At 63.2% G+C, this 56,339-nt stretch carries 54 protein-coding genes, 1 tRNA gene and 1 pseudogene (1 of these 56 running past the window's edge); 35 read left to right on the top strand and 21 right to left on the bottom strand.

Going from position 1 to position 56,339, the window contains the following annotated elements:
• On the top strand, positions 1-6 hold the final stretch of the coding sequence (gene lipB / locus DQ230_RS13785) for a lipoyl(octanoyl) transferase LipB (RefSeq protein WP_113913195.1). Its footprint begins 651 nt before the window's first position; 6 of the gene's 657 nt are visible here — the last part of the coding sequence; the start codon falls outside the window, past its left edge; its stop codon occupies positions 4-6.
• Positions 7-178: 172 nt separating this feature from the next.
• On the opposite strand, the gene DQ230_RS13780 is transcribed toward lipB, so the two are convergent.
• Positions 179-556 (bottom strand): hypothetical protein, encoded by a 378-nt coding sequence (locus tag DQ230_RS13780; RefSeq protein ID WP_113913190.1) that lies wholly within the window; start codon positions 554-556, stop codon positions 179-181.
• A gap of 312 nt (positions 557-868) precedes the next feature.
• Here DQ230_RS13780 and ctaD point away from each other — a divergent pair, with 312 nt between their 5' ends.
• Together ctaD and DQ230_RS13770 are read left to right on the top strand one after the other, a co-directional pair.
• Complete coding sequence (ctaD, locus tag DQ230_RS13775; protein ID WP_113913189.1) at positions 869-2,542, top strand: cytochrome c oxidase subunit I; 1,674 nt, start codon at positions 869-871, stop codon at positions 2,540-2,542.
• A gap of 320 nt (positions 2,543-2,862) precedes the next feature.
• Positions 2,863-3,213: a RidA family protein gene (locus DQ230_RS13770; protein WP_113913188.1), complete on the top strand. Its 351-nt coding sequence runs from the start codon at positions 2,863-2,865 to the stop codon at positions 3,211-3,213.
• Positions 3,214-3,305: 92 nt separating this feature from the next.
• Here the strand turns inward: DQ230_RS13770 and DQ230_RS13765 are convergent, their stop codons facing one another.
• Genes DQ230_RS13765 through DQ230_RS13755 form a run of 3 tightly spaced genes read right to left on the bottom strand, consistent with a single transcriptional unit; the run spans position 3,306 to position 4,764 of the window.
• Complete coding sequence (locus DQ230_RS13765) at positions 3,306-3,677, bottom strand: cupin domain-containing protein (protein ID WP_113913187.1); 372 nt, start codon at positions 3,675-3,677, stop codon at positions 3,306-3,308.
• Entirely contained in the window at positions 3,674-4,522 is an 849-nt protein-coding gene (locus tag DQ230_RS13760) for an urea carboxylase-associated family protein (protein WP_113913186.1), read from the bottom strand. Before DQ230_RS13760 ends, DQ230_RS13765 begins: the two co-directional genes overlap by 4 nt.
• 35 nt (positions 4,523-4,557) lie before the next feature.
• Positions 4,558-4,764, bottom strand: coding sequence for a hypothetical protein (locus DQ230_RS13755; protein WP_113913185.1), 207 nt, complete (start codon positions 4,762-4,764; stop codon positions 4,558-4,560).
• 236 nt (positions 4,765-5,000) lie between these two features.
• Here DQ230_RS13755 and DQ230_RS13750 point away from each other — a divergent pair, with 236 nt between their 5' ends.
• The 6 genes from DQ230_RS13750 to DQ230_RS13725 all read left to right on the top strand — a co-directional run bounded on the left by DQ230_RS13750 (position 5,001) and on the right by DQ230_RS13725 (position 11,709).
• Positions 5,001-6,047 (top strand): rod shape-determining protein, encoded by a 1,047-nt coding sequence (locus DQ230_RS13750; protein ID WP_113913184.1) that lies wholly within the window; start codon positions 5,001-5,003, stop codon positions 6,045-6,047.
• Between the two features lie 142 nt (positions 6,048-6,189).
• Positions 6,190-7,158 carry a rod shape-determining protein MreC gene (gene mreC / locus DQ230_RS13745; RefSeq protein WP_113913183.1) on the top strand — a complete coding sequence of 323 codons (969 nt, stop codon included), beginning with the start codon at positions 6,190-6,192 and terminating at the stop codon, positions 7,156-7,158.
• Positions 7,151-7,696: a rod shape-determining protein MreD gene (locus tag DQ230_RS13740; protein WP_113913182.1), complete on the top strand. Its 546-nt coding sequence runs from the start codon at positions 7,151-7,153 to the stop codon at positions 7,694-7,696. Before mreC ends, DQ230_RS13740 begins: the two co-directional genes overlap by 8 nt.
• Complete coding sequence (gene mrdA, locus DQ230_RS13735) at positions 7,693-9,633, top strand: penicillin-binding protein 2 (RefSeq protein WP_113913181.1); 1,941 nt, start codon at positions 7,693-7,695, stop codon at positions 9,631-9,633. The genes DQ230_RS13740 and mrdA overlap by 4 nt, the downstream gene beginning before the upstream one ends.
• A complete protein-coding gene (rodA, locus tag DQ230_RS13730) occupies positions 9,630-10,769 on the top strand; it encodes a rod shape-determining protein RodA (RefSeq protein ID WP_113913180.1) in 1,140 nt (379 codons plus the stop codon). Before mrdA ends, rodA begins: the two co-directional genes overlap by 4 nt.
• A gap of 4 nt (positions 10,770-10,773) precedes the next feature.
• Positions 10,774-11,709, top strand: coding sequence for a 2-hydroxyacid dehydrogenase (locus DQ230_RS13725; RefSeq protein ID WP_113913179.1), 936 nt, complete (start codon positions 10,774-10,776; stop codon positions 11,707-11,709).
• Positions 11,710-11,823: 114 nt separating this feature from the next.
• Here the strand turns inward: DQ230_RS13725 and DQ230_RS13720 are convergent, their stop codons facing one another.
• On the bottom strand, positions 11,824-12,603 hold the full coding sequence (locus tag DQ230_RS13720; RefSeq protein WP_113913178.1) for an SseB family protein: 780 nt from the start codon (positions 12,601-12,603) through the stop codon (positions 11,824-11,826).
• Complete coding sequence (locus tag DQ230_RS13715) at positions 12,596-13,186, bottom strand: uracil-DNA glycosylase family protein (protein WP_113913194.1); 591 nt, start codon at positions 13,184-13,186, stop codon at positions 12,596-12,598. The genes DQ230_RS13720 and DQ230_RS13715 overlap by 8 nt, the downstream gene beginning before the upstream one ends.
• A 233-nt stretch (positions 13,187-13,419) precedes the next feature.
• Here DQ230_RS13715 and DQ230_RS13710 point away from each other — a divergent pair, with 233 nt between their 5' ends.
• The 7 genes from DQ230_RS13710 to DQ230_RS17390 all read left to right on the top strand — a co-directional run bounded on the left by DQ230_RS13710 (position 13,420) and on the right by DQ230_RS17390 (position 22,722).
• Positions 13,420-14,079: an ABC transporter ATP-binding protein gene (locus DQ230_RS13710; protein ID WP_113913177.1), complete on the top strand. Its 660-nt coding sequence runs from the start codon at positions 13,420-13,422 to the stop codon at positions 14,077-14,079.
• Positions 14,057-15,685, top strand: coding sequence for a KpsE/RkpR family capsule polysaccharide export protein (locus tag DQ230_RS13705; protein WP_113913176.1), 1,629 nt, complete (start codon positions 14,057-14,059; stop codon positions 15,683-15,685). The genes DQ230_RS13710 and DQ230_RS13705 overlap by 23 nt, the downstream gene beginning before the upstream one ends.
• Before the next feature lie 110 nt (positions 15,686-15,795).
• The gene (locus tag DQ230_RS13700) at positions 15,796-17,292 is read left to right on the top strand and encodes a phosphomannomutase/phosphoglucomutase (protein ID WP_113913175.1); all 1,497 of its coding nucleotides are present in this window, start codon (positions 15,796-15,798) and stop codon (positions 17,290-17,292) included.
• Between the two features lie 78 nt (positions 17,293-17,370).
• Positions 17,371-18,897, top strand: a complete 1,527-nt coding sequence (locus tag DQ230_RS13695; protein ID WP_113913174.1) for an AAA family ATPase — start codon at positions 17,371-17,373, stop codon at positions 18,895-18,897.
• Positions 18,898-18,982: 85 nt separating this feature from the next.
• Positions 18,983-20,701 carry a methionine--tRNA ligase gene (metG, locus tag DQ230_RS13690; RefSeq protein WP_113913173.1) on the top strand — a complete coding sequence of 573 codons (1,719 nt, stop codon included), beginning with the start codon at positions 18,983-18,985 and terminating at the stop codon, positions 20,699-20,701.
• A 193-nt stretch (positions 20,702-20,894) separates the two neighbouring features.
• A complete protein-coding gene (locus DQ230_RS13685; RefSeq protein ID WP_113913172.1) occupies positions 20,895-22,565 on the top strand; it encodes a sodium:solute symporter family protein in 1,671 nt (556 codons plus the stop codon).
• Between the two features lie 37 nt (positions 22,566-22,602).
• Positions 22,603-22,722: a putative transporter small subunit gene (locus DQ230_RS17390; protein ID WP_238987539.1), complete on the top strand. Its 120-nt coding sequence runs from the start codon at positions 22,603-22,605 to the stop codon at positions 22,720-22,722.
• Between the two features lie 112 nt (positions 22,723-22,834).
• Here DQ230_RS17390 and tig read toward each other — a convergent pair whose 3' ends face one another.
• The 5 genes from tig to DQ230_RS13660 all read right to left on the bottom strand — a co-directional run bounded on the left by tig (position 22,835) and on the right by DQ230_RS13660 (position 26,707).
• Positions 22,835-24,169 carry a trigger factor gene (gene tig / locus DQ230_RS13680; RefSeq protein WP_113913171.1) on the bottom strand — a complete coding sequence of 445 codons (1,335 nt, stop codon included), beginning with the start codon at positions 24,167-24,169 and terminating at the stop codon, positions 22,835-22,837.
• 100 nt (positions 24,170-24,269) lie between these two features.
• Complete coding sequence (locus tag DQ230_RS13675; RefSeq protein ID WP_113913170.1) at positions 24,270-25,421, bottom strand: benzoate/H(+) symporter BenE family transporter; 1,152 nt, start codon at positions 25,419-25,421, stop codon at positions 24,270-24,272.
• A gap of 95 nt (positions 25,422-25,516) precedes the next feature.
• Positions 25,517-25,603: transfer RNA gene (locus tag DQ230_RS13670), tRNA-Leu, on the bottom strand.
• A gap of 40 nt (positions 25,604-25,643) precedes the next feature.
• The gene (locus DQ230_RS13665; protein WP_113913169.1) at positions 25,644-26,189 is read right to left on the bottom strand and encodes a tetratricopeptide repeat protein; all 546 of its coding nucleotides are present in this window, start codon (positions 26,187-26,189) and stop codon (positions 25,644-25,646) included.
• A gap of 47 nt (positions 26,190-26,236) precedes the next feature.
• Positions 26,237-26,707, bottom strand: coding sequence for an Lrp/AsnC family transcriptional regulator (locus DQ230_RS13660; RefSeq protein WP_113913168.1), 471 nt, complete (start codon positions 26,705-26,707; stop codon positions 26,237-26,239).
• A gap of 127 nt (positions 26,708-26,834) precedes the next feature.
• Here DQ230_RS13660 and putA point away from each other — a divergent pair, with 127 nt between their 5' ends.
• Positions 26,835-30,266 carry a bifunctional proline dehydrogenase/L-glutamate gamma-semialdehyde dehydrogenase PutA gene (gene putA, locus DQ230_RS13655; RefSeq protein ID WP_113913167.1) on the top strand — a complete coding sequence of 1,144 codons (3,432 nt, stop codon included), beginning with the start codon at positions 26,835-26,837 and terminating at the stop codon, positions 30,264-30,266.
• Positions 30,267-30,302: 36 nt separating this feature from the next.
• Positions 30,303-31,046, top strand: a complete 744-nt coding sequence (locus DQ230_RS13650; RefSeq protein ID WP_113913166.1) for a rhomboid family intramembrane serine protease — start codon at positions 30,303-30,305, stop codon at positions 31,044-31,046.
• Between the two features lie 37 nt (positions 31,047-31,083).
• On the opposite strand, the gene DQ230_RS13645 is transcribed toward DQ230_RS13650, so the two are convergent.
• The 3 genes from DQ230_RS13645 to DQ230_RS13635 all read right to left on the bottom strand — a co-directional run bounded on the left by DQ230_RS13645 (position 31,084) and on the right by DQ230_RS13635 (position 33,240).
• A complete protein-coding gene (locus tag DQ230_RS13645) occupies positions 31,084-31,872 on the bottom strand; it encodes an inositol monophosphatase family protein (protein WP_113913165.1) in 789 nt (262 codons plus the stop codon).
• A 74-nt stretch (positions 31,873-31,946) separates the two neighbouring features.
• On the bottom strand, positions 31,947-32,249 hold the full coding sequence (locus tag DQ230_RS13640) for a monooxygenase (protein ID WP_113913164.1): 303 nt from the start codon (positions 32,247-32,249) through the stop codon (positions 31,947-31,949).
• A gap of 76 nt (positions 32,250-32,325) precedes the next feature.
• Positions 32,326-33,240 carry a LysR family transcriptional regulator gene (locus tag DQ230_RS13635; RefSeq protein ID WP_113913163.1) on the bottom strand — a complete coding sequence of 305 codons (915 nt, stop codon included), beginning with the start codon at positions 33,238-33,240 and terminating at the stop codon, positions 32,326-32,328.
• A 97-nt stretch (positions 33,241-33,337) separates the two neighbouring features.
• On the opposite strand from DQ230_RS13635, the gene metF reads away from it, so the two are divergent.
• Positions 33,338-34,204: a methylenetetrahydrofolate reductase [NAD(P)H] gene (gene metF, locus DQ230_RS13630; protein ID WP_113913162.1), complete on the top strand. Its 867-nt coding sequence runs from the start codon at positions 33,338-33,340 to the stop codon at positions 34,202-34,204.
• Positions 34,205-34,217: 13 nt separating this feature from the next.
• Here metF and DQ230_RS13625 read toward each other — a convergent pair whose 3' ends face one another.
• Positions 34,218-35,294: a DUF2235 domain-containing protein gene (locus DQ230_RS13625; RefSeq protein ID WP_113913161.1), complete on the bottom strand. Its 1,077-nt coding sequence runs from the start codon at positions 35,292-35,294 to the stop codon at positions 34,218-34,220.
• Positions 35,295-35,452: 158 nt separating this feature from the next.
• On the opposite strand from DQ230_RS13625, the gene DQ230_RS13620 reads away from it, so the two are divergent.
• The 9 genes from DQ230_RS13620 (at position 35,453) to DQ230_RS13580 (ending at position 45,903) form a co-directional block, all read left to right on the top strand.
• The gene (locus DQ230_RS13620) at positions 35,453-36,061 is read left to right on the top strand and encodes an HD domain-containing protein (protein WP_113913160.1); all 609 of its coding nucleotides are present in this window, start codon (positions 35,453-35,455) and stop codon (positions 36,059-36,061) included.
• Between the two features lie 231 nt (positions 36,062-36,292).
• On the top strand, positions 36,293-39,442 hold the full coding sequence (locus tag DQ230_RS13615; protein WP_113913159.1) for a valine--tRNA ligase: 3,150 nt from the start codon (positions 36,293-36,295) through the stop codon (positions 39,440-39,442).
• Positions 39,443-39,586: 144 nt separating this feature from the next.
• Complete coding sequence (locus DQ230_RS13610; protein WP_113913158.1) at positions 39,587-40,519, top strand: AEC family transporter; 933 nt, start codon at positions 39,587-39,589, stop codon at positions 40,517-40,519.
• A gap of 118 nt (positions 40,520-40,637) precedes the next feature.
• Positions 40,638-41,471 carry an S-formylglutathione hydrolase gene (gene fghA / locus DQ230_RS13605; RefSeq protein ID WP_113913157.1) on the top strand — a complete coding sequence of 278 codons (834 nt, stop codon included), beginning with the start codon at positions 40,638-40,640 and terminating at the stop codon, positions 41,469-41,471.
• 4 nt (positions 41,472-41,475) lie between these two features.
• Positions 41,476-42,912, top strand: coding sequence for a Si-specific NAD(P)(+) transhydrogenase (gene sthA, locus DQ230_RS13600; protein ID WP_113913193.1), 1,437 nt, complete (start codon positions 41,476-41,478; stop codon positions 42,910-42,912).
• Between the two features lie 10 nt (positions 42,913-42,922).
• Positions 42,923-43,369 (top strand): YaiI/YqxD family protein, encoded by a 447-nt coding sequence (locus tag DQ230_RS13595; RefSeq protein ID WP_113913156.1) that lies wholly within the window; start codon positions 42,923-42,925, stop codon positions 43,367-43,369.
• A gap of 13 nt (positions 43,370-43,382) precedes the next feature.
• The gene (locus DQ230_RS13590) at positions 43,383-44,357 is read left to right on the top strand and encodes a DMT family transporter (protein WP_113913155.1); all 975 of its coding nucleotides are present in this window, start codon (positions 43,383-43,385) and stop codon (positions 44,355-44,357) included.
• Complete coding sequence (locus tag DQ230_RS13585; protein ID WP_113913154.1) at positions 44,354-44,989, top strand: HAD family hydrolase; 636 nt, start codon at positions 44,354-44,356, stop codon at positions 44,987-44,989. Before DQ230_RS13590 ends, DQ230_RS13585 begins: the two co-directional genes overlap by 4 nt.
• On the top strand, positions 44,986-45,903 hold the full coding sequence (locus DQ230_RS13580; protein WP_113913153.1) for an ornithine cyclodeaminase family protein: 918 nt from the start codon (positions 44,986-44,988) through the stop codon (positions 45,901-45,903). The genes DQ230_RS13585 and DQ230_RS13580 overlap by 4 nt, the downstream gene beginning before the upstream one ends.
• A 13-nt stretch (positions 45,904-45,916) precedes the next feature.
• Here DQ230_RS13580 and DQ230_RS13575 read toward each other — a convergent pair whose 3' ends face one another.
• Together DQ230_RS13575 and DQ230_RS13570 are read right to left on the bottom strand one after the other, a co-directional pair.
• A complete protein-coding gene (locus DQ230_RS13575; protein ID WP_203228078.1) occupies positions 45,917-46,705 on the bottom strand; it encodes an ion transporter in 789 nt (262 codons plus the stop codon).
• 182 nt (positions 46,706-46,887) lie between these two features.
• A complete protein-coding gene (locus tag DQ230_RS13570) occupies positions 46,888-47,847 on the bottom strand; it encodes an L-malyl-CoA/beta-methylmalyl-CoA lyase (RefSeq protein WP_113913151.1) in 960 nt (319 codons plus the stop codon).
• Positions 47,848-48,075: 228 nt separating this feature from the next.
• On the opposite strand from DQ230_RS13570, the gene dgcN reads away from it, so the two are divergent.
• From dgcN to DQ230_RS13555, 3 genes are all read left to right on the top strand, one after another.
• Positions 48,076-49,077, top strand: coding sequence for an N-acetyltransferase DgcN (gene dgcN / locus DQ230_RS13565; protein WP_113913150.1), 1,002 nt, complete (start codon positions 48,076-48,078; stop codon positions 49,075-49,077).
• A gap of 70 nt (positions 49,078-49,147) precedes the next feature.
• Complete coding sequence (dgcA, locus tag DQ230_RS13560; protein WP_113913149.1) at positions 49,148-50,107, top strand: N-acetyl-D-Glu racemase DgcA; 960 nt, start codon at positions 49,148-49,150, stop codon at positions 50,105-50,107.
• A 6-nt stretch (positions 50,108-50,113) separates the two neighbouring features.
• Positions 50,114-50,971 (top strand): D-amino-acid transaminase, encoded by an 858-nt coding sequence (locus DQ230_RS13555; RefSeq protein ID WP_113913148.1) that lies wholly within the window; start codon positions 50,114-50,116, stop codon positions 50,969-50,971.
• Positions 50,972-51,059: 88 nt separating this feature from the next.
• On the opposite strand, the gene DQ230_RS13550 is transcribed toward DQ230_RS13555, so the two are convergent.
• The 3 genes from DQ230_RS13550 to DQ230_RS13540 are packed head-to-tail and all read right to left on the bottom strand — an operon-like array spanning position 51,060 to position 52,506.
• Positions 51,060-51,374, bottom strand: a complete 315-nt coding sequence (locus DQ230_RS13550; RefSeq protein ID WP_113913147.1) for a DUF1244 domain-containing protein — start codon at positions 51,372-51,374, stop codon at positions 51,060-51,062.
• Between the two features lie 23 nt (positions 51,375-51,397).
• The gene (locus DQ230_RS13545; protein ID WP_113913146.1) at positions 51,398-51,751 is read right to left on the bottom strand and encodes a 5-carboxymethyl-2-hydroxymuconate Delta-isomerase; all 354 of its coding nucleotides are present in this window, start codon (positions 51,749-51,751) and stop codon (positions 51,398-51,400) included.
• A 14-nt stretch (positions 51,752-51,765) separates the two neighbouring features.
• Positions 51,766-52,506, bottom strand: a complete 741-nt coding sequence (locus DQ230_RS13540; protein ID WP_113913192.1) for an N-formylglutamate amidohydrolase — start codon at positions 52,504-52,506, stop codon at positions 51,766-51,768.
• Between the two features lie 113 nt (positions 52,507-52,619).
• Between DQ230_RS13540 and pyk the strand changes: the two genes are divergently transcribed.
• The 4 genes from pyk to DQ230_RS17385 all read left to right on the top strand — a co-directional run bounded on the left by pyk (position 52,620) and on the right by DQ230_RS17385 (position 55,765).
• On the top strand, positions 52,620-54,065 hold the full coding sequence (gene pyk / locus DQ230_RS13535) for a pyruvate kinase (protein WP_113913145.1): 1,446 nt from the start codon (positions 52,620-52,622) through the stop codon (positions 54,063-54,065).
• Positions 54,066-54,096: 31 nt separating this feature from the next.
• Positions 54,097-54,321 carry a hypothetical protein gene (locus tag DQ230_RS13530; protein ID WP_113913144.1) on the top strand — a complete coding sequence of 75 codons (225 nt, stop codon included), beginning with the start codon at positions 54,097-54,099 and terminating at the stop codon, positions 54,319-54,321.
• Positions 54,322-54,698: 377 nt separating this feature from the next.
• Complete coding sequence (locus DQ230_RS17125; protein ID WP_162497445.1) at positions 54,699-55,067, top strand: hypothetical protein; 369 nt, start codon at positions 54,699-54,701, stop codon at positions 55,065-55,067.
• Complete coding sequence (locus DQ230_RS17385) at positions 55,013-55,765, top strand: uracil-DNA glycosylase family protein (protein ID WP_238987540.1); 753 nt, start codon at positions 55,013-55,015, stop codon at positions 55,763-55,765. The genes DQ230_RS17125 and DQ230_RS17385 overlap by 55 nt, the downstream gene beginning before the upstream one ends.
• 186 nt (positions 55,766-55,951) lie before the next feature.
• On the opposite strand, the pseudogene DQ230_RS17525 reads toward DQ230_RS17385, so the two are convergent.
• Positions 55,952-55,999 (bottom strand): annotated as a pseudogene (locus DQ230_RS17525) (hypothetical protein); the annotation flags it as partial.
• Positions 56,000-56,339: the final 340 nt, after the last annotated feature.

The following is a 56,339-nucleotide window of genomic DNA, read 5'->3' as shown; positions in this document are numbered from 1 at the left end:
GAATAAGCCTTGTACGCGCATCATGAACGCCAAAACGACCCGGCCAAAACAAAAGCCCGCAACCCTGATCTACAGGATTGCGGGCGATAGCGCCAGACCGGCTACCCATGCGAGGAAGGGACAAATGCAGAGGCAGCCGGGCTTGAGGACGCTTTCGGGCGCTTAGCCCTGCGCGAACTTAGCGCTGAGCGGGGCTGGGTGTATCCATGACACGGCTGTCACCGCCGTCCTTGCAATGCTCGATCATCGCGTTGCGCACGTCGACACCGCGCGCCATGTTTTCCTGGCCTTGCTTGCCGGTGTCAGCCTCCAGCTCGACGTTCTGGCTGTCGGCCTGCTCGGTTCCGACGCCGGAGCCGGTTGCGTCGGCACCCATGCCTGCGCGGCGCTGGCCTTCGCGGCCGTATTCCATGGCGGCTTCCATCTGGCCGTTTTCGTCCATGGCGTTGAAGTCTGCGCATGTCATCTCGTTGATGTCGGCAAATGCGGCCGTGGACATCAGGGTGCTTGCGGTCATAATGGCGGTTGCAGCGATCAGTTTACGAAAGTTGGTCATGTAATCCTCCAGTTTTATAAAAAACGCCCTTTGTGTCGTGTATCGCCGGTGCGTCGTTCGGGGCCTCAACACCGCGCCGGCGCAATCAGTTCCGCAGCGGCGCAATTTTTATTTCGCCCCGGCCGCACGCCCCGCGTGGTCCCGGTATCGGGCCCGCCTGCCGCAAGAGGGTGCGACAATTTTATTTGACGCAGATCAAACTCTGACATTGCCCGTTAAGGTCTGGCAGACTAAAACGCAGTATTAGACACCTCATGCGCGCGCAAAATCCCTGTGACAGGCGCATGAACCCATACCAGCAGGAGGCGCCCAATGGCAGATGCAGCCATTCATGGCCATGACCACCACGACGAACGAGGGTTCTTTACCCGGTGGTTCATGTCCACGAACCACAAAGATATCGGTATTCTATACCTGATCACATCGGCCTTCGTCGGCCTGATATCGGTCCTGTTCACCGTCTACATGCGGCTTGAGCTGATGGAGCCGGGCGTTCAGTACATGTGCCTTGAGGGCGCACGTTTCATCGCAGACAGCGCCGCCACCTGCACACCCAACGGGCATCTTTGGAACGTGATGATCACATATCACGGCGTCCTGATGATGTTCTTTGTCGTGATTCCTGCCCTGTTCGGCGGTTTCGGCAACTATTTCATGCCGCTTCAGATCGGCGCGCCGGACATGGCATTCCCGCGGATGAACAACCTGTCCTACTGGCTGTTCGTGGCCGGTACACTGCTGGGCGTTGCATCCTTGCTGGCGCCGGGCGGTAACGGTCAGGCCGGGTCGGGCATCGGCTGGGTGCTGTATCCGCCGCTGTCCACGTCCGAGACGGGTATTTCAACCGACCTTGCGATTTTCGCCGTTCACGTGTCGGGCGCCAGCTCGATTCTGGGGGCGATCAACATGATCACCACCTTCCTGAACATGCGCGCGCCGGGCATGACCCTGTTCAAGGTGCCGCTGTTTGCATGGTCGATCTTTGTCACCGCGTGGATGATTCTGCTGGCGCTGCCGGTTCTGGCGGGCGCGATCACCATGCTGCTGACCGACCGCAACTTTGGCACGACCTTCTTTGATCCGGCCGGCGGGGGCGATCCGATCCTCTACCAGCACATCCTGTGGTTCTTTGGCCACCCGGAAGTGTACATCATCATCCTGCCCGGTTTCGGCATCATCAGCCACGTCATCGCCACGTTCAGCCGCAAGCCCATCTTTGGCTACCTGCCCATGGTCTGGGCGCTGATCGCCATCGGCGCGCTGGGCTTTGTCGTCTGGGCGCACCACATGTACACCGTGGGTATGTCGCTGACGCAGCAATCCTACTTCATGCTGGCAACCATGGTCATCGCGGTTCCGACCGGGGTGAAGGTGTTCAGCTGGATCGCGACGATGTGGGGCGGCTCGATCGAGTTCAAGACGCCGATGCTGTGGGCGTTCGGCTTCCTGTTCCTGTTCACCGTGGGCGGTGTGACCGGCGTGGTTCTGTCGCAGGCGGGCATCGACCGGGCCTATCACGACACCTACTATGTCGTGGCGCATTTCCACTACGTGATGAGCCTGGGCGCCGTGTTTGCCATCTTTGCGGGGATCTACTTCTACTTCCCCAAGATGACCGGCAAGATGTATCCCGAATGGGCGGGCAAGCTGCACTTCTACGCGATGTTCATCGGGGCCAACCTGACGTTCTTCCCGCAGCACTTCCTGGGCCGCCAGGGCATGCCGCGCCGCTACATCGACTACCCCGAGGCGTTCGCGACCTGGAACTGGTGGTCGTCCATGGGTGCGTTCCTGTCTTTTGCCAGCTTCGTGTTCTTCTTCGGCGTGATCGTCTGGTCGCTGCTGCGCGGCAAGGCATCGCCGCAGGCGAACCCGTGGAACGAGTATGCGGACACGCTGGAATGGACCCTGCCCAGCCCGCCGCCCGAGCACACGTTCGAGCAGCTGCCCAAGCGCGAAGACTGGGACAAGAGCCACGCGCACTAAGCGCAGGCAGCCTTGAAAACACAGCAAAAGCCCCGGAGCGATCCGGGGCTTTTTTCTTGTGCGGTTACCGCAGCTGTCGCTGGCATGTTTGCGGCAGGGCATCGCCCTTGCGCCCTGCATGCCGGCCCTGTAGCTTGACAGGTTAATCCAGCAAATGCAGGAAACCATCCCGGATGCCTGCCGCTAAAGCGTTTCACCTTTAACCTGAGACATCAGAGAGAGGCGCGGCGCGTGCAACGCTGGCATGTCGCGCGCGTTTCACGAAACCCTGTGATTCAGGGCTTTCGTGAAACGCCTTAAATAACTGAAAGAAAAACGAAATGGCTATCGAACGTATCCGCACAACCAAACGCTCCAGCCCCGTGCTGCGCCACAATGACACCGTCTATCTGACCGGTCAGGTTGGCGAGGGCGCAACACCTGCCGAGCAGACCGCCAGCTGCCTCGCGCGTATTGACGCGCTGCTGGCAGAAGCCGGCACAGACAAAAGCCACCTGTTGCAGGCAACCATCTGGCTGACCGACATGGCCGATTATGACGCCTTCAACGAAGTCTGGGATGCCTGGGTGCCCGAAGGCTGCGCGCCCGTGCGCTCTTGCGGCGAGGTGTCAGTGGCCAAGCCGGAATACCGCGTCGAGGTGATCATCATCGCGGCAATGCCCGAAGCGTGATCTGAAAATGCGCTGCCGGTGATGACCGCGCCGGCAGCGCAACAACCATTGCACAACGTCCAAGCGTGCGGGCCAAGATCAGCCGCGCGCGGTCAGTACCCTCCGGGCTTCTGCCCGAAAAACACCTTCGTCACCTCCTCGGATACGTCCCAGGTGACACGGCTGCCATCCCGCACGAACAGGCTGTCGCCTGCGCTGAGGTCGCGCACGGTCCCGCTGGCATGATCGGTCAGGCGGCACCGCCCGGCTAGGATGGTCATCAACTCGTCCCCCTGCTCGGTGCAGTCGAACGCGCCGGGGGTGCAGCGCCAGATCCCGAACCGGGTGGGATGCCCCGGCCCGCCTGCATCAATGCGACCATAGGTGCGCGGCGTGCCACGCCGGATCACATAATCGCTGGCCGGATTATCCAGCGGCCATTCCTCCAGCGGGCCGACATCGGCGCCGGGCGCATAGCCGATCATGCGCCGCGCCCGTGGCTGCGGTCATAGCCATTGCGCGCCGGGCTGTGCCAGCCCTCCAGCGCGCCGGCGGCGGGGGCGAACACCTCGATCAGCAGCGGATAACACGCCGCCACATCGCTGGAATGCTGAGCCGAACAGTCCCCGCCGGGACAGGCCGACAGCGCGCCCAGCAGGTCGATTTCGGCGAAAAACTCCAGGTAATCGCCGAGGCGTACCGGGCTGGCCTTCATGAAATACTGGCCGGTATTCCGGGTAAACCCGGTACACATGAACACATTCAGCACGTCATGCACGTGGGGTTCGGCCTCATGCAGCGGCAGGCCCGCCTCATCGGCCAGCGCGCGTGTCAGGTTGGAATGGCAGCAATGGTGGTACTGCCCGCCCGCAAGCAGATTGCCGGTGTAAGGGTCGCAGCGCGTGCCGATCACGTCATGCACCGCCCCGCCGAACCCGTCGATGCCGTACCAGCCCAGGCTATCGGCGGTAATCGTCGCCATGGGGCGCAAGGATGGTAGGCTGGACCACATCCGCTCGCCCACGCCAATATGGGTGCCGTGGAGCGCGCGCGTCTTGCCCGAATAAAACCGCTCGGTCAGGTCATTGGCGTTCCACAGGTTCAGATCGCCCACCTGCGGCCCGTCCACCGATGTGATGCGAAAGAAGTGCCCGGCCGGCGCGCGAAACGTGGCTGCATCGCGGGGCGGCACCAGCACTTCGGCCACCTTGGCCGCACCCGCCCGCGCCGCCGCGTATAGCGGCAGATCAGGCTGCGGCAGTGTATCGTTGGGGTAGCAGATTACGGGCGGCACGGCGCGCCGGGCGGCCGCATCATCGGGTTCGGTCATCTGGGCCTCAGTTGGGTGGTTGCCGGTCTGCGTTACTAAACCGATTTGCCGCCCGCCTTGCAATCCTTCGGCGGCTTGCCCGTCACGGTACTGTCCAGCGCGCCGCATGCCATGCAGCGGTAGGCCCGCCCCTCGCCCACGTCCAGCGTGCGATCCTCGCGCCAGCGGCAGTTGCGCGTCTTGCGATCCGAAAAGATCAGCACCAGCACGAATGCCACGATCAGCCCGGCAACGATCACCATGACGTGTCCCTTTCATTATGCGCGGGGCAAGCCGCGCAGATAGCGCTACAACGCATCAAGCCTGCGCAAGGTCCGCCGGCCGGCCCCTTTCAAAATGGCGCGCAAACCGGCGATTTGATGCTTACATCGCCAAAACAGCCCCTTTAACCGAATGGGGCGCGTCTCTATAAGGGCGCCTACCAGCGGACCAGACTCGCCGGCATCCTTTTGCACCCAAAGACAGGACACCGCCCTACATGTCCATATTGAGCAGAATTCCGGGGATGTTCACCTCGGACATGGCTATTGACCTAGGAACAGCCAATACGCTGGTCTACGTCAAGGGCCGTGGCATCATCCTGTCGGAGCCATCCGTCGTTGCCTACCACGTCAAGGACGGTGTGCGCAAAGTGCTGGCCGTGGGCGAGGATGCCAAGCTGATGCTGGGCCGCACCCCCGGCAGCATCGAGGCGATCCGCCCGATGCGCGAGGGCGTGATTGCCGATTTCGATACCGCCGAGGCGATGATCAAGCATTTCATCCGCAAGGTTCACAAACGCACCACATTCTCCAAGCCCAAGATCATCGTCTGCGTTCCCCACGGCGCGACCCCGGTTGAAAAACGCGCGATTCGCCAGTCCGTGCTGAGTGCCGGCGCGCGCCGCGCGGGCCTGATTGCGGAACCGATCGCGGCGGCCATCGGCGCGGGCATGCCGATCACCGACCCCACCGGCAACATGGTGGTGGATATCGGCGGCGGCACGACCGAAGTTGCGGTGCTCAGCCTTGGCGATATCGTCTATGCCCGGTCGGTGCGCGTCGGCGGCGACCGCATGGACGAGGCGATCATCAACTATCTGCGCCGACAGCAGAATCTGCTGATCGGCGATTCCACGGCCGAGCGGGTCAAGACCAGCATCGGCACCGCCCGCATGCCCGATGACGGGCGCGGCGAGACGATGAAGATCCGTGGCCGCGACCTGCTGAACGGTGTGCCGAAGGAAATCGAAATCAGCCAGGCGCAAATTGCCGAGGCATTGTCCGAGCCGGTCCAGCAGATCTGCGAGGCCGTGATGACCGCGCTTGAGGCGACACCGCCCGATCTGGCCGCCGATATCGTGGATCGCGGCGTGATGCTGACCGGCGGCGGCGCATTGCTGGGCGATCTGGATCTGGCCCTGCGCGAACAGACCGGGCTGGCCGTCAGCATCGCGGACGAGTGCCTGAACTGCGTGGCGCTTGGCACCGGAAAGGCGCTGGAGTTTGAAAAACAGTTGCGCCACGCGATAGATTACGACAGCTAAAGCGTTTTGCGAAAATCTGTGTTTCAGGGCTTTCGCGAAACGCTTCAGGCGGATCGCCACACGCGCGCGAATGTGACATGCGCCGCGCGCCCTGCCCCGCTATGGTGGCCGCGTCATTAATCCTGCCCGAGGGACGTCCATTTTGGCGAAGGATCGCAAACAGACCGAGGATTACGCAGGCCCGCTCAAGCGGCTTTTGCTGGGTGTCCTGATCGTCTGCCTTCTGGGGCTGTTCCTGCTGTGGCGAATCGACAGCCCGCGGGTAGAGCGATTCCGCGCCGCCGTGGTCGACAAGGTGGTGCCGAACCTTGATTGGGCGATGGCGCCGGTGACGGGCACCGTGAACATCTTTCGTGATTTTCAAAGCTACCAGCGCATCTACCAGCAAAATCAGGAACTGCGCCGCGAATTGCAGCGCATGCAATCGTGGAAGGAAGCCGCGCTTCAGCTGGAGCAGGAAAACGCCCGCCTGCTGGACCTGAACAACGTGCGGCTGGACCCGCGCCTGACCTACGTGACCGGCGTGGTCAGCGCCGACAGCGGCTCGCCCTTTCGCCAATCCGTGCTGCTGAATGTGGGCGCGCGGGACGGCATCGTCGATGGCTGGGCGGCGATGGACGGGCTGGGGCTGGTCGGGCGCATTTCCGGCGTCGGCGACAATTCGGCCCGCGTGATCCTGCTGACCGACACATCCAGCCGCATCCCGGTCACGGTGCAGCCCTCGGGCCAGCGGGCGCTGATCCTGGGCGACAACACCGTCGCGCCCCCCATTGATTTTCTGGAGGACGCGGGCAAGGTGCGCCCCGGCGACCGCGTCATCACCTCGGGCGATGGTGGGGTGTTTCCCGCCGGTCTGCTGGTTGGCCGCGTAGCACTGGATCCCGGCGGGCGACTGCGTTTGCGGCTGGCCGCCGATTACGAACGCCTGGAGTTCCTGCGCGTGTTGCGCGACCACGCCAGCCCCCGCATCGACACACCCGGCAACCTGATCGCGCCGCCGGCCAGCCAGCCGACCGGCCTGCCCGAAGGGCTGCCGTCCGGCCCGCAAAGCCTGCTGGCACCGCTGGGCGCACCGGCCCCGGCCAGGACAGAGGGCGGCGCCGATGGATGACCGCTCGCACCTGAAAATGTGGGCGATGCGCGCGGTTTTCGCCGCGCTTTGCCTGACTGTCATTTTCTGGCGCATCCTGCCGCTCAGCACCCTGCCGCGTGGCTGGGCCGGGCCTGATCTGATTGCCGCGCTCAGCTTTGCCTGGGTTCTGCGGCGCCCCGATTATGCGCCGGCGCTGCTGATTGCCGCCGTTGTGCTGCTGGCTGATCTGATGTTTCAGCGCCCGCCCGGCCTGTGGGCCGCGCTGGTGGTGCTGGGCTGCGAGGCGTTGAAATCGCGCAGCCCCGGCCTGCGCGACCGGGCATTTGGTGCCGAATGGCTGACGGTGGCCATGGTGGTGGCGGCGATTATTGCCGGGTATCGCCTGACGCTGGCAATTTTGATGGTGCCGCAGGCGCCGCTGGGCCTGAGCCTGATGCAAATGGCGATGACGGTCTTATGTTATCCCTTGGTCGTTGCGGCGTCGGCCCTGCTGACCGGCGTGCGCAAGGCAAAGCCGGGCGAAACCCTCGCCGGTAGCAGGAGGTTTGGCACATGAAACGCCCCAAGCGCGACACGGCCCTTAGCCAGCGGCGCATTACGCGGCGCGGTCTGATACTGGGCGCCGGGCAGGCCGGGTTTCTGGGGCTGCTGGCATGGCGCATGCGGCATTTGCAGGTGGACCAGGCCGACCAGTTCCGCCTGCTGGCCGAGGAGAACCGCATCAAGATCCGGTTGATCCCGCCCGCGCGCGGCCAGATTTTTGACCGCAACGGGCTGGTCGTGGCGGAAAACGTGCCCAGTTACCGCATCATTCTGGAGCGCGAAGAGGCCGGCGACGTCGAGGATACCATCGCGCGCCTTGGCCAGCTGATTGCGCTGGACCCCGAAGAACTGGAGCGCGCCCGCGAGGAAATGCGCCGCTCGCGCATTCACCCCGTCACCATCGCCGACCGCATCAGTTGGGAGGAGCTGAGCCGCGTTGCCGTCAACGCCCCCGCCCTGCCCGGCGTGCGCCCCGAGGTGGGCCTGTCGCGGCGTTATCCGATGGATCAGGAATACGCGCATGTGCTGGGCTATGTCGGCCCGGTCAGCGACTACGATCTGGAAAAGATCGACGCGCCCGACCAGCTGCTGCTGATCCCGCGCTTTCAGATCGGCAAGATCGGGCTGGAGGCCCAGCGCGAGGATATGCTGCGCGGCACTGCCGGCACAAAACGGATCGAACAGAACGCCGCGGGCCGCGTCATGCGCGAACTGGACCGCCGCGAAGGCGTGGCAGGCAAGGACATCCAGATTACCACCGACAGCAACCTGCAATCCTACATCCACGCCCGACTGGAAGGCGAAAGCGCCGCCGCCGTCGTGATCGACTGCGAAAACGGCGATATTCTGGCCACCGTATCGACCCCCGGCTTTGACAGTAACCTGTTCGTGCGCGGCATTTCCGTGTCCGATTACAATGCGTTGCTGGAAAACAAATACCGCCCGCTGCCAAACAAGGCGGTGCAGGGCGTCTACCCCCCCGGCTCGACCTTCAAGATGGTCACTGCGCTTGCCGCGCTGGAGGAGGGCCAGGCCGTCACCGATGATACGGTTTATTGCCCCGGCCATCTGGAGGTTGCGGGCCGGCGGTTTCACTGCTGGAAACGCGCCGGCCATGGCAATGTCGACCTGAACCGCGCCCTGCGCGAAAGCTGCGATGTATATTTCTATGACATGGCCATGCGCGTCGGCATCGAGAAAATCAGCGAAATGGCGCGGCGTCTGGGTCTTGGCATCGCGTATGATCTGCCGATGACCAGCGTCGCCGACGGGCTGATTCCCACCAAGGAATGGAAACGCAGCTCGCGCGGCGCCGAATGGGTGATCGGCGACAGCGTGAACTCGTCCATCGGGCAAGGCTTTGTGCTGACCTCGCCGCTGCAACTGGCCGTGATGACCGCGCGCATCGCCACCGGACGCGCGGTCACGCCGCGCCTGATCAAATCCGTTGACGGCGTCGAGGCGCCCACCGGCCATGGCGAGGATCTGGGCCTGAACCAGAACAATCTGCGCAGCATTCGCCGCGCCATGTATGACGTATCAAACAACAAGCGCGGCACCGCCTACCGCAGCCGCATCACCGCCGAGGGGATGGAGATGGCCGGCAAGACCGGCACCAGCCAGGTGCGCAACATCACCGCCGCCGAACGCGCCCAGGGCGTGCGCCGCAACGAGGATCTGCCGTGGGAGCGGCGCGATCACGCGCTGTTTGTCGATTATGCCCCGGCCCATAATCCGCGCGTTGCCGTCGCTGTCGTGGTGGAACACGGCGGCGGCGGCGCCTCCACCGCGGCGCCGATTGCGCGCGACATCACGCTTCAGGCGCTCTACAAGGGCGATCCGCCGCTTGAGGCGTATCCCAGCGCCGACCGGGGCCGCATCCGCACCCAGCAGGAAAACCTGCGCAATGCCCGCCCCCATCACGGGAAACCACTGAGCGACCGCGCATGAGCTATCTTGAATATTCCGTCAAAAGCGTACCGACCGGCCTACGCAAGATCCTGTATGTCAACTGGCCGCTGGCGGTGCTGCTGTCGGCGGTTGCCTGCGTCGGGTTCCTGATGCTGTATTCCGTGGCCGGCGGATCGGTGGAGCCGTGGATGGACCCGCAGATGAAACGCTACGGCGTCGGGTTTGCCCTGATGCTGGCGGTAGCGATGGTGCCGATCTGGTTCTGGCGCAACATTGCCGGGCTGGCCTATGTCATTTCGCTGGCGCTGCTGATCGCGGTTGAATTATTCGGCACGGTGGGCATGGGCGCGCAGCGCTGGATTGATCTGGGCTTCATGCGGCTGCAACCGTCCGAGTTGATGAAAATCACGCTGGTGATGGCGCTGGCGGCCTATTACGACTGGCTGCCGATGCAGAAAACGTCGCGCCCGTTATGGGTGATGATCCCGGTCATCCTGATCCTGCTGCCCGTCTATCTGGTGCTGATTCAGCCCGATCTGGGCACGTCGATCCTGCTGATTACGGCCGGGGGCGGCATCATGTTTCTGGCCGGGGTCCACTGGGCCTATTTCGCCGCCGTGATTGCGGCCGGAATCGGGCTGGTGACCACGGTTTTTCAAAGCCGCGGCACCGATTGGCAACTGCTGGCAAACTACCAGTTCCGCCGGATCGATACGTTTCTGGATCCCAGTCAGGACCCGCTGGGCGCGGGGTATCACATTACCCAATCCAAGATCGCGCTTGGCTCGGGCGGCTGGACGGGGCGCGGGTTCATGCAGGGCACGCAATCGCGGCTGAATTTCCTGCCTGAAAAGCATACCGATTTCATCTTCACCACCCTGGCCGAGGAATTCGGCTTTGTCGGCGCGATTTCCCTGCTGGGGCTTTATGCGCTGATCATCGTGTTCTGCATCAGCACCGCGATCACCAACCGCGACCGGTTTTCATCCTTGCTGACCTTGGGCATTGCGGCGACGTTTTTCCTGTTTTTCGCGGTCAACATGTCGATGGTGATGGGCCTTGCGCCGGTTGTGGGCGTGCCGCTGCCGCTGGTCAGTTATGGCGGCTCGGCCATGTTGATCCTGATGCTGGGTTTCGGCATGGTCCAAAGCGCGCATGTCCACAAACCGAGGTAACCCGATGGCCGTCAACATTCTCTTCGCCGCCAAGCCCGACCGCTGGCCCGATTACGAGGCCCCGCTAAGGCGCGCGCTGGATGCCGCCGGGCTGGCGGAGGCCACCTTGTCCACCGACATCGCGCCGCAGGATGTGGATTACATCGTGCTGGCGCCGAATGGACCGGTGACGGATTTCACCCCCTACACACGCTGCAAGGCCGTGCTGAACCTTTGGGCCGGGGTGGAGGATGTGGTGGACAACCCCACGTTGACGCAGCCACTGGCGCGCATGGTCGATCACGGCCTGACGCAGGGCATGGTGGAATGGGTGGCCGGGCATGTGCTGCGCCACCATCTGGGCATGGACGCGCATATTCACGGACAGGACGGCATCTGGCGCACGGACGTGCCGCCATTGGCCGAAGATCGCCCCGTGACCATTCTGGGCCTTGGCGCACTGGGATGCGCCTGCGCCAAGGCGCTGGTATCGCTGGGATTTGACGTCACCGGGTGGAGCCGGTCGGCCAAGGACGTGCCGGGCGTGCGCTGCCTGCACGGTGACGCGGGCCTGCGCGATGCGCTGAATACCGCGCAGATTCTGGTGCTGCTGCTGCCCAAAACGCCCGAGACAGAGGATCTGATGAACGCGGACCGTCTGGCGATGCTGCCGCAGGGCGCCGTCATCATCAACCCCGGACGCGGCCCGCTGATTGACGACGATGCGTTGCTGGCGGCACTTGATGCAGGCCATATCGCCCATGCCACGCTGGACGTGTTCCGGACCGAGCCGCTGCCGCCCGCGCATCCCTACTGGGCGCATCCGGCTGTGACCGTGACGCCGCATATCGCCTCCACCACCCGCGAGGAGACCGCCGCGCAAGTCATCGCAGACAACATCCGCCGCAGCGAAGCGGGCGCGCCGCTGCTGCATCTGGTCGACCGCGATCTGGGCTACTGAGCCAAAGCGCTTCGCGAAAAACCTGCGTCACAGATTGTCGTGAAACGCGCGCCACGTATCAACGTTGCGCGCGGCTCGCCTTTGTCTGATGGTTCAGGTCAACGGCAAAACGCTTTAGCGCAGCTTGGGCGGTTTGGACGGATCCGATCCCGGTGCCGCAAGTGTTTGCGGCGCCTCCGGCGCGGGCAGATCAAACCGCAGGCCCACCCGTTCGATCCGCTGGGCCAGCGCGCTGCCCACCTCGGCAAAGCCTACATCCAGCGTGCCGGCCTCGATGCCTGAGAATGTCAGCGCCTCGGATACCGCGCGGGTCAGCGCCGTCTCAGCGCCCAGCGCCGCACCGATGAAGATCAGCAGATGCCCCGTCTCGCCCCCCGCATAGCGCGAGCCGGCAAGGCAGGCATGGCTGGCCAGACCGCCCGCGCGGGCCAGCTTGGCATCCAGCGCCGCCAGCACCGCCTGCGGCACATTGCCCGGCGCGGTCAGCGCATCGGGGCGCGCGCCCGCCTCGGCGCCGCCGCCCTGCCCCAGCGTGTCGTTCAGCCATGTCAGCGCCTCGGGCGGCAGCAGGATGGACGACGGCGCAACGCCCAAATTCAGCCCCAGCCCCACACCGGCCCCCGCCAGCATCCCGGCCAGCACCCGCCCCGGCAGCGCCGCATAGGGCGCGGCGGCGCCGGTGAATTCGGCCAGACGCTCCTCGGTATCGAAGGCCAGCGCATGCGCAACGCCGTCCACCTCGTAGGTCTGCGGCGCGATGTCGTCGCCCTCCGGCTCGGCCAGCAGCAGCAGGAACAGCTGCGCATCGGCCAGCGCGTGGTAAAATCCCAAACGCGCGGCGCCGCCCCCGGCCTCCATCGCCGTATGGGTGCGGTCCAGATCCGTTTCAGCCATCCTGCATCACCTTTGCAACTTGGGCGCGCAGCGCGGGCAAAACCTGCGCCTCGAACCACGGATTTTTCTTCAACCATCCGGTATTGCGCCAGGACGGGTGCGGCAAGGCGAAAACCCCCGGCGCATGGTCCCGCCAGCCCGCAACGGTCTGCGTCACACTGCCGCGCGCCCCCAGATGATACCGGTGCGCATGCGCGCCGACCAGCACGCGCAGCCGGACCTGCGACAGATCAGCCATGACCGCATCATGCCACGTCTGGCGGCAAATCGCGGGCGGCGGCAGGTCGCTGCCCTTGGCATCATAGCCCGGAAAGCAGAACGCCATCGGCACGATCGCCACGCGGGAGCGGTCATAGAACGCCTCGGCCTCCAGCCCCAGCCAGCCGCGCAGCCGGTCGCCGGAGGCGTCATCGAACGGGACGCCCGACGCATGCACCCGCGCGCCCGGCGCCTGCCCCGCAATCAGCACACGCGCGCCGGGGGCAAACCACGCCACGGGGCGCGGGCGGTGCGCGGTCGCCGTCGCGGCAAAGCGATCTGCACATAAACGGCAGCGACTGATACGGGACGCCAGATCATCCATGACGGTCAGATAGGGCGTCCCGCCAAGGATTGCCAACCCGGCCCCGGGACGGCCCGTGCCAGTCCTGCGTGAAAAAACCACGCCGCCATACACGGTTAATTTACCGCTTTGGCATAATTTCGCCTTGAATCCCTGTCTATAGTGCGGCCAATCGCGCATAATACGGTGCAGGGCCTTCCGCCGCAGGCGCGGTTTGCAACCGCGCCAAACAGCAGTTTTTTCCCGGAGAGCGCATGCTCGAATTCGACAATGTCAGCAAGTCTTTCTGGACCGGCACCCAGCGCAAAGTCATCCTGGACAAAGTGTCGTTCCGGGTGGAACTGGGCCGTTCGATGGGTGTCCTGGCGCCAAATGGTACGGGCAAGACCACGTTGATCAACATGATGGCCGGGCTGGAAAAACCGGACGAGGGCGAAATCCGGCGCAGCTGCCGCATCAGCTTTCCTTTGGGCTTCATGGGCGGGGTCATTACAAAAATTTCAGCGATGGAAAACAGCCGCTATATCGCGCGGCTCTACGGCCTTGATCCCGACTATGTCGAGGCGTTCTGCCGCTGGATGTGCAATCTGGGCGAATATTTCGACCAGCCGCTGGGCACCTATAGCAGCGGCATGAAATCGCGCTTTACCTTCGCTTTGATGCTGGCGCTGGACTTTGACATCTATCTGATTGACGAGGGGATGCCGTCTTCGACGGATGTTGAATTCAATCGCAAGGCGGGCGAAATACTGCACGAACGGCTGGAGACGACGACCGTCATCATTGTGTCTCATTCTCCTGCGACACTGGAAAAATTCGCGACCTCCGCCGCCGTGCTGATGGGTGGTCAGCTTTATATGTTCGACACCTTGGAAGAGGCAAAACAGCTTTATGACTACGAAACCCAAGGCTAGAAAATTTCGTATCCGCCGCACGCCCGGCCCGCATCAGGACGCCCCGCAACCCGCGGAATCCCCGGATGAGGCGCCCGATGCGCCCGAGGATGCGCAGGAGGGTACAGCGCGCAGCGGCCAGATCAGCAGCGCGCGCCAGAAGGGCGTGTCGCACAGTATCGACGATATCCGCAAGGAGGGGCTGACAGGGCGCCAGTTGCGCATGGCGCGGCGCGTGGCGCAGAAGAACGGGCTTGCCCCGACATCGGATTTCGATGCCGTGCGGCTGCTGCGCATCAAGGGAATCGACCCGTTTCAGCGCGCCTCGATCCTTGAGTTGGTCACGACCGACGATACCGAGGGCGACATTGGCGATCTGGTACCCGCCAAGGGGCGCGACGTGGAGAGCTCCCGCATCCAGTTGCCCCAAACCGTCCCGGCGCAAACCCACCTGCCCTCGACCGAGCTAAGCCCGGCTGACCGGCGCGGCGAGGAAATCAGGCGCATTCAGCGCGACATCGGCAAGCGCCGCCGCCGCAAACTGCTGCTTTTGCTGACGCGGCTGGCCGCATTCGTGATGCTGCCGACATTGCTGGCGGGCTATTATTATTACGCCGTGGCGACGCCGATGTATTCGACCAAGTCCGAATTTCTGATCCTGTCGGCCGACGGCGGCGGCGGTGGCGGCATGGGCGGCTTCAAGGTTCCCAGTCAGTTTGCCACCGGTCAGGACGCGATCGCGACGCAGTCATACCTGCTGTCCAAGGATGCCATGCTGCGGCTGGACCGCGATGTCGGCTTTCGTGATCACTTCAGCCAGCCGTGGATCGATCCGATTCAACGCCTGAAACCCGATGCCAGCAACGAAGAAGCGTACAAGCTTTATAAAAAATACATGAAAATCGGCTATGATCCGACCGAGGGCGTTTTGCGGATGGAGGTGTCCACCGCCGACCCCGAAGTCAGCGCCGAATTCTCGCGCAAGCTGATCACCTATGCCGAGGAACGGGTTGATGACCTGTCGAAACGCAAGCGCGAGGATGCCGTTGAATCCTCGACCGCCAGCCTTGCAGAGGCCAAAGAGGAACGCCGCGAGGCGCAGCGCCAACTGGTCGCGATGCAGGAAGGCACCGTTCTGGACCCCGAGGGCGAGATTGCGAATATACGCGCGCTGATCGGCAATGTTGAATTACAGTTGCAGGAAAAGCAACTGGCGCTCAGCACGCAGATGAACAATGCCCGCCCCAACCGCGCCAAGGTTGAGGCGCTGACCAGCGAAATCGAAATCCTGCAACTTGAGCGGATCAAGCAGCGCGCGCGCCTGACCGATGCCACCGAAGGCAGCGCATCGCTCGCCTCGCAAACCGCCGATATCCAGATGGCGCAGGCAGATCTGCTGACCGCCGACATGGTCCTGCAAGCCGCGCTGGAGGCGCAGCGCCTGACCGCCAGCGAGGCGAACAAACAGGTCCGATACCTGACCGTCAGCGTCAATCCCGTCGCGTCGCAGGATGCCAGCTATCCGCGCGCGTTCGAAAATACCATTCTGGCATTTCTTGTCTTCGCCGGAATTTACCTGATGATATCGCTGACCGCTTCGATCCTGCGGGAGCAGGTGTCATCTTGAATTGATATCAGCCGCCTTATCAGGCATCACTCAGGGCGAAATTCTATTTCAATTCCGCGCAGGCCATCTGCCCGGATTATCCAACGTTATTGCATGAAGTGAGATCCGCCGTGACCAAACCTGCCCCCACCGTGACGCCGAATACATGGGAATTTCTGCGCGATCCGATGATCACGCCCACCGGATTTCGTGAATACGATGCCCGCTGGAAATACCCCGAGGAAATCAACCTGCCCGGCGTGACGGCACTGGGCCTTGGTCTGGGCACCCAGATGATTGCGCGCGGAATTGATCCGGTGATCGCGGTCGGCAACGACTATCGCGACTATTCGCTGACGATCAAGAACGCACTGATGCTGGGCCTGATGCAGGCGGGAATCAAGGTGCTGGATATCGGTCCCGCGCTCAGCCCGATGGCCTATTTTGCGCAGTTTCATCTGGATGCGCCTGCGGTTGCAATGGTCACGGCCTCGCACAACCCCAACGGTTGGACCGGCGTCAAGATGGGCTTCGAGCGGCCCCTGACCCATGGCCCCGATGAAATGAACGAGCTGAAATCCATCGTGCTGGAGGGTCGCGGCCAGCCGAGCCCCGGTGGCGCGTATGAATTCGTTGAGGGCGTCCGCGAGGCCTATCTGGATGATCTGGTCGGCGATTTCCGCATGACGCGGCCCTTGAAGGTGGTCTGCGCCACCGGCAACGGCACCGCCTCCGCCTTTGCGCCCGAGTTGTTCGCGCGGATGGGGGTTGAGGTGGTCCCGTCCCATAACGAGCTGGACTATACCTTCCCCCATTACAACCCGAACCCCGAGGCCATGGAAATGCTGCACGACATGGCAAATTCGGTGCGCGCCTCCGGCGCCGATTTCGCGCTGGGTTTTGATGGGGACGGCGACCGCTGCGGCGTGGTCGATAACGAGGGCGAGGAGATTTTCGCCGACAAGATGGGCGTCATCATGGCCCGCGATTTTGCCCGGCTGCACCCCGGCAGCACCTTCGTCGCTGACGTAAAATCCACCGGCCTTTTTGCGTCAGACCCCGAATTGCAGGCGCATGGCGCACGCGCCGATTACTGGAAAACCGGCCACAGCCACATGAAACGCCGGGTCAAGGAACTAGGCGCGCTGGCGGGTTTCGAGAAATCCGGCCACTACTTTTTGGCCGAACCCATCGGGCGCGGCTATGATTGCGGGATGCGCGTCGCGGTCGAAATCTGCAAGCTGATGGACCGCAATCCCGATAAATCCATGGCCGACCTGCGCCGCGCGCTGCCCGTCACCTATGCCACGCCCACCATGTCGCCCTATTGCAGCGATCTGGAAAAATACGACGTGCTGGAGCGGCTGGTGGCCAAGCTGGTCGCACATCACGAGGCGGGCAAACCGCTGGCGGGCCGCAAGATTGCTCAGGTCGTGACGGTCAACGGCGCGCGCGTGATCTTGGATAACGGCAGCTGGGGATTGGTGCGGGCGTCCTCCAACACGCCCAATCTGGTGGTTGTCTGCGAAAGCAGCGAAAGCGACGCGGAAATGCGCGCCATTTTCGCCGATATTGACGCAGTGATCCGCACCGAACCCAGCGTGGGGGACTACGATCAGACGATCTGATCCGCGGCGGCGCCTGGCACCTCATGCCGGGCGCGTCTTTCGCTGGCACCCGCCCGCCCCCCTCTATAGTGTCCGGCCATGACAGAAACCGCTCTCACCTACTCCCCCGATCAGGCCGAAGCGCATGACCGCATCACCGCCGCGCTGCGCGCTGCGGGGGTCGATCTGCTGAATGGCACCACGTCCCCCCCGCGCGAGGGTGACGCCAGCGTCATGGCCGTGATCGGCAAGGCCGGATCGGGCAAGACGCTGCTGCTGGCCGCGCTTTACCGCGCGCTGGAAGAGGCGGGCGTCGATATCGTGTCCGGCGATTACGAGGGTAAAAAGCGCAAGGATGGCCGCACATTGGCCATCCTTGCCCCCACGAACAAGGCCGCGTCGGTGCTGCGGATGCGCGGCGTGCCGGCAACCACGATCCACCGCATCCTGTACACGCCGGTTTATGATCCCGATTACGAGAAAATCGCCGAATGGCTGGCGGGCAATGGCGAGCGCCCGGAAATGGCCGAACTGTCGGAAACGGCGCTGGACCGCGCGTTTGCGTTTTACCAGACCAACAAATCCATCCCCGGCGCGCTGGCTGCTGCGGGGCTGAAGGGCAGCGATTTCATCACCGGCTGGAAACGCCGGGACGAGCCGCTGGATATCGGCTTTGTCGATGAGGCCAGCATGCTGGACACCCGCCAACTGGACGATCTGAAAGAGATTTTCCCAAACCTTCTGCTGTTTGGCGACCCCGCCCAGCTGGCCCCGGTCAACAGCAGCGGCGGCATGGTGTTCGAATCCTTGCCAGAGCCGTCCAAGCTGATCCTGCACCGCATCCACCGGCAGGATGCCGATAACCCCATCTTGGATCTGGCGCATGCGCTGGCCGATCCCGCGCTGGAATTTCACCAGTTCGAGCAGATGATCGAAAACGCCGCAAAACGCGACGACCGCGTGCAGTGGGCGCAGCGCGTGCAAGTGGATCTGATGGCGCGCAGCCCCGTTCTGGTCTGGCGCAACGCCACGCGCATCCGCCTGATCAATGCCTTTCGCAACGTCCATAGCGCGCCTGTCGATGCCCTGCTGCCGGGCGAGCCGCTGATTTGCGACGGGATCGAATTGCCGCTGAAACACCGCAAGAAGCGGCTGGACCTTGAGGCGCGCGGCCTGATCAAGGGCGCGCAGGTCATCTACCTTGGCCCCGGTCGCAGGCCGGGGTTTTCGCGCCTGCATGTCATGGGCGCCGAAGACCCGCAGCTGAGCGCCGCCAGCATCGTCAAGATCGAAAAACCGGACGAGGAAGAGCCGTTCATTCCCTTTGCCGCCAACATGGGTGCCACCTTCCTGCACGGCGCCGCCGTCACCATTCACAAGGCCCAAGGCAGCCAGTGGAAGGATGTGCAGGTCTTCGCGCCCGATCTGTACGCCGCTGCCCGCATGGGCCGCAGCGAGGCGGGGCAACCCTTGTGGAAACGGCTGGCCTATGTGGCGATCACCCGCGCCGAAGAGCGGCTGCACTGGGTCGTGCGCAACCGTTTGTCCAAACCCGACCACGAGCTGCGCGTCGATGACCTGCGCACCAAACCCGTGCCCCTGACGCTGGAGACCGGCGAGGATTGAGCCGGGCAAAACGCGCCTTGCAAGCCACTGGCACCATCCCGGCGCTTGCGCTAAAGCAGGCGCAAGGCTTTGAACGAGGGGCATTATGGCACGGCATCTGATCACATCGGCGATCCCGTATATCAACGGCATCAAGCATCTGGGCAATCTGGTAGGCAGCCAGCTGCCCGCCGACCTCTATGCGCGCTATCAGCGCGGGCGCGGCAACGAGGTGCTGTTTCTCTGCGCGACCGATGAGCATGGCACCCCCGCCGAGCTGGCAGCCAAGAAGGCCGGCAAACCCGTCGCCGAATACTGCGCCGAAATGCACGCCGTTCAGGCCGATATCGCGCGCGGTTTCCGGCTCAGCTTTGATCATTTCGGCCGCTCCTCCAGCCCGCAAAACCACAGGCTGACGCAGCATTTCGCCGGCAAGCTGGCCGATAATGATCTGATCCGCGAAGTCAGCGAACGGCAGGTTTACTCCATCGCCGACGGCCGGTTCCTGCCTGACCGCTATATCGAAGGCACCTGCCCCAACTGCGGCTATGATAAGGCGCGCGGCGATCAGTGCGAAAACTGCACCAAGCAACTGGACCCCACCGACCTGATCGAGCCGCGCAGCGCCATTTCCGGCAGCACCGATCTGGAGGTGCGCGAGACAAAGCATCTGTATCTGATGCAGGCCGGGATGCGCGGCCAGCTGAACGACTGGATCGACAGCAAACAGGACTGGCCACTGCTGACCACCTCGATCGCGCGCAAGTGGCTGAACGATGGCGAGGGCTTGCAGGATCGCGGCATCACCCGCGATCTGGACTGGGGCATTCCGGTGCGGCGCGGCGATCAGCCGTGGCCAGGCATGGAGGGCAAGGTGTTCTATGTCTGGTTCGACGCGCCCATCGAATATATCGCCTGCGCCGGCGAATGGGCCGAGGCGACGGGGCAGGATGATGCCGCATGGCAACGCTGGTGGCGCACGGACATGGGCGCCGATGACGTGCGCTATACGCAGTTCATGGGCAAGGATAACGTGCCGTTTCATACGCTTAGCTTCCCCGCCACCATCCTGGGATCGGGCGAGCCATGGAAGCTGGTCGATTACATCAAATCGTTCAACTACCTCAATTACGATGGCGGCCAGTTCAGCACCAGCCAGGGCCGCGGCGTGTTCATGGATCAGGCGCTGGATATCCTGCCGCCCGATTACTGGCGCTGGTGGCTGCTCAGCCACGCGCCCGAAAGCTCGGATTCCGAATTCACGTGGGAGAATTTCCAGACCTCGGTGAACAAGGATCTGGCCGATGTTCTGGGCAATTTCGTCAGCCGCGTGACCAAGTTCTGCCGCTCGAAATTCAGCGAGGCGGTGCCGGCGGCCGGCGAATTTGGCCCCGAGGAGCACGCACTGATCGACAGCATCACCGCCCGCGTGCGCGCCTACGAGCAGCATATGGAGGCGATGGAGGTGCGCAAATCCAGCAACGAGCTGCGCGGGATCTGGGTGGCGGGCAACGAATATCTGCAATCGGTCGCGCCCTGGACGACTTTCAAGACAGACCCGGACAAGGCGGCGGCACAGATCCGCCTGGCGCTGAACCTCGTGAGGCTCTACGCGGTACTCAGCGCGCCTTTCGTGCCGGACGCCGCCGCCGATATGCTGGCCGCGATGCAGACCGAGGATGACAGCTGGCCCGATGATGTGCCCGCCGCGCTGGAGGTTCTGAAGCCCGGCCACGCCTTCACCGTGCCCGATGTGGCCTTTGCCAAAATCACCGATGAGCAGCGCGAGGACTGGCAGACGCGGTTTTCAGGCGTGCGGACCTGACCGGCCGGCCGCGCCGGACCGCGCCGCTGAGTGCGGTCCGGCGCGGGCGTCAATAAAATCTTGGTACCCTGCCGAAAACGTAGTAAGCTTGAAAAAACAAGCTATTGCGTGCGCCCGCCGGTGTCGCGCGGGCCAGCCCCGCCGCGACCCCGGAGCGTGGCATGCGCAGTGAATAACAAGAGGGACACTTGCCATGGATGATCCGGTATTCTTTCAATTTTCGACATGGACGGTCATAGCGCTGTTGGTGCTGTTTTACGGCGGCACCTTTTTCATGTCGACCTTCGTCAACGAGAAGGACGAGAATGTCGACGGGTTCATGGTGTCCAGCGGTCAGGTCGGGTTTGGCATATCCGCCGCCAGCATGACGGCGACGTGGATCTGGGCGGCGTCCTTTTACGGCGCGGCGATCTCGGGCTTCAATTACGGCCTATCCGGCCCGATGCATTACGGGTTCTGGGGCGCGTTGATGATCCTGTTCATCTATCCCTTCGGCCTGCGGTTTCGCGCGCTGGCGCCCAAGGCGCACACATTGGCCGAGGTCATGCACGCGCGCCACGGCTCGGGCAGTCAGCTGATTTTGGCGGTGTCGAACCTCTTGGGCAGCGTCATCAGCCTGATGGTCAACTTCACCGCCGCCGGCGCGCTGGTGTCGGTGCTGTCGCCGCTGTCGTTTCAGGCGGGCGTGCTGATTGCCGGGATCGGGGTGCTGTCCTACACGCTCTGGTCCGGGTTCCGCGCGTCCATCCTGACGGATTTCGCGCAGGTGGTGGCGATGATGTCCATCGCGGTTGTCATCATCCCATGGGTGTTTTTCAGCGCCGGCGGCAGTTCGGTGCTGACCGAGGGGCTATCGCTGGTCACTGAACAGCAGGCGAACTTCTTTTCCGAGACGGCTATTCTGGAACAGGGCGCGCCGTTCTTTGTGGCAGTTCTGGCTTATGCCATCGGCAACCAGACCATCGCGCAGCGCCTGTTTGCCGTGCGCGAGGATCTGATCAAGCCCACATTCATCACCGCGACGCTCGGCTATGGCTCGATCGTGATCGGGCTGGGGATGCTGGGACTGATGGCGCTGCTGCTGGGCATTTCGCCGCATGAGGGCGATCTGAACAACATCATCCCGCAAATGGCCTCGGCCTATCTGCCGCCGGTGATGATCGCGCTGTTCTTCATCCTTGTGATCGGCTCCTTGTCCTCCACGGCCGATTCCGACCTGTCAGCTCTGGCCGCGATCATGATGACCGACATCTACGGCCGCAATCTGGCCCGGGGCAATCCGAACCCGCGCAAGATGCTGCTGCTGGGCCGACTGACGATGATCGTTGCAACGGTCGCCGGGCTTATCTTTGCCAGCTTCTCGCTTGATATTCTGGTGATGCTGGTCTTTGTCGGCGCGCTGTGGGGCGCCATCGTGTTCCCGGTGATCATCAGCTGCTTCTGGAACCGCGTGACCAATGCCGCCTTCGTCTGGGCGGTGGTCGGCGGGCTGGTGCTGTTCACCGTGGTCCGGTTCGAACTGATCCCCATGGTCAGCGTCATCGGCTTCTTGTTCGAGATGATCGCGGCCATTGGCGGCGGCGTGGTCGTGGGCCTGATGGCCTTCGGCTTTTTCGGGCGGATCGCGGGGCTGGTGATCGGGGTGATCGGTGCGATCCTCTGCGCGTTCTATTTCGCCGGGTTCCTGCGCGAATACACGGTGCTTCTGGGGTCGCTGACTGCATACGGCGCCAGCGCGATCATCTGCACGGGCCTGAGCCTGATGCGCAACGAGCGGTTCGATTTCGATCTGATCGCCGAGCGTGTCACCAACTTCGAGGACGATGCGGCCGCAGCCGCCATGCGCGCGGCCAAGAAATCGTGATGCCGCTCACCCCATTCACAACGAAAGGAAACACCCCATGCTGACAGCCTATATCCTGATCTGGCCCGCGATTTCCGCCGTCGTTCTGGCGGTCATCGTTGTCTCGTTCACGCGCGAGCTGCGCGAAGCAAAAGAAGAAGGACGCAAGGTCGTCTGACTGCCCTGCCCTTCCGGCGCGTCTGGAAGGGTCTCACTTACCTGCATAACGAAAAAGGAGCGGACCATTTGGCCCGCTCCTTTTGGTTTTGCATGGGTGGAAGAGGGTGCGATCAGACCTCTTCGTCCAGCTTTTCAATCTCGGCTTCCAGATCGGCCTTGGACACTTCCTTTTCGGTGACCTGCGCCTGTTCGGCGACATAGTCGATGACCTTGTCCTCGAAGATCGGCGCGCGCATCTGCTGTTGCATCTGCTGGTTCTTTTGAATGAATTCAAAGAACTGACGCTCCTGCCCCGGATACTGGCGGGCCTGCTCCATGATGGCCTGGGTCATTTCCTGATCGGTCACCTGAACTTCGGCGCGCTGGCCCAGCTCGGCCAGAAGAAGGCCCAGACGCACGCGGCGCTCGGCCAGCTTGGTGTGCTCTTCGGTGGTTTCGATCTCGGGGTGGTCGTGACCCTGAACCTCGGGGTTTTCGTCATGCCACAGCTGATGCGCAATCTGGCCTGCTTCCTGCTCGACCATCGAGGGGGGCAGATCGAAGCTGACCATCTTGTCCAGCTCGTCCAGCATCGCACGCTTCATCACCGCGCGGGCTGCGCCGGCATATTCAGCCTCCAGCCGCTCGCGGATCTGACCCTTCAGCGCGTCCAGATCCTCGGCGCCGAACTTCTTGGCCAGCTCGTCGTCGATTTCCGCGTCCTTGGGCGCCTTCACGGCTTTGATCGTGCACGAGAAAACCGCCTCTTTGCCGGCCAGATGCGTCGCCTGATAATCCTCGGGGAAATTGACGGTGACGTCCTTTTCCTCACCCGATTTCACGCCAACCAGCTGCTCCTCGAAGCCGGGAATGAAGCTGGAGGAGCCCAGAACCAGCGGATAGTCCTCTGCCGAGCCGCCCTCGAACGCCTCGCCGTCGACCTTGCCGACGAAATCCATGGTGATCTGGTCGCCGTCCTCGGCGGCGGCGCCTTCGTCGCGGTCCTCGAAATCCTGCGCATTCGACGCAAGGTTTGTCAGCGCCTCGTCAACTTCGGCGTCGCCGGGGACAACCTTCAGACGCTCCAGCGTGATCTTGCTCAGGTCCAGCTCGGGGATTTCGGGCAGTGCCTCGTAGGACATTTCGACCTCGACGTCGTCGCCCTCTTTCCAATCCTCGTTGGTCATCTTCATCGCAGGCTCGGCCGCGGGGCGCAGGCCGTTTTCGGCAAAATGCGCCTTCATGGCCTCATCGACGGCCTCTTGCATGGCCTCGCCCATGACGCGCTGGCCGAAATTTTTCTTCATCAGCGCCAGCGGCACTTTGCCCTTGCGAAAGCCCTTCATTTCAACGTCGGGCTGCGCTTCTTTCAGCTTTTCCATAACCTTGGCGTCCAGCTCCTGAGCGGTGAGGAGCATTGTATAGGCGCGCTTGAGGCCTTCGTTCTGGGTCTCGGTGACCTGCATTGTTCGTCCTTATCCATTGCAATCGGGCCGCGGAGGCGTCCGCAGCGGTCAAAATCAAGGGCTTTCTAGGGGTGCGCGCATCCCGGCGCAAGCGGAGTCTTTAGCGCCTCAACCGTGCGCGCATGCCCTCGATGGCCACCAGCGCCAGCCCGGCCACCAGCCCCCAGAACGCAGCCCCAATGCCCATCAGGCTAAGGCCCAATGCCGTTACCACAAACGTCACGGCGGCGGGCGCCGCATGCGCGCCACTGGCCAGCGCCCCGCTCAGCGATCCGATGAACGGCCCCAGCAGCGCAACGCCCGCGACAACGGCGATCAGGCTGGGCGGAAAGCTGGCAAACAGCAGGACCAGCGGCATCGCCACCAGTGCAATCGCGCCATAGCCCAGCGCATAGACCGGCCCGCACAGCCAGCGCTTGCCGGGGTCGGGATGTGCATCCGGACCGGTGCAAATGGAGGCGGTGATCGCGGCCAGATTGGTGCTGTGCGCGCCCCACGCCGCCGACGCCAGCGACGCGATGCCGGTCACCGTCAGGATTGACCGGCCCGGCACCGGATAGCCCGCCGCGCGCAAGACGGCAAAACCGGGCAGGTTCTGCGATGCCATCGTCACCAGATAAAGCGGCAGCGCCACGCCCAGCAGCGCGCCGGTGGAAAACTCGGGCCGGATCAGCACCATAGGCGGCAGTCCGCCCTGCCATATGGGCTGCGCCATGCCCAGCCCGATTGCCAGCGGCACGCCGGCGGCCAGCACGGCCAGCACCGCCCAGATGGGCGAAAAGGCCCGCACGATGAAAAACAGCGCCAGCAGCGGCAGCACCAGCGCCTCCGCCCCCGGTATCACCAGCGCCGCCTGCGCGACAAAGCTGAACAGAACCCCCGCCAGCATGGCCGACGCCACCTCCCCCGGTATGCGCGCCACGGCCCGCTCCAGCGCCGGGATCAGGCCGGTTGCGATCAGCATCAAGGCGGCGATGAGGAACGCGCCGGCCGCCACCTCCATCGACGTGGCCGTGACACCGGCCAGCACTGCGGCGCCGGGCGTGGACCATGCGGTGACAATCGGCAGGCGGTGCCGGATACTGAGGATCGCGGTCGTGGCCATCATCGACACGCACAGCACGGTGATCCACGTCGCCTTTTGCCCCGCGCTGGCGCCCAGCGCATCCGCCGCCGCCAGAATGATCGCAACCGATCCGCCGAATCCCACAAGCACCGCGACCAAAGCCGATATGATGACCGAAACGCGCATACGCAATCCTGACCCTGCTCACCTTGATCCCGCTTAACGCAGGATCGTGCCGAAGGTCAGGGGCGGGCGCCGAATTTTCGCAGAAAATTCTTGTCTGGTACGGGCGGTGGGACTCGAACCCACACGGGGACACGCCCCAACAGATTTTAAGTCTGGTCTGTCTACCATTCCAGCACGCCCGCATTCGCGCGACAATACCTGCACGCGCGCGGGTGTAAAGCGTCAGATCGCGTCTTCCTGCGCTTCCAGTGCGGGCAGCAGGCTGCGCTCGGCCAGCCATGGGTTCATCTCCAGCGCGGCGCGCAGGGCCAGCGCCGCCTCCCCCTGCCTGCCCAGCGCGTGCAGCGTCAGCGCCTTGCCGGTCAGCGCCGCCACATGACGCGGCTGGCGCGCCAGCGCGGCATCCAGATCGGGCAGCGCCGCCGCATATTCCTGCCGCAGAAAATGCACGAACGCGCGCTGGTTATAGCCTTCGGCGTAGTCGGGGCAGTAGTCGACCAACGCCTGAAACGCCTCCAGCGCGGCGGGATAATCATACGCCTCGCGCCGGGCCATGCCGCGATCCAACAACTCCTGCGCGCGGGCATCGGGGGCGTCTGCCCACAGTCTCCACATCGCGTCCGACGCGGCCATGCCCGCGGCGCGGTCCGGCGCGGTTTTCGCGCTGTCCACCAGATCGCGCAGAGCGCGCGCGTGATCCGGCGCCGGCGGGCAGGTGTCTGCGGCGGCGGGGCCGGCCAGCAGCAGGGCAAGGAATGCGTATTTCATCAAACCAGTAAACCCGGCATCTGCGCATCCGTCAAATCACAAGCGCCCTACAGCGTATCTTCGGGCGCGTTTTCCTTGACCGCCTGCATCGCCACATAGGTACTGGTGCCCGCCACATGCGGCAATGTGCTGATCCGGTCGGCCAGGATCTGGCGGTAGTCATTCATGCTGCGCGTGCGGATTTTCATCAGGTAATCGAAATTGCCGGCAATCAGATGCACCTGCTCGATCTCGGGGATCTTGCGCACGGCGGCGTTGAATTCAGCCAGCGCCGCCTCGCGCGTGTCGGTCAGGCGCACTTCGACAAAACTGACATGATCCAGCCCCAGCCTTATGGGGTCAATCATCGCGCGATAGCCCGAAATCACCCGGCTTGCCTCCAGCCGGCGCAGGCGGGCCTGCGTGGGCGATTTGGACAGGCCGATCTGGCGCGCCAGATCGGTGACGCTGATGCGCCCGTCCGTGGCCAGAACGCGCAGAATCGCGCGGTCGAACTTGTCCAGATCGTTTGAACTCATAACGCCCCCTATTTCCACGCATTTGACCCGCAAAACCTGATTTAACAGGAAAATCACCTTAACAACACATGCTAAAGTGATCCAATGATGCAACGCCTTTCGGCCCAGCCCACCAAAGGATGCCCCAATGCCATATGACACCCAGCCACGCCGCGCCGTCGATGTTCAGACCTACGCAGACGAGGCCACCACCATCGCCCGCCTCAAGACCGAGGCGAACCTGTCGCCCGAGGACCGCAAGCGCATCTGCAAGCACGGCGCCGAACTGGTGCGCGCCATTCGCGGCCAGTCCGATCCGGGCATGATGGAGGTGTTTCTGGCCGAATATGGCCTGTCCACCGATGAGGGGATCGCCCTGATGTGTCTGGCCGAGGCGCTGCTGCGTGTGCCGGATGCCGAAACCATCGACGCCCTGATCGAGGACAAGATCGCCCCGTCAGACTGGGGCGCGCATATGGGCCATTCCACATCACCCTTGGTCAACGCATCGACCTGGGCGCTGATGCTGACTGGCAAGGTGCTGAAAAAAGATAAAAAAGGCCCGGTCGGCCATCTGCGCAGCGCCATGAAACGTCTGGGCGAGCCTGTGATCCGCACCGCTGTCGCCCGCGCGATGAAGGAAATGGGCCGCAATTTCGTGCTGGGCGAGACTATCAATTCAGCCATGGACCGCGCCGCGAAGATGGAGAAAAAGGGCTACACCTACTCCTACGACATGCTGGGCGAGGCCGCGCGCACCAACAAGGACGCAACGCGCTATCATCTCAGCTATTCCCGCGCCATCAGCGCCATCGCGCAGGCCTGCACCCATGACGAGATCGCCAGGAACCCCGGCATTTCGGTCAAACTGTCGGCGCTGCATCCCCGCTACGAGGTTGCCCAGCGCGAACAGGTGATGGACGTTCTGGTGCCGCGCCTGCGGTCGCTGGCGCTGCTGGCCAAATCGGCCGGCATGGGCCTGAACATCGACGCCGAAGAGGCGGACCGCCTTGCGCTGTCGCTGGACGTGATCGAAACGGTATTGGCCGAACCTGCGCTGGCCGGCTGGGATGGCTTTGGCGTGGTGGTGCAGGCGTATGGGCAGCGCGCCGGGCATGTGCTGGATTATCTGTACGAGCTGGCCCAGCGGCTGGATCGCCGCATCATGGTGCGTCTGGTCAAGGGCGCCTACTGGGACACCGAAATCAAACAGGCCCAGGTCGAAGGGATCGACGGATTTCCCGTCTTTACCTCGAAACCCGCAACCGATGTCAGCTATATCGCCAATGCGCGCAAGCTTTTGTCGATGACCGACCGAATCTATCCGCAATTTGCCACGCATAACGCGCATACCGTTGCCGCCATTCTGGATATGGCCACCGACAAGGACGCGTTTGAATTCCAGCGCCTGCATGGCATGGGCGAGGCGCTGCATAATATCGTGATGGAGCAGGAGGGCACGCGCTGCCGCATCTATGCCCCTGTCGGCGCGCACCGCGATCTGCTGGCCTATCTGGTGCGGCGCCTGCTGGAAAACGGCGCCAACTCCAGTTTTGTCAACCAGATCGTGGATGAGGAGGTGCCGCCAGAAATCGTCGCCGCCGATCCGTTCGACCAGCTGGAAAAGGACGGCCCCGACCTGCCCACCGGCCCGGAACTGTTCCTGCCCGAGCGGGTCAACTCCAAGGGTTTCGATTTGAAGCATCAGCCGACGCTGGACGCGATCGAGGCGGCGCGCGCCCCCTTTGCCACCCATAAATGGGAGGTGGGTCCGGTCCTTGCCGCGGATGCGCAGCCGCAGGATGCGGTAGACGTCACCAACCCCGCCGATCCCGCCGACAGCCCCGGCACCGTCGCCCATGCCAGCAAGGCGGACATCGAAACGGCACTCAGCCATGCCGAAGCTTGGGACGCGACCGCCGTCGAGCGCGGCGCGGTGCTGGGCAAGATCGCCGACCTTTACGAGGAAAACTTCGGCCAGATTTTCGCTATTCTCGCCCGCGAGGCTGGCAAATCGCAGATGGATGCGGTGGCCGAACTGCGCGAGGCGGTCGATTTCCTGCGTTATTACGGCGCCAATGCGCCGGATACAGGCGCCGTCGGCACCTTTACCTGCATCAGCCCGTGGAATTTTCCGCTGGCTATCTTCAGTGGCCAGATCGCAGCGGCGCTGGCCGCGGGCAATGCCGTGCTGTCCAAACCGGCCGAACAGACGCCGATCATCGCGCATTTTGCGATCAGCCTGATGCATCAGGCGGGCGTGCCGAAAACCGCGCTGCAACTGCTGCCCGGCGGCGGCGACGTCGGCGCGGCGCTGACATCGGATGCGCGGGTGGATGGCGTGGCCTTCACCGGCTCCACCGCGACGGCAATGAAAATCCGCAAGGCGATGGCCGACAATCTGGCCCCCGGCGCGCCGCTGATCGCGGAAACCGGCGGGCTGAACGCGATGATCGTGGACAGTACCGCCCTGCCCGAACAGGCGGTGCAGGCCATTGTGGAATCGGCGTTTCAATCGGCGGGCCAGCGCTGCTCGGCCCTGCGCTGCCTTTACGTGCAGGAGGATATCGCCGAGGATTTCACCAAGATGCTGATTGGCGCCATGAACGCGGTGGTCATAGGCATGCCCTGGGATCTAAGCACCGATTGCGGCCCGGTCATTGACGAGCTTGCCCGCGCAGGCATCGCCGAGCATATCCAGACCGCCCGCGCCGAAGGCCGCCTGATTCACGAGCTGAAGACGCCCAATGCGGGCACCTACATCGCCCCCACCCTGATCCGCGTGGACAGTATCGCCGATCTGGAGCGCGAGATTTTCGGCCCCGTTCTGCATATCGCCACCTTCGGCGCGACCGAACTGGACACCGTGATCGACGCGATCAACGCCACCGGTTATGGCCTGACCTTTGGCCTGATGACGCGGATCGACGACCGCGTGCAATACGTGACCGAACGGGTGCAGGCGGGCAACATCTATGTCAATCGCAACCAGATCGGCGCGATTGTCGGCAGCCAGCCCTTCGGCGGCGAGGGGCTGTCCGGCACCGGGCCAAAGGCGGGCGGGCCGCGCTACCTGCCGCGTTTTACCCGCCATCCCGCGCCGGTCGAGGCGGGCGACTTTGAAGGGATCATGTCGCAGCGCGACATTCAGGCGGTGCTGGACAAGGCGCATAGCGTGGAAATGCAGCCGCGCGAGGATCAGCTGATGCCGGGGCCGACGGGCGAATCCAACCGTCTGACCAGCCACGCGCGCGCGCCACTGCTGTGCATGGGACCGGGGCGCGAGGCGGCCAAGGCGCAGGCGCGCGCCGTCATGGCGCTGGGCGGCATGGCGGTCGAGGCGACGGGCACCGTTCCGCCCGACGCGCTGACCGCGCTGACCGGCTTCAGCGGCGCGCTGTTCTGGGGGGACGCGGCCAAGGCGCGCCCCTATGCGCAGGCGCTGGCCGAACGCACCGGGCCGATCCTGCCGCTGATCACCGGGCTGCCCGATTCAGGCCACGTCCTGCACGAGCGGCACGTCTGCGTTGACACCACGGCGGCCGGCGGCAATGCGGCACTGCTGGGCGGCACGTCCTAACTTGACCATACGCGGGCATGGGGCCACTCTGGCCCCATGTTTCCCATCCGCGATCATAACCCGTCGGGGCGCACGCCCTATGTGACCTATGCGCTGATTGCGGCGAATGTCCTGATTTTCATCAGTTATTGGCCCCTGATGGGCGATCCCGCCGCGCTGATGGCGTTCTATATCGACTGGGCCATGATCCCGGCCAAAGTGACCCACGCGGACGGCTATCCGTCCCTGCTCAGCTCTATGTTCCTGCATGGCAGCCTGATGCATCTTGCCGGTAACATGCTGTTCCTGTTCATCTTTGGCGACAATATCGAGGATGAGATGGGCCACCTGCCCTATCTTGGCTTCTACCTTGCCTGCGGTGTCGGCTCGGCCCTCGCGCAATGGGTGTCCGAGCCGTATTCGCTGGTGCCGACCGTCGGCGCATCGGGCGCCATTGCCGGGGTCATGGGGGGCTATCTGTTGCTGTTTCCCAAGGCGAAGGTGGATATCCTGATCATCTTCATCATCTTCTTCCGCATCCTGCCGATCCCGGCGTGGATCATGCTGGGCCTTTGGTTCGGCTTTCAGGTCTTTGGCGGGCTGGCCATCCCGACAAGCGGCGGCGGGGTCGCCTATTGGGCGCATGCGGGCGGGTTCATGATCGGGGTTCTGCTGACCGTGCCGCTGCTGCTGCGCCGGGGCGGCACCCGGTTCTGGAACCGCACGGACGGCAAGCCGCCGCACCCGCAGGCGCGCTATGCCTATGCGCCAACACGGATACCGAAAGTGCGGCGCAAATAACGCGCGGCCCGTCGCCCGGTGTTCCCGTCGCCCAGTGTTACTGATTGCGGATGATCTTGGCGAATTTGTCAAACACCGGACCGTTCGAGCAGATGACCGCGCCTTCGTCCAGAATGTTGCGCTCGGGCGTCAGCGGTTCGACCAGCGCGCCGGCCTCCCGCGCGATCAGCAGGCCCGCGGCCAGATCCCACGGCTTCAGCCGACGCTCCCAGAACCCGTCATAGCGGCCGGCGGCGACATAGGCCAAATCCAGCGATGCGGCCCCAAAACGGCGCACACCGGCGCAGACCGGCAGCAGACGCGCCAGATCCTGCAAGCTATGCGGCAGGTCGCTGCGCCCGCCAAAGGGCAGGCCCGTGGCAAAAATGCTCTCGATCAACTTGTCACGGCCCGACACGCGCAGGCGCGATTCGTTCATCCACGCGCCTTCACCCTTTTCGGCAAAGAACAGCTCGTCCTTGGACGCGTCATAGACCACGCCGGCGACGATCTGGCCCTTGTGTTCCAGCGCGATGGACACCGCCCAATGCGCCAGCCCGTGCAGATAGTTGGTGGTGCCGTCCAGCGGGTCGACGATCCAGCGGCGGGTGGGGTCGGTGCCCGGCTCCTCCCCGCCCTCTTCGGCCAGCCAGCCATAGGTGGGGCGCGCGTTCATCAACTCGGATTTGATGATCTGTTCGGCCTGAATATCGGCGCGGCTGACGAAATCGCCGGCGCCTTTCATCGACACCTGAAGGTTCTCGACCTCGCGAAAATCCTTGGCCAGCGCGCGCCCTGCCTTGCGGGCGGCCTTCATCATCACGTTCAGGTTTGCGCTGAGTGCCATGGGATATCGTCCTTATTCATATCAAGCCGCGCGTATAGGCCCCTCGCGCCGCGCCCGCAAGGGCAAGGCGCGCGTCACAGCGGTGCGTTGTTGATCGCCGACAGATCCGCGTTCACATCAAAAATGATCCCGCGAATGCCCTTGATGCCAATGTCGCCCAGCCGGGCGGTGTGCATTTCCAGATAGGCCTTGGCAGCGTCTTCGCTTTCGAACAGGTAGATCCCGCCTGCCTTGCCGGTTTCCTTGTCCTCCGTCCATATCTTCCAGATCATCCCCGGCTCGTCATTGATGGACCGGGCCAGATCGCCCATTGCGGCGGCCATGTCCGCGCCGAACGGTCCGGTGAAATCGAAATCAACCTGTAGCAGCTTCTTCATGGTCTATCCTTGCATTGAGTTATGAACATATAGTTACGGCCCGATGATGCGGTCTGCAAATCGCACAGGGGCGCTATCAGACCCGCTCGCGCCGCTGCAACTTGACCGGAATTTCGCGCGCCAGTTTCAGCAGATGCGCCATGAACGGCTTGGCCGCGTCATCGTCGCGGATGGCGGCATACAGCCGCTTGGTCAGGCCGTTTTCCGTAATGGGCCGCACGACGTAATCGTCGCTGCTGCGCAATTCGCGCACCACCCAGTCGGGCAGGACGGCAACGCCCCGGTTGGACGCCACCAGCAGCAGGATCACCGCCGTCAGCTCCACCTGCCGGATGCTGGCCGGCTCCACCTTGGCGGGGGTCAGAAGTTCGGTAAAGACATCCAGCCGCGAGCGGTCCACCGGGTAGGTGATCAGCGTCTGGCCGCGAAAATCCTCGGCCTCGACAAATTCCTTCTGCGCCAGCGGATGCACCGCCGAGGCCAGAAACACCGGCTCGTAATCAAACAGCGGCTTGAACCCGATGCCGCGCAGCGCCTCGGGGTCCGATGACACGACCAGATCGACCTCCTCCTTTTGCAGCGCGGGCAGCGCGTCAAAGGCAAGGCCGGGGCGAATATCGACATCGACATCGGGCCAGTTCTGGCGAAACGCCTCCAGCACCGGGAACAGCCATTCAAAACAGGCGTGACATTCGATGGCGATGTGCAGCCGCCCGGACGATCCGTCGCGCACGCCGGAAAATTCAGCCTCCAGCGCCTCGATTTCCGGCAGAACCTTGTTGGCGACGCGCAGCAGGCGCATGCCTGCCGAGGACAGGGTCATCGGTTTGGACCGGCGCACGAACAGTTCGACCCCGGCCTGATCCTCCAGCCCCTTGATCTGATGGCTCAGCGCACTTTGCGTGATGTTCAGCTGATCGGCCGCCTTGGCCAGCCCGCCAGCGGCGTGAATCGCGCGGATCGTGCGCAGATGCCGGAACTCGATATGCATTATTAGCGCGCCTCATGTAGATCGTGAAAATTATGAATTTGCGTAATCTATGCGATATTGCGACAAAGGGCTCAAGCCCCACAGAGGATATCAGATCATGGCAACGCCAAACATCTCCTTCGAATTCTTCCCGCCCAAGAACCTTGAGGCATCGTTTCGCCTGTGGGACACGGTTCACACGCTGGCACCGCTCCAGCCGCGATTCGTATCGGTCACCTACGGCGCCGGCGGCACCACCCGCGAATTGACGCGCGAGGCGGTCAGCGCACTGCACGGATCCGCGGGACTGAAAGTTGCGGCACACCTGACCTGCGTGAACGCCACGCGCGAGGAAACCATGGCCATCGCCGATGAATTCCACGCCGCCGGCGTGCGCGAGCTGGTCGCCCTGCGCGGCGATCCACCAAAGGGCAGCGGCGGGTTTCAGCCCCATCCGGGCGGCTTCAACGACAGTTGCGAGCTGATCGCGGCCCTGAAAGAGCGCGGCGATTTCACCATCCGCGTCGGCGCCTACCCCGAGCGGCACCCCGATGCCGCCGATGACAATGCCGATGTCGAATGGCTGAAGCGTAAATTCGATGCCGGCGCGGACGAGGCGATCACGCAGTTTTTCTTCAGCGCCGACACCTTCCTGCGCTTCCGCGACCGCTGCGCCGCGGCGGGCATCGACAAGCCGATCATTCCGGGCATCTTCCCGATCGAAAACTGGGCCGGCGCGCGCCGCTTTGCCGAATCCTGCGGCACGTCCGTTCCCGAGAAGCTGAACACCACCTTCGAGACGGCCGAGCGTGACGGGCGCACCGAATTGCTGGCCATCGCCTTTGCCACCGACCTGTGCAGCAAGCTGATGGATGAGGGCGTGCAGGACCTGCATTTCTACACCCTGAACCGCCCCGAACTGACGCGCGACATCTGCCATGCGCTGGGCGTCACACCCAAGGTCGAGCTGCGCGACGTCGCCTGAACGCCGCCGCACCCTACCCCTGCGCGCCGCCCCTGACGGGCGGCGCATCGCATTCCAGCTCGGCCGTCGGGTGAATCTCTTCTGACGGGTCCGTCCCCACGGTGCGGCGGGCGCGCATCAGAAATATCTTGCCCCAGCGCCGCCACGTGCCAAGCGATGGCGCACAGGGATCGGTCGCAAACCGGCCCTGCCAGCCGTCGGGCAATGGCAGGCCGGCAGCCTCTGCCCGCTCCAGCATCCAGATCAGCGGAATATTGGCGAGCGGGCGCGCGGCCTCGAACCCGTCCAGATGCCCGCCGACATCGCCGTGACTGCCGCGAAACCAGACCTGCCTGACATCGGCCTGCGTCGCCTCGCCCGTCTGCCACAGCACGGGCGCGTAAACGACGCGCGTCTCGTCCAGCGCCAGCGCGTGGTAGCCGCGCCGAATACAGGCACCCAGATGAGCCGAATGAAACGCATGCGTGCGTTCGGTCCAGCGCCACAGGACCGGCAGGCGCAGGCCCAGCGCCTTGACCGTGTCCCAGACACCGACCATTTCAATAGGCACCTCGTCATGGCAAAATGCGCGGTGAAACGCGCGGGCGGTCGGCCTGTCCGGTCCGGTCTGATAGTGGCGCCACGCCAGGCGGACGTTGCGTTCGGTCGCATGCTCTGCACGCACCAGCCCGACCATATCAATCGCCCCGGCCAGCGAGCGCACGGCATAGGCGCCGCGCGAATAGCCCATCAGGTAGATGCTGTCGCCGGGCCGGTAGCGGCTGGCCAGATAGCCATAAGCGCGCCTGATCTGGCGGTTGATCCCGTGGCCCATCATCACGCCGATGGTGCCACGCCAATCCTGCCATTGCAGCCCGGCCTCGTAATACAGCGCCATCCGTTCGCCGCGCAGCTCGCTGAGCAGCTTGTAGGCCCGCCCCGCATTGCTCTCGTCGCCGGGCACCAGCGATGACATGGTGCCGTCCAGGATCAGCACATGCGTCACAGGGCCGCGATGATCGATGCCGCCCGCATGACCGCGCCGTAAATCACGGCCAAACCCCGGCAGCGCCAGGGCATAAATCCGCTTGACCCAGTTGCGCCACGACATGCCCGTTTCATCCTTTTTCCAGCGCGCTGACCCGCCTATGCTCCAGATATATCGCGGTGTTTGGCGATTGACAGAAATTCCGGCAGCGCCCGCCCTTGCCAACAGCCCGCCATTCGCGGTTGGATCAAAGCAACCCACACTTGATCAAGGAGCCTGCCATGGACCGCGTCAGCTTTACCCAGATGAAAGACGGCACAAAGGAAGAATATGAATTCCTGACCCGGCACGAGATCGATCATACCCGCCACACCGCCGCCCGCCTGATGACCGCGCTGGTGGATCTGGACGAAGGGCTGTCAGGCTACCAGATCACGCGGCTGGGCCATTCGCTGCAATCGGCCACGCGGGCATGGCGCGACGGGGCCGACACCGACTGGGTCGTCTCGGCGCTCCTGCACGACATCGGTGACATCTACGCGCCCTACAACCACGATGAATACGCCGCCACGATCCTAAAGCCATTCGTGCGCGAGCAATGCACCTGGTGCATCGCCACCCATGGCGATTTTCAGATGCTCTATTACGGTCACCACCTGGAGGGCGCTGACCCGAACAAACGCGATCGTCACGCGGGCCATCCCTATTTCGACGACTGCGCCGAATTTTGCGAGCGCTGGGATCAGGCCAGCTTTGATCCTGACTACGACACGCTGCCGCTCGAATTTTTCGCGCCCATGGTGGAAGAGGTCTTTGCCCGCACGCCCTATGATCCGGCCGTTCTGCGCCCCGGCGCCCGCGAGCCGCTTACCGGCCAGACGCGCGGCTGAGGCAGGCTGCGGGATTTGGGTATTTGACCCCAAGAAAAAACAGGGCGCCACTATGGCTTTTCTTGGTCTAAATACCCATTGCGGCGCGGCGGCTGCCGGGCGCACCGGTGGGTTATCAACGCAAATCGGTGGCCGGCGGCGCCAGCGAAACCCGGCGGCGGCGGCATGCATCGGGCTTTCCCTCCGGCGCTGAATTGGCTAAGCCAAATGTCGACAGCAAGGAGCGTTCCCATGGCGATGGAAAAGACATTTGATGCGGCCGAGGCCGAGCAGCGGCTTTATGAAGCGTGGGAGACATCCGGCGCCTTCAAGGCAGGCGCGGGCGCCGCGGCAGGCGCCGAGACGTTCAGCATCATGATCCCGCCGCCGAATGTCACCGGCAGCCTGCACATGGGACATGCGTTCAACAACACGCTTCAGGATATTCTGGTGCGCTGGCACCGGATGCGCGGGTTTGACACGCTGTGGCAGCCGGGCACCGATCATGCGGGCATCGCCACGCAAATGGTGACCGAACGCGACATGGCCGCCAACAATGAGCCGACCCGCGCCGAAATGGGGCGCGCCGCCTTTGTCGATCGCGTCTGGAAGCAGAAGGTCAAGTCGCGCGGCACCATCATCGGCCAGCTCAAGCGCCTGGGCGCCTCTGCCGACTGGTCGCGCGAGGCGTTTACCATGGGCGGCGCGGCGGGCGATCCGGACAAGGGCAGCAGCCCGAATTTCCATGACGCGGTCATCAAGGTTTTCGTCGACATGTACGACAAGGGCCTGATCTATCGCGGCAAGCGTCTGGTCAACTGGGACCCGCATTTCGAGACGGCGATTTCCGATCTGGAGGTCGAGAATATCGAGGTCGCCGGGCATATGTGGCATTTCAAATACCCGCTCGCGGGCGGCGAGACCTATGAGTATGTCGAGAAGGATGAGGACGGCAACGTGATCTTCCGCGAGACGCGTGACTATATCTCTATTGCCACGACGCGGCCCGAAACCATGCTGGGCGATGGCGCGGTTGCGGTGCATCCGTCCGATGCGCGATATGCCGCGATTGTCGGCAAGCTGTGCGAAATTCCGGTCGGCCCCAAGGAGCATCGCCGCCTGATCCCGATCATCACCGATGACTATCCCGATCCTGCCTTTGGCTCGGGTGCGGTCAAGATTACCGGCGCGCATGATTTCAACGATTACGCCGTGGCCCAGCGCGGCGGCATTCCCTGCTACCGTTTGATGGATACCAGCGCGCGGATGCGCAGCGATGGCGCGCCCTATGCCGACGCCGCTAGCGTTGCGATGGCGGTTGCGCGGGGCGAGCGCAGTCTGGACGTGGCCGAGGCCGACACGATCAACCTTGTGCCGGACGACCTGCGCGGGCTGGACCGGTTCGAGGCGCGCAAGCGCGTGGTCGAACAGATCACCGGCGAGGGGCTGGCGGTCATGGTTCCGGGCGATCCCGAGGCGTCGGACGGCAATGTCTGCATGGACCCCGGCATGGTGCCGCTGGTCGAATCCAAACAGATCATGCAGCCCTTCGGCGACCGCTCCAAGGTGGTGATCGAGCCGATGCTGACCGATCAGTGGTTCGTCGATACCGCGCAGATCGTGCAGCCGGCGATCGATGCCGTCCGCTCGGGCGAGGTGACGATCATGCCCGAGAGTGACCGCAAGGTGTATTTCCACTGGCTCGAGAATATCGAGCCGTGGTGCATTTCGCGGCAACTGTGGTGGGGGCATCAGATCCCGGTCTGGTACGGTCTGGATCTGGAGCGTGGCACGTTCCGCGATGACGAAGGCGACGGCGCGCTGGACCTGGTCGAGATGCAGCGCCTGCTATGGGATCAATCGCTGGCTCCGGGCACGGACCGCTATCATGCGGCCACGGATTTTGACGGCTTGCAGGGCAAGTTCGATGACGTTCTGGCAGGTCTGCCGACCCCGCTGAACCATGCGCGGCTGGTCGAGGTCGCGGACCGCGGCACGGCGATGCATCGCCTTGCCGAAAGTCTGGCCGAGTATGTGGCCAGCCAGGACCCGACCAAGCTGATCTACCCTGTCTGGCGCGATGCGGATGTGCTGGATACGTGGTTTTCCTCCGGCCTGTGGCCCATCGGCACGCTGGGCTGGCCCGAGGATACGCCGGAAATGCAGAAGTATTTCCCGACATCGACGCTGATTACCGGGTTTGACATCATATTCTTCTGGGTCGCCCGGATGATGATGATGCAATATGCGGTGGTGGGGCAAAAGCCGTTTTCCCACGTGTATGTCCATGCCCTTGTCCGCGACGAGAAGGGCAAGAAGATGTCCAAATCCTTGGGCAATGTTCTGGACCCGCTGGAATTGATTGACGAATACGGCACAGATGCCGTGCGATTCACCCTGACCGCAATGGCGGCCATGGGCCGAGATCTGAAGCTGTCAACGGGGCGCATCGCCGGGTATCGCAACTTCGGCACGAAATTGTGGAACGCCGCCCGCTTTGCCGAGATGAACGGCGCAACGCCCGGCGCGCTGGGCGCGGATTATTCGCCGAATAATCCACCCGCGCCAACCGAGACGGTGAACAAGTGGATCATCGGCGAGACTGCCAGGGTGCGCGCCGAAGTTGACGCGGCACTGGGCAATTACCGGTTCAACGACGCCGCGAATGCACTTTATGTCTTTGTCTGGGGCAAGGTGTGCGACTGGTATGTGGAATTCTCCAAACCGCTGTTGATGGATGGAACGGACAAGGTGAAGGCCGAAACCCAGGCAACGATGGCGTGGGTGATCGACCAGTGTCTGATCCTGCTGCATCCCATCATGCCCTTTGTGACCGAGGAATTGTGGGGCAATCTGGGCGCGCGGCAGAAGATGCTGATTCATGCCAACTGGCCTGACTACGGCACCGAACTGATCGACGCGGCATCGTATCGCGAGATGAACTGGGTGATTTCCCTGATTGAATCGGTGCGCAGCGCGCGGGCACAGATGCATGTGCCGGCCGGGCTTCATGTTCCGATGCTGGTCACGTCGCTGGACAGCGCCGGTCAGGCCGCCTGGGACCGCAACGAGGTGATGATCAAGCGCCTTGCGCGGATCGACAGCCTGGAGCATGTGGCGGCCTTTCCCAAAGGCTGCGTGACTGTGGCCGCTGAGGGCGGTGTTTTCGGCCTGCCCTTGGCGGATATCATTGATGTCGAAGCGGAAAAGGCGCGGCTGGACAAGACGCTGACCAAGCTGGAGAAGGAAATCGGCGGGCTGAAGGGGCGCGTGAACAACGCCAAATTCGTCGCATCCGCCCCGGAGGAGGTGGTGGAGGAAGCGCGCGCGAATCTGGCCGCGCGCGAGGAGGAGGCCGCCACGTTGCGCGCCGCACATGCGCGTCTGGCCGAGCTGGGCTGACACGCGCGCCCCATCCCCGGCGGCGGCGCGTTCCGGCGCCGGGGGAGCCTCCGGCGGGGATATTTTGGGCAAGAAGAATGGCAGGGGATCATTCAGCCTTGCGCGTTGTGATTGACGCCGCGCGGCCGGGTGCTACCAAGGGGCATGGCTGCTATCTTCATCCAGACATTGCCGTTTTTCATGGTCATCGCACTGGGCTACGGCGCGGGGCGGAGCGGGTTTTTCACACCTGAGGCAACGACGTGGCTGACGAAATTCGTCTTTTACTTCGCGCTGTCGGCGATGTTGCTGCGGTTTTCGGCCAACCTGAGCCTGCGCGAGATTTTCGATCCGGCCTTTGTCTGGGCATATTTATGCGGGTCGGGGGCGGTGTATCTGCTGGTCACGGCGGTTTCGCTGCTGCGCGGCGCGCGCGCCGAGGAGGCCGCTGTTGAGGCGCAGTGCGCCGTGGTTGGCAATGTGGGGTTCCTGGGTCTTCCCATGCTTGCGATCCTGATGGGCGAGGCGGCGATTGCGGCGGTAATGATGGTGCTGGCGGTCGATCTGATCGTGTTCGGTGCGTTGATCGTGATCGTGATCACCGGCACGCGCGACGGGCGGATGCGGCCCGCCGTTTTGGGCACTGTTGGGCTGGGTTTGTTGAAAAACCCGATGATCGTGTCGATCGTGTTGGGGCTGGCGTGGTCCGGCCTGCAACTGCCGATTCCCGGCCCGGTCAATGAGTTTTTGCTGATCCTCGGCGGTGCTGCGACGCCCGGTGCGCTGTTTGCCATTGGTGCGTCGCTCGCCGGGAAATCGGCCGAGCGGCCTTATGTCGCGGGCTGGCTGTCGCTGTGCAAGCTGGTGCTGCATCCTGCTGCCGTGGCTGTTGCCGCGCTTTGGGTGTTTGACGTGGCGCCCTATTCGGCGGCGGTGATGATTGCCGCCGCATCGCTGCCCGTGGCCGGGAACGTCTATATGCTGGCACAGCATTACGGGGTTGCACCGCAGCGGGTGTCGACCTCGATCCTGATATCGACGGTTCTGGCGGCCCTGACCGTGTCGCTGGTGATCGGCTGGGTGCAGGCGCTGTACTGAGGCGACCGGCGGGGTCTTGACCCCGAATGCGGGCGCGCTTGTTTAAACGTTTCAAAGGCGTCAACCGCCTGTTAAGTAGATCGGTGACATAGTGAATTCGCAGATGAGGAGCGCCGTCATGGAAATGAAATCAGAAAATGCCTGCTTTGGGGGGGTTCAGGGCGTCTATACGCATGCCTCGAAGGCGACAGGCACCGATATGACCTTTGGCCTGTTCCTGCCTGCCGAGGCAAAGGATGGCCCGGTGCCTGTGCTGTGGTATCTGTCCGGCCTGACCTGCACGCATGAGAACGCGATGACCAAGGCCGGGGCGCAAGGCTGGGCCGCCGAGCAGGGCATTGCGCTGGTCTTTCCCGACACCTCGCCGCGCGGCGACGGCGTGGCGAATGACGATGCGTTCGATATGGGGCAAGGCGCCGGATTTTACCTGAACGCCACGCAGGATCCGTGGGCCAAGCATTTTCAGATGTGGGACTATATCGCCGAGGATCTGCCCGCGCTGATCGGCGCCGAATTTGCCGTGGATATGGACCGGCAGGCCATTACCGGCCATTCGATGGGCGGCCATGGGGCGCTGACGCTGGCGATGGGGCTGCCGGGGCGGTTCCGCTCGGTTTCGGCCTTCTCGCCGATTTGCAATCCGACGGACAGCGACTGGGGCCGCAAGCAGCTGACCGGATATCTGGGCGAGGATCAGGGCAGTTGGGCCGCGCATGATGCCAGCCTGCTGATGGCCGAGCGCGGCTTTGACGGGCCGGTTTTGACCGATACCGGCACGAATGATCAGTTCCTTGATCTGCTGAAGCCCGAAACGCTGGCCCATGCCGCCGCCGCGCGGCGCCAGCAGTCGATCCTGCGGATGCAGCCGGGATACGATCACAGTTATTTCTTTGTCTCGACCTTCATGGAAGATCACGTCAGCTTCCATGCCGAGGCGCTGTATGCGGGATGACAACATGAGTCACTATGATCTGATCGTCATAGGGTCCGGCCCGGCGGGCCGGTCCGCCGCGATTCAGGCGGGCAAGCTGAACCGCCGGGTTCTGGTCATCGACCGCAAGGAGCGTTTGGGCGGGGTTTCGGCCCATACCGGCACGATTCCGTCCAAAACCCTGCGGGAGACGGTGCTGAACCTGTCCGGCTGGCGCGAACGCAGCTTTTACGGGCGCGCCTACCGGGTCAAGGACGATATCGGCGCCGAAGATTTGCAAGCCCGTCTGAACAAGACGGTGGATTACGAGGTTGACGTGCTGGAGCATCAGTTCAACCGTAACCACGTGGAAACCCTGTATGGGCTGGCCAGCTTCACAGGCCCGCACGAGCTGGAGGTGCAGGTCGAGGCGGGTAAATCCACGCGCGTCACCGCCGACAGGTTCCTGATTGCAACGGGCACGAAAACCTACCGGCCGAAGTCCTGCCCTTTCAACGGCACGACCGTGCTGGACAGCGACGAATTTCTCAAGCTTGAGACGATTCCGCGCAGCCTGACCGTGATCGGCGCCGGGGTGATCGGGGTTGAATACGCCACGATGTTTGCCGCGCTTGACGTGCGTGTCACCATGATCGAGCCGCGCGAGACTTTCCTTGATTTCATTGACAAGACCCTGATTGAGGATTTCACCCACCAGATCCGTGAAAACGGCGTCGATCTGCGCCTTGGGTCGCCCATCGAAAAGATCGAGGATGCGGGCGAGCATATCGAGGTGACGCTGGGCAATGGCCGCCATGTGCGCAGCGAAATGTTGCTGTTCGCCGCCGGCCGCATGGGCGCGACCGACAAGCTGGGCCTGGACAAGGCCGGGCTCGAGACGGACCATCGCGGGCGACTTGAGGTGGATCGCAAGACGTATCAGACCAAGGTGCCGCATATCTACGCCGCGGGCGACGTGATCGGCCATCCCAGTCTTGCATCGACATCGCTGCAACAGGGGCGCATTGCCGCCTGCCACGCGCTGGATACCCCTACCCTGCCCGAAAGCCCCTGGTTTCCCTACGGCATCTATTCGGTCCCGGAAATCAGCACCTGCGGCATGTCCGAGGAGGAGATGAACGAACGCGGCATCCCCTACGAGGTGGGCATCGCGCGCTTTCGCGAAACATCGCGCGGCCACATCATGGGGCTGGAACATGGCATGTTGAAAATGCTGTTTTCGCTGAAAACGCGGCGCGTTCTGGGCGTGCAGATCGTCGGCGAAGGCGCGACCGAGCTGATCCACATCGCGCAGGCTGTCCTGAACCTCAAGGGTACTGTCGATTACTTCGTGCAGAATACCTTCAACTATCCGACACTGGCCGAGGCGTATAAAATCGCCGGACTGGACGCCTTTAACAGGATGCCCATCCCCGAGGAATACAAGGTTCACCGCACCAAGAAGAAAAAAGAAGCGAAATGACCGGCGCGCCATGATCTATGTCGACGCCGATGCCTGCCCCGTCAAGGATGAGGCCATCCGCGTGGGAACGCGGCACGGCTGGGCCGTCTATATCGTGTCCAACGGCGGATTGCGGCCCTCGCCGCATCCGCTGGTGGAAACGGTCATCGTTCCCGATGGCCCGGATGTGGCCGATATGTGGATCGCGGACCGCGCGGGGCCGGGCGACGTGGTTGTTACCGGTGACATCCCGCTTGCCGCAAAATGCGTCGAGGCCGGCGCGCTGGTGCTCAAACATAACGGCGAACCGCTGACATCGGCCAATATCGGCAACGTGCTGGCCACGCGCGACCTGATGACGGACCTGCGCGCCGCCGATCCCTTTCGTCAGGGCGGCGGCAAGGGGTTTACAAAGGCCGACCGCTCGCGCTTCCTAGACGCGCTGGAGCGGGCAGTCAGACAGGCCCGCACCGCCTGAGGATCTGCCCGCGATGAGTACCGCCACATCCATCGGCCCCGAACAGGGCAACAACACAATGGGCGCCCTGTGCGCACTTACCGCAATCCTGTGCTTTTCCGTCGTCGATCTGGGGATCAAACTGCTAAGCGACGGATACGCGCTGCATCAGGTTGTTTTCCTGCGCTCTTTGGTCAGTCTGACCGTATTTCTGGCGGTCATCATGCCACTCGGCGGCGGCTGGACGGTGCTGCGCACGCGGCGCCCCGGTGCGCACCTGCTGCGCGGTGCGTTCATCGTCAGCGCCAATCTGTGCCTGTTTCTGGGCCTTGCGGCTCTGCCGATTGCCGACGCGGTTGCGATCTTCTTCATCTCGCCACTTGCGATTGCGGTGATGTCAGTGATTTTCCTGGGCGAAACCGTCGGCCCGCGCCGCTGGGCGGCCATCATTCTGGGCCTGATCGGGGTCTTGCTGATTGTTCAGCCGGGCACGAACGCATTTCAGGCCGCATCGCTTCTGCCGGCCATCGCGGCGCTGCTTTATGGCGCGATGCACATGGTCACGCGCAAGGTGCGCACAACGGAAAGCGCGACGACCATGACATTCTACGTCATTTTGACGTTTCTCATATCCAGCGCCATCATCGGCGCGCTGATTGGCGACGGGCGCTTTGCGGGCGGCTCGCATCCAGCCCTGGAGTTTCTTCTGCGCACATGGGCCCCCATAGCGCGCGCCGATATGTGGATCATCGCCATGCTGGGGGTTGCAGGCGTCACCGGCAGTTGGCTGATCAGTCAGGCCTACCGCCTGAGCGAGGCGGCGCTTGTCGCCCCGTTTGAATATGTGGCGATGCCGATCTCAATCTTCTGGGGTGTCGCGTTTTTCGACACATGGCCGCTGCTGAACGCGTGGGCGGGGATCGTTTTGATCATCGGATCCGGCCTCTACATGGTGTGGCGCGAAGGCAGGTCTGGCAGCAAAAGACCCAGGCCGAGGTATCGCCGATGACGCCCGAGGCCGTAATATTCGACATCGGCAATGTCCTGATCGAATGGCAGCCCGAGGGGTATTTTGACCGCATCTTTGGCCGCGCCCGCAGCATGGCCTTGTTCGCCGCCGTCGATATTCACGCCATGATGCAGCGCATCGACAGCGGCGCCGATTTTGCAAACGAAATAGCGCGGGTGGCTGCCCAGCACCCCGAATTTGCTGCTGAAATCCTGCATATCCGCGATCGTTGGTGCGACATTGCGCAGCCGGCCATCCCCGGATCCGTATTGTTGCTGCGCGCCCTGCGGGCCCGCGGAATTCCGGTATTCGCATTGTCAAATTTCGGGGCGCAGAATTTCCCGCTCAGCGCCGCGCAGTTCCCGTTTCTCAGTGATTTCGATCGCGCCTACATCTCTGGCCCAATGGGAATGGCCAAACCCGATCCGGCGATCTATGCCGCCGTCGAGGCCGATTGCGGCATCCCGCCCGGCCACCTGCTTTTTACCGATGACCGCGCCGAAAATATCGCCGCTGCGCAGCGCCGCGGGTGGCAAGTGCATCTGTTTGACGGCGCGCCCGGTTTTGCCCAAGCTTTGGTAGATGCCGGATTGCTGCCTCCCGGCCTGCAAATTGAAGGAGACGCCGAATGACCTTTACCATCATCCCCTTTGCCGAGGGCGAGGCCAATCTGGACTGGTTGGACCTGTGCGAGGCGTTCGATCGCGGCCATGCCCAGCCCAAGGCGGAAATTGCCGATACGTTTCTGTATCGCGGCAAGGATACGCTGCTGAACCGGTCGGCCTGGATCGACGGGATCGGGCTGGCGGTGAAATGCGCCACCGTCTTTCCCGGCAATCCCGGCAAGGGACAGCCGATGATCAACGGCGCGGTAAACCTGTTCGACGATGAGGTTGGCACGCTGGCCGCGATCATTGACTTTCACCTTGTAACCAAATGGAAAACTGCCGGTGACAGCCTCTATGCCGCGCGCCGACTGGCGCGCAAGGACAGCCAGAATATCCTGATCATCGGCGCCGGAACGGTTGGCCGCAACCTCTGGCAAGCCTACCGCAGCGCCTGGCCCGACGCCCGCTTTACCGTCTGGAACCGCACCCGCGCCAATGCCGACGCCATGCAAGACGATTGCCCCGGCATCGCCGTCGCCGATGATCTGGAGGCGGCAGTGCGCGGCGCCGACATCGTCACCTCCGCCACGATGAGCACCGAACCCTTCATCAAGGGCGAATGGTTTCAACCCGGCCAGCATATCGACCTGATCGGCGCCTACCGCCCCGACATGCGCGAGGCGGACGACGCGGCACTGAAACGCACCCGCATCTTTGTCGACAGCCGCGACACCACGATCAACCATATCGGCGAACTGAAGATCCCGATCTCAAAAGAGGTCATTCAACCCGATGCCATCGTGGCTGATTACTACGATTCCGCTGATTTCAAACGCATATCGGACGACGAGATCACGCTGTTCAAAAACGGCGGCGGCGCGCATCTGGACCTGATGACCAGCCGCTATATCCTGGATGCGTGGCAGGCGGCAAACTAGGCGCGCGGGCCGGTCACTCTCCCCGCTGGCGCGCAAGCTCCGCCAGCCGGGCCTCAATGGCGGCCAGCCGCTCCATCACCTCGTCCCGGTATGTCACTGTATTGGCGGCGTCCTCAACCTGATGCGCATCCTGCATCGAATTGACGATCAGACCCACCAGCAGGTTTACCACCGCAAAGGTGGTGGCCAGAATGAAGGGCACAAAAAACACCCACGCCCAAGGGAACACATCCATCACCGGCCGCACGATTCCCATCGACCACGATTCCAGCGTCATGATCTGAAACAATGTATATCCCGACCGGCCCAGTGTTCCGAACCAGACAGGAAAGTCAGTCGCAAACAGCTTCGTCGCGATGACCGCGCCGATATAGATAATGATCGCCATCAACAAAAAGACCGAGCCCATGCCGGGCAGCGCCGTTACAAATCCCTCGACCACCCGCCGCAATCGCGGCGCAACCGAAATCACCCGCAGCACGCGCAGAATCCGCAAGGCCCGCAGCGCCGACAGCGCCTGGCTGGCCGGTATCAGCGCAACCCCGACAACCACCAGATCGAACAGGCTCCACCCGTCGCGGAAAAACCGCGTGCCGCGCGCGAACAGTTTCAGTGCGATCTCGACCACGAAAAATGCCAGACACGCCGTATCCAGTGCCACGATCACCCAGCCGAAACGCGCCATCAAACTGCCCGATGTCTCCATCCCCAGCAGAACCGCGTTGAATATGATCACGCCGATGATCAGCTGACGCACCGCTGCCAACGATAAAAAGGCATCCAGCCGCGCCCGCATATCCATCATAATACCTGTTCCCGATCACAAATGCGAAATGGGCGACGCCTTACCGCGCCGCCCCCTGTTTCTTCTTGCTTTAAATATCCACTCATTGAAAATCTGCAAGATTTTCAATGCAGCCGCGCGCAGCGCAAATGATGAAAGAGCGCGCCGCAGGCGCACAATTCCGCTGACAGGCCGCAGGTTCAGCCGGCCGCGATCATCTCTGATTGTTTCACGATAACCTCGGCCTGCTTGATGCTGGCGATATCCACCAGACGCCCTTTGTAGACGGTCGCACCCTCGCCACTGGCCTTGGCCGTCTCCATCGCCGCCAGAATTTCGCGCGCCTCGGTCACGGCAGCCTCGGATGGGGTGAACACCTCGTTGCACAGCACGATCTGCTTGGGGTGGATGGCCCATTTGCCCACCATGCCCAGCGTGGCAGAGCGCAGCGCCTGCGCGCGGAACCCCTCGTCGTCCGAGAAATCGCCGAACGGGCCGTCCACCGGCAGCAGCCCATGCGTGCGGCAGGCCGCAACGATCGCCGCCTGCGCCCAGTGCCACGGATCGGACCAATGCCTGGTGCCCTCATGCAGCATATAGTAGTTTTCCTGCGTGCCGCCGATGCCGGTTGTCGCCATGCCCATGGAGGCGGCAAAATCCGCGGCACCAAGGCTCATTGCCTGCAGGCGCGGGCTGGCAGCTGCAATTTCTTCGACATGGGCGATACCTGCCGCGCTTTCGATGATAACCTCGAAACTGATCGGCTTGGTGCGTCCTTTCGCGCGCTCAATGGATGTGACCAGCGCATCAACAGCATAGATGTCGCCCGCGCAGCCCACCTTGGGAATCATGATCTGGTCCAGCCGGTCGCCCGCCTGCTCCAGCAGGTCCACGACGTCACGATACCACCATCCGGTATCCAGACCGTTAATGCGCACGCTGAGGTATTTATTACCCCAATCAACCGAATTGATCGCCTCGATGGTCTGTTTGCGCGCCAGATCCTTGTCATTGGGGCTGACTGAATCCTCAAGGTCGATGTTGATCACATCCGCAGCGCTTGCCGCCATCTTCTCGAACAGTTTGGCATTCGATCCCGGCCCGAACAGTTGGCAGCGGTTGGGGCGGGCGGGGGCGGGGGGCTGAAGGCGAAAGCTCATGTCACGGGCCTTTCCGAATAAGGATGTTGCGTAAGTTGCCTCTTGATCGGTATTAAATTACGCCGCAAGGCACAAGCTGATTTCGCACTTGCAGCATCAACCGTCAAACTGCGGCACGCTGCGATATCTGCACTTGCCCGCGCCGGATTCTGCGTGATCTATCCCGCTTCGACCGCTAAGGTCGCGCCAATATCGCAACGCCCCTACCACGCCCGAAGGACGCCAACCATGATTGAAACGCCCTATCTTTTGTTTCTGGGCGACGCGCCCGACATGCTGGCCGCGAAGGTCGCCATTGGCATCCGCGACTGGCGCCCGGACAATGCGGTTGGCCAGATCCGCCTGCCCGGCTGCGGCGCCGATCTGGGCCTGACCGAAATGACGTTGGCCGAGGGCCGCGCAGCGGGTGCCAAAACCCTGGTCATCGGCGTTGCCAACCGCGGCGGCGTCATATCGCCCGCATGGAAAGAGCTGCTGCTTGCGGCGCTTGCCATGGGCTATGACCTTGCCAGCGGGCTGCATAACCTGCTGCGAGACGAGGCTGACCTGCTGGCCGCCGCCAAGCAGCATGGCCGCACCCTTCACGATGTGCGCATCCCCTCGGTTCGGTATCCCATCGCCAATGGGGAAAAGCGGCGCGGCAAACGGTGTCTTGCGATTGGCACCGATTGCGCGGTCGGCAAGATGTACACAGCCATGGCGTTGGAGCGCGAAATGACCGCGCGCGGGATGCAATGCACCTTTCGGGCCACAGGCCAGACCGGTATCCTGATTACCGGCGATGGCGTGCCGCTGGACGCGGTGATCGCTGATTTCATGGCCGGATCAATCGAATATCTGACCCCGGACAACGACCCCGATCACTGGGACATGATCGAAGGGCAAGGCAGCCTGTTTCACGTCTCCTATTCGGGCGTCACGCTGGCCCTCGTTCATGGCGGCCAGCCCGACGCGCTGATCCTGTGCCACGAACCGACGCGCACCCATATGCGCGGCCTGCCCGGCTATAGCCTGCCCACGTTGGAGCAGTTGCGCGATACCGCCCTGCCGCTGGCGCAGGTCGCGAACCCGGACTGCCGCGTGGCGGGGGTCGCGGTAAATACGCAGCACATGAGCGAGGCAGACGCGCGCACCTATCTGGAGGACGTGTCGCAGCGTATGGACCTGCCTGCCACCGACCCCTACCGTTTTGGCGCCGGCAATCTGGTGGATGCACTGGCGGCGCTCTGATTGGTGGTCCGGCGCAAGGATGCCTGCGCCGGAATGTGAGTATTTACGACAAGATGAAAGGCGGGGGCGCATGCAGGTTTCAGTGACGCGCGATATATTCAGGCTGGCGCAGGTTTTCACCATCAGCCGCGGCTCCCGCACAGAGGCGCAGGTGCTGACTGTCACGATAAGCGATGGCACGCATCAGGGGCGCGGCGAATGCGTGCCTTATGCGCGATATGGCGAAACGCTGGACAGTGTAACCGCGCAGATTCAGGCTGCGTCGGTGACAGATCGCGCCGCGCTTTATGCGCTCCCTGCGGGGGCCGCGCGCAATGCGCTGGACTGCGCCCTGTGGGATCTGGAGGCCAAGCGGACCGGGCGCCGCGTGTGGCAAATGGCCGGACTGCCCGACCCGGCACCCGAGATAACCGCCTACACCCTGTCGCTTGACACGCCCGACACGATGCAGGCACAGGCCGCCAAAAATGCGTTCCGGCCCCTGCTCAAGATCAAGCTGGGCACCCCCGATGACATGGCACGGCTGGAGGCCGTGCGCAAAGGCGCGCCGACGTCCACGATCATCGTCGATGCCAATGAGGGCTGGACGGCCGGCATCTACGCGGACCTCGCGCCGCACCTTCTGCGCCTTGGCGTTGCACTGGTCGAACAACCCTTGCCCGCGGGCGAGGATGAGGCGCTGCTGGGCATGGAGCGCCCGGTTCCGGTTTGCGCCGACGAATCCTGCCACGACCGCGCCAGTCTGGCGGCGCTCAGGGGCAAATATGACGTCGTCAACATCAAGCTGGACAAGACCGGCGGCCTGACCGAGGCGCTGGAGCTGCGCCGCGCCGCCGAGGCCGAAGGCTTCCGCGTCATGGTCGGCTGCATGGTCGGCAGCAGCCTCGCAATGGCGCCTGCGACACTGGTTGCGCAGGGCGCCATGGTGACCGACCTTGACGGCCCCCTGCTACTGGCAGAAGACCGCGACACACCGTTGAAATTCGACGCGGCCGGGGTGCATCCCCCGGCGCCGGAGCTTTGGGGATAGGATACCATGCGAACAGTCTATCTGAATGGCGCATATCTGCCCGAAACCGAAGCCAAAGTGTCGGTCTTCGATCGCGGCTTCCTGATGGCCGATGGCGTCTATGAGGTCACCAGCGTTCTGGGCGGCAAGTTGATCGACTTTCCCGGCCACGCAAAGCGGCTGGCGCGGTCGCTGAGCGAGCTGAACATGCGCGCGCCGGATGCCATGGGCGATCTGCTGGAAATTCACCGCGAAATGGTCACGCGCAACAACCTGACTGATGGGCTGATCTACCTACAGGTCACACGCGGCAATCCCGGCGACCGCGATTTTCACTATCCGCCTGCGGGAACGGCGCCGACGCTGGTGCTGTTCACACAGTCCAAGCCCGGCTTTGCCCATGCGCCCCTTGCCCAGCGCGGCGCGCGAGTGATTTCGGTCCTGGATCTGCGCTGGGGCCGCCGCGATATCAAGACGGTCCAACTGCTCTACCCCTCCATGGCCAAGATGATGGCGCAGGCGGCGGGTGTCGATGATGCCTGGATGATCCAGGATGGCCACGTGACCGAAGGCACATCCAACAACGCCTATATCGTCAAGGACGGGCGCATCATCACCCGCGCGCTCAGCCACGATATCCTGCACGGCATCACCCGCGCCGCCGTCCTGCGCTTTGCTGATGAGGCGCAGATGCGCATCGAAGAGCGCAGCTTTACCCTCGACGAGGCGCTGAACGCGGATGAGGCATTTTTCACCTCGGCCAGCGCATTCGTCATGCCTGTGGTCGAAATCGACGGCACCGCGCTGCGCGGCGGCACACCCGGCCCTGTTGCAACCCGCCTGCGCGAGGTTTACATAGAAGAAAGCCTCAAAAGCGCGATCTGACCCCCTCGGGCGCTTCTGGTTGGGGCGCTCCAGGTTTTTTTCTTGGTAAAAATACCCAAAGCGCCCGACTGCAACACGGGCCGGACCGTCAGCTTTTGTCGCCGACATTTTCCGCGAATGACACTTTGAACGCGTCCTGCTGGGCGGGTGTCGCCTCGGTCTGGTAGTTCTCTTTCCACTCGGCCATGGTCATGCCGTAGTAAATCTCGCGCGCCTCGTTCTTGTCCATATCTATGCCACGCTCGTTCGCGGCTTCCTGATACCAGCGGCTCAGGCAGTTGCGGCAGAATCCGGCAAGGTTCATCATGTCGATGTTCTGCACATCGGTGCGATCCTCCATCAGGTGCTTGCGCAATCTGCGAAAGGCGGCGGCCTCCAGTTCGATCTGTGTCTGCTTGTCCATGATCTTACTCTCCCTAAAACGTATCATGCATCGTCCGGCAGCACGCGCTTGGCATAGGCTGCGTCCAGATCTGACAGGTCCACCGACAGGCTGTGGACCTGCGGCAGCGCCTCGGCCATGACGCGCAGGATTGTCTGCGCCAGATCTGATCTGGTGTCCGCATCGCGCCCCGGCAACAGCATCAGCGTCGCATGCGCATAGCTTTGCCCCGCCGTGCCTTGCAGATGCACGCCCGATTGCAGCGTGCGCAGCTTCAACGCCTCGGGCCGCGGGATCGCCGGGTGGGCGGCCAGCGCCTCAAACAGCGCGCTGCACAGTTGCTGCAACACGATCGGCGATGCGGCATCCGGTGAATGTTCAATGACGACATGCGGCATGGCGCCCTCCTTTTCTACAGCCCCTCACGGGCCAGCGTTTCGATCAGCAGGGATGCAAGCCGCCTGCCCCATTCCCTTTGCTGCGCCTGCGTCTGGATCAGATCATTGCGCAGCTCGATCAGGATATTCGGCCGGCCGCTGGCAATCGCGTGCCGTGCGATCGTATCGCCCGGCAGGTGGCCCGTATAGGGCTGATTGTCGCCCACGCTCAGGTCCGGCTCGGCCCGCAGCCGTGCCAGCAGCGGATGCGCCAGCCGCGTGTCCTGGGCATATAGCAGCCCCACCTGCCACGGGCGCGGCGCATGTCCGCGCAGCTGCGGGGTGAAACTGTGGACAGACACGATCACCGGCGCCGTGCGCTGTGCCGTGATTTGCGTCACCGCGTCGTGGTAGGGCCGGTAACAGCGCCGCAAACGCTCGCCCGCGTTCAGATCGCTGATGCCGCGATTGCCCGGTATGATCGTACCATCATACAGCTGCATGATCAGCGTCGGATCATCCTCGCCCCGGTTGGGATCAATCACCAGCCGCGAAAAGCGCGACAGGACGGCCGGCCCGTCCAGCGCCTGCGCCAGCGCCCGGCTGACCCCCTCGGCGCCGGGATCATATGCGATGTGGCGCGCCATATCATCCGGCGCCACACCCAGCGATCCGCCCTCCACAAAATCCGGCACGATGTTTGACGCATGATCGCACAGCACCACCCAACGTCCGCCGCGGTCCATCCCGTCCATGACAACAGGCTGATATGTCATGTCGTCCATCCCCACCCCGTTTTGCCCGGCCATTGCACGAAAGGCTGGTATCACAGGCGGCGCGATGTTAGCGATAACCTAAACGCCACCCCTCAGATCAGGGAATCCCACATATGAGACGCCATCGCAACGTCAAGATCGTCGCCACGCTCGGCCCCGCCTCGGAAACCTACGACATGATCCGCGCCCTGCACGAGGCCGGCGCCGATGTCTTCCGCCTGAACATGAGCCACGGCGATCACGATGGCATCCGCGAAAAGCATCGCATCATCCGGCAGGTCGAGCAGGATCTGGACAGCCCGATCTGCATCCTCGCCGACCTTCAGGGGCCAAAACTGCGCGTCGGCGTCTTCGCCAATGGCGAGGAGGAGCTGGTGCCCGGCGCTGCCTTCCGCCTTGATCTGGACAGCGCGGAAGGCGACGCCACCCGCGTCAACCTGCCCCACCCCGAGATTTTTGCAGCCCTGAAACCCGGCGCCAGCCTGCTGGTCAATGACGGCAAGATCCGGCTGACCGTCACCGACTGCACCAAGGAATACGCAAATTGCGAGGTCATCGTCGGCGGCACCATCAGCAACCGCAAGGGCGTGAACGTGCCCGATGTCGAGCTGCCGCTGGCCGCCCTGTCGGACAAGGACCGCAAGGATCTGGAATTCGTGTGCGAGCTGGGCGTCGACTGGCTGGCGCTCAGCTTCGTTCAGCGCCCCGAGGATGTGACCGAGGCGCGCGACCTGGCGCGGGGTCGCGCCGCCATCCTTAGCAAGATCGAAAAGCCGTCGGCCGTAAGCCGCTTCAACGGCATCCTTGCCGCATCGGACGGGATCATGGTGGCGCGCGGCGATCTGGGCGTGGAGCTGCCCGTGCAGAACGTGCCACCGATCCAGAAACGCCTTGTGCGGGCCTGCCGCGCGGCGGCCAAGCCGGTGATCGTCGCCACCCAGATGCTGGAATCAATGATTGAATCGCCGGTTCCCACCCGCGCCGAAGTCAGCGACGTGGCCACCGCGATCTATGAGGGGGCGGACGCCATCATGCTATCGGCAGAATCTGCCGCCGGCAGCTACCCGGTCGAGGCGGTGACCACGATGGACAATGTCGCCCGCGAGGTCGAAAACGATCCGACCTATACCCAGATCATCGAAGCCTCGCGCGTCGCCGTCCGCAGCAGCGTCGCCGACGGCATCGTCGCCGCCGCGCGCGAAATTGCGGAGACGGCCAATATCAAGGCGATCTGCTGCTTCACCCAATCCGGCACCACCGCCCTGCTGACGGCCCGCGAACGTCCCCGCGTGCCGATCATCGCCATGACGTCCGAGCGCGGCACGGCGCGGCGCCTGTCGCTGAGCTGGGGGGTGAACTGCGTGATGACCCCCGAACTGGAGCGGTTCAAACAGGCGGTCATCATCGCCGCCCGCGCCGCCCGCTCGCAAGGCTATGCCAGCACACTGGACCAGATCGTGGTGACTGCCGGCGTGCCGTTCAATGTGCCCGGCACAACCAACATCCTGCGCGTCGCGCCCTGCCAGGAAAGTTTGATCTACGCCACTGATCCAAGCTAAGGTTGGCAAAATAGACAACGGGCTGCCCCTTATGACCCCTGACGTGATACTCGTGACCGGCATCATCTTGGGGGTCTTTTCTGTCCCGGCCATCGTTTCGACCATGTCGGACCGGCGCTCGCCCGGCGCGGCCATCATCGTTTTGATCTCTGCCGGCGGGCTGGTGATCTGGGCAACGTCGATCAAGCCGGGCGGGTACAGCCTGACGGATGTGCCAAACGCCTTTGTCCGCGTCATTGGACATATTCTCAACTGACCTTCGATGGGCTGATTGAGGCAGGCGGAGATTGCGAGCATTCGCAACGATACTTCGCCGTAATCGTCCCTGGGATACGGCGCGGTCCCGCACCCCGCCTGCCTTTCGGTCAGGTTTCATCACGCCGGACCGAAAGCAAGGTGTGGCCCCCCCCCCCCAGACGGTCACAGACAGGACGCGCTGTTTTCGGCCTGGTGGACGGCTGACCGGCGCGTGCGGGTTCCAGATTTACTCCATCACCGCCACGTTGCCCGGACGGGATTGGCTCCTTGCTGTTGCCATGGTGACCGCTCGGAATGCGTTTGGACCTGTGGTTTCCAACTATTCCTGCATCTGGTTAACTGCGCGTATCGGTTTTACCAACGGATATCGGTATTGTGACAGCGCAGGCATTGCTTGATCTCATGCTTCCGGCCTATTCGCCCTGTCCGCATTTCGACGGGGCATGTGCCGATGCTTGCACATGGCAGCCGGACCGGGGAATTGTACCCTGCGGTTTTGGCGGCGCGACCGGTGCGTTGGATGACGTGCGGCTGGTGATCGTCACCGCCGAACCGGGCGATCCCCCAAGGGACGCACACTATCGCGGCGACGCCACTGACATGCTGCTTCTTTCGCTTCGTATATTTACGGAACCATGCAGCGCGGTGGGCTGGATCGGCCCGGCCGACCAACGGCATTTCATCGAAACATGCGACACATCCTCGATTGCTTCTTTCCGGGTCAGGATCTGGTACAGCAACTAACCAAGACGTGGACAACCAACGCCGTGCTTTGCCCCGCCACGATTTCGGGCGGCCCACACCTGACACGAACAGAGGCAGCGTGCGCAAACACTTATCTGGCACGGCAACTGGCGCTGTTGAAAAATGCCTTCGTTCTCGCGCTGGGGAACAAGGCTCGCGATCGCCTTACGGCGGCTGGTCTGCGCTATGATGCCGTCGGGCGCCATCCAAGCGCCCGTCTGTCAGACGCCGACAAGCAAGCATCTTGGCACGCCGCAGCCAATCAGTTTCTGGGCATGAAGCCAACATCGGCGGCTATTTCGTGCGAAGTGAAAGCATCGTTCAGCCAACCAATGCGGGTCATGGCGGAAACGCGCATCGCGGATGGAACCGGCGCAGTCCTTACTGGCCTTCCCAAGGATGTGGCTACGTTTTTTCAGTCCCTCCAAAACAATCCCGACTATTCGTATCAGGCAGGCAGAATGCAACTGATGGTCTATTTTCGGGGTCAAAAGGTCGGAGGGCTGAATCGGAAGTCGTCCCACTGGTATTTGTCAAAGGTCTTTGTTCGCGACTACGGCAGTCCCGAGATCATGGAGGCGCATGGATTCCGCCACGTCATCCACAACGACAAGCACGAATACTGGATGACCACGGGCGGCGGCGCGTTGGCTACGTTCAGGGCTGCAACCAGCAAAATGACTTCTGTGCAGCTTTGACCTTGCCCAGCCGGACCCGCTGACCTGCGACTGAACTTTCACCCTCCCGGAACCTGAACCCGTCTGGTTAAACGCCGGTTGCGATAGTGAGGCGCTGGGAAAACGCCATGACCTTTTACAGCCGGGCGCAGAATGAGGCCTTTCTATTTTGTCGTCTGGCGGCCAAGCGCGCGCCGCATCGCGAGCGTGGGCCATGTTGCAGATCATGGTGTCATTCAGGAATTCGGCGCGCATCCGTCCGTTGAAACTGTCGGCGAACCGGTTCTGCATGGGCTTGCCGGGCGCGATATGGCGCCCCAAGATTTCCCGCGCGGCGCCATAGATTGAGATCACGTTACCGGTCAGTTCGGCGCCCGTCGCCGTTGCCATTCGGACCAGTGGCGATTCAATGGCTCGATCACTGACAGCCATTCCGGGTTTACCGCGCCGCCCCATCAGGTCGCCCGGTTGTTGATTGTCATTGAGAACTGACCCGGCATTTTCATCGAGATCTGACCCACCCAGTCGTTATGATCTGCTGATTATGATGGCGTCAATGCTGTTGCCTCCTTTCGCTTTTTCTTCGCTGTTTCGG

The organism is Roseovarius dicentrarchi, from assembly GCF_003316635.1.
GTDB lineage: Bacteria > Pseudomonadota > Alphaproteobacteria > Rhodobacterales > Rhodobacteraceae > Roseovarius > Roseovarius dicentrarchi.
This window is presented reverse-complemented; position numbering and strand designations above follow the sequence as displayed.

Bases quoted from the DNA above. Each gene is read 5' to 3' on its own strand.
- DQ230_RS13780 (WP_113913190.1), bottom strand. From the start codon at position 556: ATGACCAACTTTCGTAAACTGATCGCTGCAACCGCCATTATGACCGCA.
- ctaD (WP_113913189.1), top strand. From the start codon at position 869: ATGGCAGATGCAGCCATTCATGGCCATGACCACCACGACGAACGAGGG.
- DQ230_RS13770 (WP_113913188.1), top strand. From the start codon at position 2,863: ATGGCTATCGAACGTATCCGCACAACCAAACGCTCCAGCCCCGTGCTG.
- DQ230_RS13765 (WP_113913187.1), bottom strand. From the start codon at position 3,677: ATGATCGGCTATGCGCCCGGCGCCGATGTCGGCCCGCTGGAGGAATGG.
- DQ230_RS13760 (WP_113913186.1), bottom strand. From the start codon at position 4,522: ATGACCGAACCCGATGATGCGGCCGCCCGGCGCGCCGTGCCGCCCGTA.
- DQ230_RS13755 (WP_113913185.1), bottom strand. From the start codon at position 4,764: ATGGTGATCGTTGCCGGGCTGATCGTGGCATTCGTGCTGGTGCTGATC.
- DQ230_RS13750 (WP_113913184.1), top strand. From the start codon at position 5,001: ATGTCCATATTGAGCAGAATTCCGGGGATGTTCACCTCGGACATGGCT.
- DQ230_RS13740 (WP_113913182.1), top strand. From the start codon at position 7,151: ATGGATGACCGCTCGCACCTGAAAATGTGGGCGATGCGCGCGGTTTTC.
- mrdA (WP_113913181.1), top strand. From the start codon at position 7,693: ATGAAACGCCCCAAGCGCGACACGGCCCTTAGCCAGCGGCGCATTACG.
- rodA (WP_113913180.1), top strand. From the start codon at position 9,630: ATGAGCTATCTTGAATATTCCGTCAAAAGCGTACCGACCGGCCTACGC.
- DQ230_RS13725 (WP_113913179.1), top strand. From the start codon at position 10,774: ATGGCCGTCAACATTCTCTTCGCCGCCAAGCCCGACCGCTGGCCCGAT.
- DQ230_RS13720 (WP_113913178.1), bottom strand. From the start codon at position 12,603: ATGGCTGAAACGGATCTGGACCGCACCCATACGGCGATGGAGGCCGGG.
- DQ230_RS13715 (WP_113913194.1), bottom strand. From the start codon at position 13,186: ATGGATGATCTGGCGTCCCGTATCAGTCGCTGCCGTTTATGTGCAGAT.
- DQ230_RS13710 (WP_113913177.1), top strand. From the start codon at position 13,420: ATGCTCGAATTCGACAATGTCAGCAAGTCTTTCTGGACCGGCACCCAG.
- DQ230_RS13705 (WP_113913176.1), top strand. From the start codon at position 14,057: ATGACTACGAAACCCAAGGCTAGAAAATTTCGTATCCGCCGCACGCCC.
- DQ230_RS13695 (WP_113913174.1), top strand. From the start codon at position 17,371: ATGACAGAAACCGCTCTCACCTACTCCCCCGATCAGGCCGAAGCGCAT.
- metG (WP_113913173.1), top strand. From the start codon at position 18,983: ATGGCACGGCATCTGATCACATCGGCGATCCCGTATATCAACGGCATC.
- DQ230_RS13685 (WP_113913172.1), top strand. From the start codon at position 20,895: ATGGATGATCCGGTATTCTTTCAATTTTCGACATGGACGGTCATAGCG.
- DQ230_RS17390 (WP_238987539.1), top strand. From the start codon at position 22,603: ATGCTGACAGCCTATATCCTGATCTGGCCCGCGATTTCCGCCGTCGTT.
- tig (WP_113913171.1), bottom strand. From the start codon at position 24,169: ATGCAGGTCACCGAGACCCAGAACGAAGGCCTCAAGCGCGCCTATACA.
- DQ230_RS13675 (WP_113913170.1), bottom strand. From the start codon at position 25,421: ATGCGCGTTTCGGTCATCATATCGGCTTTGGTCGCGGTGCTTGTGGGA.
- DQ230_RS13665 (WP_113913169.1), bottom strand. From the start codon at position 26,189: ATGAAATACGCATTCCTTGCCCTGCTGCTGGCCGGCCCCGCCGCCGCA.
- DQ230_RS13660 (WP_113913168.1), bottom strand. From the start codon at position 26,707: ATGAGTTCAAACGATCTGGACAAGTTCGACCGCGCGATTCTGCGCGTT.
- putA (WP_113913167.1), top strand. From the start codon at position 26,835: ATGCCATATGACACCCAGCCACGCCGCGCCGTCGATGTTCAGACCTAC.
- DQ230_RS13650 (WP_113913166.1), top strand. From the start codon at position 30,303: ATGTTTCCCATCCGCGATCATAACCCGTCGGGGCGCACGCCCTATGTG.
- DQ230_RS13645 (WP_113913165.1), bottom strand. From the start codon at position 31,872: ATGGCACTCAGCGCAAACCTGAACGTGATGATGAAGGCCGCCCGCAAG.
- DQ230_RS13640 (WP_113913164.1), bottom strand. From the start codon at position 32,249: ATGAAGAAGCTGCTACAGGTTGATTTCGATTTCACCGGACCGTTCGGC.
- DQ230_RS13635 (WP_113913163.1), bottom strand. From the start codon at position 33,240: ATGCATATCGAGTTCCGGCATCTGCGCACGATCCGCGCGATTCACGCC.
- metF (WP_113913162.1), top strand. From the start codon at position 33,338: ATGGCAACGCCAAACATCTCCTTCGAATTCTTCCCGCCCAAGAACCTT.
- DQ230_RS13625 (WP_113913161.1), bottom strand. From the start codon at position 35,294: ATGTCGTGGCGCAACTGGGTCAAGCGGATTTATGCCCTGGCGCTGCCG.
- DQ230_RS13620 (WP_113913160.1), top strand. From the start codon at position 35,453: ATGGACCGCGTCAGCTTTACCCAGATGAAAGACGGCACAAAGGAAGAA.
- DQ230_RS13615 (WP_113913159.1), top strand. From the start codon at position 36,293: ATGGCGATGGAAAAGACATTTGATGCGGCCGAGGCCGAGCAGCGGCTT.
- DQ230_RS13610 (WP_113913158.1), top strand. From the start codon at position 39,587: ATGGCTGCTATCTTCATCCAGACATTGCCGTTTTTCATGGTCATCGCA.
- fghA (WP_113913157.1), top strand. From the start codon at position 40,638: ATGGAAATGAAATCAGAAAATGCCTGCTTTGGGGGGGTTCAGGGCGTC.
- sthA (WP_113913193.1), top strand. From the start codon at position 41,476: ATGAGTCACTATGATCTGATCGTCATAGGGTCCGGCCCGGCGGGCCGG.
- DQ230_RS13595 (WP_113913156.1), top strand. From the start codon at position 42,923: ATGATCTATGTCGACGCCGATGCCTGCCCCGTCAAGGATGAGGCCATC.
- DQ230_RS13590 (WP_113913155.1), top strand. From the start codon at position 43,383: ATGAGTACCGCCACATCCATCGGCCCCGAACAGGGCAACAACACAATG.
- DQ230_RS13585 (WP_113913154.1), top strand. From the start codon at position 44,354: ATGACGCCCGAGGCCGTAATATTCGACATCGGCAATGTCCTGATCGAA.
- DQ230_RS13580 (WP_113913153.1), top strand. From the start codon at position 44,986: ATGACCTTTACCATCATCCCCTTTGCCGAGGGCGAGGCCAATCTGGAC.
- DQ230_RS13575 (WP_203228078.1), bottom strand. From the start codon at position 46,705: ATGGATATGCGGGCGCGGCTGGATGCCTTTTTATCGTTGGCAGCGGTG.
- DQ230_RS13570 (WP_113913151.1), bottom strand. From the start codon at position 47,847: ATGAGCTTTCGCCTTCAGCCCCCCGCCCCCGCCCGCCCCAACCGCTGC.
- dgcN (WP_113913150.1), top strand. From the start codon at position 48,076: ATGATTGAAACGCCCTATCTTTTGTTTCTGGGCGACGCGCCCGACATG.
- dgcA (WP_113913149.1), top strand. From the start codon at position 49,148: ATGCAGGTTTCAGTGACGCGCGATATATTCAGGCTGGCGCAGGTTTTC.
- DQ230_RS13555 (WP_113913148.1), top strand. From the start codon at position 50,114: ATGCGAACAGTCTATCTGAATGGCGCATATCTGCCCGAAACCGAAGCC.
- DQ230_RS13550 (WP_113913147.1), bottom strand. From the start codon at position 51,374: ATGGACAAGCAGACACAGATCGAACTGGAGGCCGCCGCCTTTCGCAGA.
- DQ230_RS13545 (WP_113913146.1), bottom strand. From the start codon at position 51,751: ATGCCGCATGTCGTCATTGAACATTCACCGGATGCCGCATCGCCGATC.
- DQ230_RS13540 (WP_113913192.1), bottom strand. From the start codon at position 52,506: ATGACATATCAGCCTGTTGTCATGGACGGGATGGACCGCGGCGGACGT.
- pyk (WP_113913145.1), top strand. From the start codon at position 52,620: ATGAGACGCCATCGCAACGTCAAGATCGTCGCCACGCTCGGCCCCGCC.
- DQ230_RS13530 (WP_113913144.1), top strand. From the start codon at position 54,097: ATGACCCCTGACGTGATACTCGTGACCGGCATCATCTTGGGGGTCTTT.
- DQ230_RS17385 (WP_238987540.1), top strand. From the start codon at position 55,013: ATGCGACACATCCTCGATTGCTTCTTTCCGGGTCAGGATCTGGTACAG.